General features: G+C 71.0%; 56 protein-coding genes and 1 riboswitch (1 of these 57 cut by a window edge). Of the genes, 41 read left to right on the forward strand and 15 right to left on the reverse strand.

The genetic code is table 11. From position 1 onward, the window contains the following. Positions 1-411, forward strand: a complete 411-nt coding sequence (gene nusB, locus QSK31_RS16480; RefSeq protein WP_285684962.1) for a transcription antitermination factor NusB — start codon at positions 1-3, stop codon at positions 409-411. A gap of 279 nt (positions 412-690) precedes the next feature. Here nusB and bldD read toward each other — a convergent pair whose 3' ends face one another. Further along, positions 691-1,179, reverse strand: coding sequence for a transcriptional regulator BldD (gene bldD / locus QSK31_RS16485; protein ID WP_014446326.1), 489 nt, complete (start codon positions 1,177-1,179; stop codon positions 691-693). A gap of 314 nt (positions 1,180-1,493) precedes the next feature. On the opposite strand from bldD, the gene pyrR reads away from it, so the two are divergent. The 14 genes from pyrR to QSK31_RS16555 all read left to right on the forward strand — a co-directional run bounded on the left by pyrR (position 1,494) and on the right by QSK31_RS16555 (position 17,964). After that, positions 1,494-2,057 carry a bifunctional pyr operon transcriptional regulator/uracil phosphoribosyltransferase PyrR gene (gene pyrR / locus QSK31_RS16490; protein ID WP_285684823.1) on the forward strand — a complete coding sequence of 188 codons (564 nt, stop codon included), beginning with the start codon at positions 1,494-1,496 and terminating at the stop codon, positions 2,055-2,057. Positions 2,058-2,100: 43 nt separating this feature from the next. Beyond that, positions 2,101-3,006, forward strand: coding sequence for an aspartate carbamoyltransferase catalytic subunit (locus QSK31_RS16495; RefSeq protein ID WP_285684824.1), 906 nt, complete (start codon positions 2,101-2,103; stop codon positions 3,004-3,006). A gap of 79 nt (positions 3,007-3,085) precedes the next feature. Next, complete coding sequence (locus QSK31_RS16500) at positions 3,086-4,354, forward strand: dihydroorotase (RefSeq protein WP_285684825.1); 1,269 nt, start codon at positions 3,086-3,088, stop codon at positions 4,352-4,354. Continuing rightward, positions 4,351-5,457, forward strand: a complete 1,107-nt coding sequence (carA, locus tag QSK31_RS16505; RefSeq protein ID WP_285684827.1) for a glutamine-hydrolyzing carbamoyl-phosphate synthase small subunit — start codon at positions 4,351-4,353, stop codon at positions 5,455-5,457. Before QSK31_RS16500 ends, carA begins: the two co-directional genes overlap by 4 nt. A 5-nt stretch (positions 5,458-5,462) precedes the next feature. After that, a complete protein-coding gene (carB, locus tag QSK31_RS16510) occupies positions 5,463-8,774 on the forward strand; it encodes a carbamoyl-phosphate synthase large subunit (protein ID WP_285684828.1) in 3,312 nt (1,103 codons plus the stop codon). Then, entirely contained in the window at positions 8,771-9,772 is a 1,002-nt protein-coding gene (locus QSK31_RS16515) for a quinone-dependent dihydroorotate dehydrogenase (protein ID WP_285684829.1), read from the forward strand. The genes carB and QSK31_RS16515 overlap by 4 nt, the downstream gene beginning before the upstream one ends. Then, a complete protein-coding gene (locus QSK31_RS16520) occupies positions 9,769-11,031 on the forward strand; it encodes an adenosylmethionine--8-amino-7-oxononanoate transaminase (RefSeq protein ID WP_285684830.1) in 1,263 nt (420 codons plus the stop codon). Before QSK31_RS16515 ends, QSK31_RS16520 begins: the two co-directional genes overlap by 4 nt. 17 nt (positions 11,032-11,048) lie before the next feature. After that, positions 11,049-11,885 (forward strand): orotidine-5'-phosphate decarboxylase, encoded by an 837-nt coding sequence (gene pyrF, locus QSK31_RS16525; protein WP_285684832.1) that lies wholly within the window; start codon positions 11,049-11,051, stop codon positions 11,883-11,885. A gap of 185 nt (positions 11,886-12,070) precedes the next feature. Then, a complete protein-coding gene (mihF, locus tag QSK31_RS16530; protein WP_285684834.1) occupies positions 12,071-12,388 on the forward strand; it encodes an integration host factor, actinobacterial type in 318 nt (105 codons plus the stop codon). Between the two features lie 32 nt (positions 12,389-12,420). After that, positions 12,421-13,020: a guanylate kinase gene (gmk, locus tag QSK31_RS16535; protein ID WP_285684836.1), complete on the forward strand. Its 600-nt coding sequence runs from the start codon at positions 12,421-12,423 to the stop codon at positions 13,018-13,020. 28 nt (positions 13,021-13,048) lie between these two features. Beyond that, a complete protein-coding gene (rpoZ, locus tag QSK31_RS16540; RefSeq protein ID WP_020517552.1) occupies positions 13,049-13,312 on the forward strand; it encodes a DNA-directed RNA polymerase subunit omega in 264 nt (87 codons plus the stop codon). A 70-nt stretch (positions 13,313-13,382) separates the two neighbouring features. Next, positions 13,383-14,588 carry a bifunctional phosphopantothenoylcysteine decarboxylase/phosphopantothenate--cysteine ligase CoaBC gene (gene coaBC, locus QSK31_RS16545; RefSeq protein ID WP_502872969.1) on the forward strand — a complete coding sequence of 402 codons (1,206 nt, stop codon included), beginning with the start codon at positions 13,383-13,385 and terminating at the stop codon, positions 14,586-14,588. A 63-nt stretch (positions 14,589-14,651) separates the two neighbouring features. Continuing rightward, positions 14,652-15,842: a methionine adenosyltransferase gene (gene metK, locus QSK31_RS16550; protein WP_285684844.1), complete on the forward strand. Its 1,191-nt coding sequence runs from the start codon at positions 14,652-14,654 to the stop codon at positions 15,840-15,842. Positions 15,843-16,050: 208 nt separating this feature from the next. Beyond that, a complete protein-coding gene (locus tag QSK31_RS16555; RefSeq protein WP_285684963.1) occupies positions 16,051-17,964 on the forward strand; it encodes a primosomal protein N' in 1,914 nt (637 codons plus the stop codon). 114 nt (positions 17,965-18,078) lie between these two features. Here QSK31_RS16555 and QSK31_RS16560 read toward each other — a convergent pair whose 3' ends face one another. Next, complete coding sequence (locus QSK31_RS16560) at positions 18,079-18,306, reverse strand: hypothetical protein (protein WP_285684846.1); 228 nt, start codon at positions 18,304-18,306, stop codon at positions 18,079-18,081. Between the two features lie 562 nt (positions 18,307-18,868). Here QSK31_RS16560 and def point away from each other — a divergent pair. Genes def through QSK31_RS16580 form a run of 4 tightly spaced genes read left to right on the forward strand, consistent with a single transcriptional unit; the run spans position 18,869 to position 22,516 of the window. After that, a complete protein-coding gene (gene def / locus QSK31_RS16565) occupies positions 18,869-19,426 on the forward strand; it encodes a peptide deformylase (protein ID WP_285684848.1) in 558 nt (185 codons plus the stop codon). A 2-nt stretch (positions 19,427-19,428) separates the two neighbouring features. Continuing rightward, complete coding sequence (gene fmt, locus QSK31_RS16570; RefSeq protein ID WP_285684850.1) at positions 19,429-20,355, forward strand: methionyl-tRNA formyltransferase; 927 nt, start codon at positions 19,429-19,431, stop codon at positions 20,353-20,355. Further along, entirely contained in the window at positions 20,352-21,845 is a 1,494-nt protein-coding gene (locus QSK31_RS16575; protein WP_285684852.1) for an RsmB/NOP family class I SAM-dependent RNA methyltransferase, read from the forward strand. The genes fmt and QSK31_RS16575 overlap by 4 nt, the downstream gene beginning before the upstream one ends. Positions 21,846-21,892: 47 nt before the next feature. Then, the gene (locus QSK31_RS16580) at positions 21,893-22,516 is read left to right on the forward strand and encodes a sulfotransferase family protein (RefSeq protein WP_285684853.1); all 624 of its coding nucleotides are present in this window, start codon (positions 21,893-21,895) and stop codon (positions 22,514-22,516) included. Here the strand turns inward: QSK31_RS16580 and QSK31_RS16585 are convergent. Next, positions 22,493-23,380: a septum formation family protein gene (locus tag QSK31_RS16585; protein WP_285684854.1), complete on the reverse strand. Its 888-nt coding sequence runs from the start codon at positions 23,378-23,380 to the stop codon at positions 22,493-22,495. The two genes, QSK31_RS16580 and QSK31_RS16585, sit on opposite strands and share 24 nt — an antisense overlap. A gap of 102 nt (positions 23,381-23,482) precedes the next feature. On the opposite strand from QSK31_RS16585, the gene rpe reads away from it, so the two are divergent. The 6 genes from rpe to ribH all read left to right on the forward strand — a co-directional run bounded on the left by rpe (position 23,483) and on the right by ribH (position 28,945). After that, on the forward strand, positions 23,483-24,160 hold the full coding sequence (rpe, locus tag QSK31_RS16590) for a ribulose-phosphate 3-epimerase (protein WP_285684965.1): 678 nt from the start codon (positions 23,483-23,485) through the stop codon (positions 24,158-24,160). Further along, complete coding sequence (locus QSK31_RS16595; RefSeq protein WP_285684855.1) at positions 24,157-25,179, forward strand: GGDEF domain-containing response regulator; 1,023 nt, start codon at positions 24,157-24,159, stop codon at positions 25,177-25,179. The genes rpe and QSK31_RS16595 overlap by 4 nt, the downstream gene beginning before the upstream one ends. Positions 25,180-25,239: 60 nt before the next feature. Continuing rightward, positions 25,240-25,419: riboswitch (FMN riboswitch) on the forward strand. A gap of 119 nt (positions 25,420-25,538) precedes the next feature. After that, positions 25,539-26,582 carry a bifunctional diaminohydroxyphosphoribosylaminopyrimidine deaminase/5-amino-6-(5-phosphoribosylamino)uracil reductase RibD gene (gene ribD, locus QSK31_RS16600; RefSeq protein WP_285684856.1) on the forward strand — a complete coding sequence of 348 codons (1,044 nt, stop codon included), beginning with the start codon at positions 25,539-25,541 and terminating at the stop codon, positions 26,580-26,582. Continuing rightward, on the forward strand, positions 26,582-27,208 hold the full coding sequence (locus tag QSK31_RS16605; protein ID WP_285684858.1) for a riboflavin synthase: 627 nt from the start codon (positions 26,582-26,584) through the stop codon (positions 27,206-27,208). Before ribD ends, QSK31_RS16605 begins: the two co-directional genes overlap by 1 nt. After that, positions 27,198-28,403, forward strand: coding sequence for a bifunctional 3,4-dihydroxy-2-butanone-4-phosphate synthase/GTP cyclohydrolase II (locus tag QSK31_RS16610; protein WP_285684859.1), 1,206 nt, complete (start codon positions 27,198-27,200; stop codon positions 28,401-28,403). The genes QSK31_RS16605 and QSK31_RS16610 overlap by 11 nt, the downstream gene beginning before the upstream one ends. 71 nt (positions 28,404-28,474) lie before the next feature. Further along, positions 28,475-28,945, forward strand: coding sequence for a 6,7-dimethyl-8-ribityllumazine synthase (gene ribH / locus QSK31_RS16615; RefSeq protein ID WP_285684860.1), 471 nt, complete (start codon positions 28,475-28,477; stop codon positions 28,943-28,945). 13 nt (positions 28,946-28,958) lie between these two features. Here the strand turns inward: ribH and QSK31_RS16620 are convergent, their stop codons facing one another. Genes QSK31_RS16620 through QSK31_RS16630 form a run of 3 tightly spaced genes read right to left on the reverse strand, consistent with a single transcriptional unit; the run spans position 28,959 to position 31,404 of the window. Then, a complete protein-coding gene (locus tag QSK31_RS16620; RefSeq protein WP_285684861.1) occupies positions 28,959-29,699 on the reverse strand; it encodes an amino acid ABC transporter ATP-binding protein in 741 nt (246 codons plus the stop codon). Beyond that, entirely contained in the window at positions 29,699-30,532 is an 834-nt protein-coding gene (locus tag QSK31_RS16625; protein ID WP_285684862.1) for an amino acid ABC transporter permease, read from the reverse strand. Before QSK31_RS16625 ends, QSK31_RS16620 begins: the two co-directional genes overlap by 1 nt. Further along, positions 30,529-31,404, reverse strand: a complete 876-nt coding sequence (locus QSK31_RS16630; RefSeq protein WP_285684863.1) for an ABC transporter substrate-binding protein — start codon at positions 31,402-31,404, stop codon at positions 30,529-30,531. The genes QSK31_RS16625 and QSK31_RS16630 overlap by 4 nt, the downstream gene beginning before the upstream one ends. Positions 31,405-31,482: 78 nt before the next feature. Here QSK31_RS16630 and QSK31_RS16635 point away from each other — a divergent pair, with 78 nt between their 5' ends. The 9 genes from QSK31_RS16635 (at position 31,483) to QSK31_RS16675 (ending at position 37,208) form a co-directional block, all read left to right on the forward strand. Continuing rightward, positions 31,483-31,746 carry a phosphoribosyl-ATP diphosphatase gene (locus QSK31_RS16635; RefSeq protein WP_285684864.1) on the forward strand — a complete coding sequence of 88 codons (264 nt, stop codon included), beginning with the start codon at positions 31,483-31,485 and terminating at the stop codon, positions 31,744-31,746. Positions 31,747-31,790: 44 nt separating this feature from the next. Next, positions 31,791-32,633 (forward strand): ATP phosphoribosyltransferase, encoded by an 843-nt coding sequence (gene hisG, locus QSK31_RS16640; protein WP_285684865.1) that lies wholly within the window; start codon positions 31,791-31,793, stop codon positions 32,631-32,633. Next, positions 32,633-33,082, forward strand: a complete 450-nt coding sequence (locus tag QSK31_RS16645; RefSeq protein ID WP_285684868.1) for a PH domain-containing protein — start codon at positions 32,633-32,635, stop codon at positions 33,080-33,082. The genes hisG and QSK31_RS16645 overlap by 1 nt, the downstream gene beginning before the upstream one ends. Positions 33,083-33,403: 321 nt before the next feature. After that, positions 33,404-34,018 carry a translation initiation factor IF-3 gene (infC, locus tag QSK31_RS16650; protein WP_285684869.1) on the forward strand — a complete coding sequence of 205 codons (615 nt, stop codon included), beginning with the start codon at positions 33,404-33,406 and terminating at the stop codon, positions 34,016-34,018. Between the two features lie 43 nt (positions 34,019-34,061). Continuing rightward, positions 34,062-34,256, forward strand: a complete 195-nt coding sequence (rpmI, locus tag QSK31_RS16655; RefSeq protein ID WP_285684870.1) for a 50S ribosomal protein L35 — start codon at positions 34,062-34,064, stop codon at positions 34,254-34,256. Between the two features lie 45 nt (positions 34,257-34,301). Then, complete coding sequence (rplT, locus tag QSK31_RS16660) at positions 34,302-34,694, forward strand: 50S ribosomal protein L20 (RefSeq protein WP_285684871.1); 393 nt, start codon at positions 34,302-34,304, stop codon at positions 34,692-34,694. 31 nt (positions 34,695-34,725) lie between these two features. After that, a complete protein-coding gene (locus QSK31_RS16665) occupies positions 34,726-35,535 on the forward strand; it encodes a TrmH family RNA methyltransferase (RefSeq protein WP_285684966.1) in 810 nt (269 codons plus the stop codon). Position 35,536: 1 nt separating this feature from the next. Then, positions 35,537-36,658 (forward strand): alcohol dehydrogenase catalytic domain-containing protein, encoded by a 1,122-nt coding sequence (locus tag QSK31_RS16670; RefSeq protein ID WP_285684872.1) that lies wholly within the window; start codon positions 35,537-35,539, stop codon positions 36,656-36,658. Between the two features lie 106 nt (positions 36,659-36,764). Next, on the forward strand, positions 36,765-37,208 hold the full coding sequence (locus tag QSK31_RS16675; RefSeq protein ID WP_285684874.1) for a ribosomal protein L7/L12: 444 nt from the start codon (positions 36,765-36,767) through the stop codon (positions 37,206-37,208). Here the strand turns inward: QSK31_RS16675 and QSK31_RS16680 are convergent. The 8 genes from QSK31_RS16680 to QSK31_RS16715 all read right to left on the reverse strand — a co-directional run bounded on the left by QSK31_RS16680 (position 37,194) and on the right by QSK31_RS16715 (position 48,708). After that, positions 37,194-37,598, reverse strand: coding sequence for an MmcQ/YjbR family DNA-binding protein (locus tag QSK31_RS16680; RefSeq protein ID WP_285684876.1), 405 nt, complete (start codon positions 37,596-37,598; stop codon positions 37,194-37,196). The two genes, QSK31_RS16675 and QSK31_RS16680, sit on opposite strands and share 15 nt — an antisense overlap. Positions 37,599-37,847: 249 nt before the next feature. Next, positions 37,848-40,319 carry a phenylalanine--tRNA ligase subunit beta gene (pheT, locus tag QSK31_RS16685; RefSeq protein WP_285684877.1) on the reverse strand — a complete coding sequence of 824 codons (2,472 nt, stop codon included), beginning with the start codon at positions 40,317-40,319 and terminating at the stop codon, positions 37,848-37,850. 4 nt (positions 40,320-40,323) lie between these two features. Then, entirely contained in the window at positions 40,324-41,385 is a 1,062-nt protein-coding gene (gene pheS / locus QSK31_RS16690) for a phenylalanine--tRNA ligase subunit alpha (protein ID WP_285684880.1), read from the reverse strand. 471 nt (positions 41,386-41,856) lie between these two features. Continuing rightward, positions 41,857-42,339, reverse strand: coding sequence for a mycothiol transferase (locus QSK31_RS16695; protein WP_285684884.1), 483 nt, complete (start codon positions 42,337-42,339; stop codon positions 41,857-41,859). 884 nt (positions 42,340-43,223) lie between these two features. After that, positions 43,224-44,633 (reverse strand): M20/M25/M40 family metallo-hydrolase, encoded by a 1,410-nt coding sequence (locus QSK31_RS16700; protein WP_285684886.1) that lies wholly within the window; start codon positions 44,631-44,633, stop codon positions 43,224-43,226. 72 nt (positions 44,634-44,705) lie between these two features. After that, positions 44,706-45,302 (reverse strand): SanA/YdcF family protein, encoded by a 597-nt coding sequence (locus tag QSK31_RS16705; protein ID WP_502872972.1) that lies wholly within the window; start codon positions 45,300-45,302, stop codon positions 44,706-44,708. Between the two features lie 198 nt (positions 45,303-45,500). After that, positions 45,501-46,466 carry an aminoglycoside phosphotransferase family protein gene (locus QSK31_RS16710; RefSeq protein ID WP_285684890.1) on the reverse strand — a complete coding sequence of 322 codons (966 nt, stop codon included), beginning with the start codon at positions 46,464-46,466 and terminating at the stop codon, positions 45,501-45,503. 13 nt (positions 46,467-46,479) lie between these two features. After that, positions 46,480-48,708, reverse strand: coding sequence for an exo-beta-d-1,3/1,6-glucosidase (locus QSK31_RS16715; RefSeq protein WP_285684892.1), 2,229 nt, complete (start codon positions 48,706-48,708; stop codon positions 46,480-46,482). A 132-nt stretch (positions 48,709-48,840) separates the two neighbouring features. Between QSK31_RS16715 and QSK31_RS16720 the strand changes: the two genes are divergently transcribed. Next, positions 48,841-49,671: a helix-turn-helix transcriptional regulator gene (locus tag QSK31_RS16720; RefSeq protein ID WP_285684894.1), complete on the forward strand. Its 831-nt coding sequence runs from the start codon at positions 48,841-48,843 to the stop codon at positions 49,669-49,671. On the opposite strand, the gene QSK31_RS16725 is transcribed toward QSK31_RS16720, so the two are convergent. Next, on the reverse strand, positions 49,653-50,360 hold the full coding sequence (locus tag QSK31_RS16725) for a DUF8817 family protein (protein WP_285684895.1): 708 nt from the start codon (positions 50,358-50,360) through the stop codon (positions 49,653-49,655). The genes QSK31_RS16720 and QSK31_RS16725 overlap by 19 nt on opposite strands. A 48-nt stretch (positions 50,361-50,408) precedes the next feature. Between QSK31_RS16725 and manD the strand changes: the two genes are divergently transcribed. From manD to argF, 6 genes are all read left to right on the forward strand, one after another. Next, positions 50,409-51,614: a D-mannonate dehydratase ManD gene (gene manD, locus QSK31_RS16730; protein ID WP_285684896.1), complete on the forward strand. Its 1,206-nt coding sequence runs from the start codon at positions 50,409-50,411 to the stop codon at positions 51,612-51,614. 69 nt (positions 51,615-51,683) lie between these two features. Further along, positions 51,684-52,682: an N-acetyl-gamma-glutamyl-phosphate reductase gene (gene argC, locus QSK31_RS16735; protein WP_285684897.1), complete on the forward strand. Its 999-nt coding sequence runs from the start codon at positions 51,684-51,686 to the stop codon at positions 52,680-52,682. Then, positions 52,679-53,851, forward strand: a complete 1,173-nt coding sequence (gene argJ, locus QSK31_RS16740; protein WP_285684898.1) for a bifunctional glutamate N-acetyltransferase/amino-acid acetyltransferase ArgJ — start codon at positions 52,679-52,681, stop codon at positions 53,849-53,851. Before argC ends, argJ begins: the two co-directional genes overlap by 4 nt. 2 nt (positions 53,852-53,853) lie before the next feature. Then, positions 53,854-54,720, forward strand: a complete 867-nt coding sequence (argB, locus tag QSK31_RS16745; RefSeq protein WP_285684967.1) for an acetylglutamate kinase — start codon at positions 53,854-53,856, stop codon at positions 54,718-54,720. Continuing rightward, positions 54,717-55,862 (forward strand): acetylornithine transaminase, encoded by a 1,146-nt coding sequence (locus QSK31_RS16750; RefSeq protein ID WP_285684900.1) that lies wholly within the window; start codon positions 54,717-54,719, stop codon positions 55,860-55,862. Before argB ends, QSK31_RS16750 begins: the two co-directional genes overlap by 4 nt. Further along, positions 55,859-56,124 carry the start of an ornithine carbamoyltransferase gene (gene argF / locus QSK31_RS16755; RefSeq protein ID WP_285684901.1) on the forward strand. The gene runs 667 nt beyond the window's last position, so only the first 266 of its 933 coding nucleotides appear in the window; its start codon is at positions 55,859-55,861; its stop codon lies off the right edge, out of view. The genes QSK31_RS16750 and argF overlap by 4 nt, the downstream gene beginning before the upstream one ends.

Here is a 56,124-nt window from a genome sequence, read left to right on the forward strand (position 1 = left end):
ATGCCGGCGCGCCGCAAGGCGCGCAAGCGTGCCCTCGACGTCCTCTACGAGGCCGACCTGCGGGATCTGCCACCGAGCCAGGTGATGGAGTCCTACCTCGAGCGGATCGAGAAGCCGCACCCCGACCACCTGGGCTACACGATCAGCCTGGTCGACGGCGTGGCGAAGAACCTCGACCGGATCGACGAGCTGATCGCCAGCTACGCCGAGGGCTGGACCCTCGAGCGGATGCCGGTGGTGGACCGCAACCTGGCCCGGATCGCGGTGTTCGAGTTGCTGTACGTGCCGGAGATCGACGACCCGGTGGCGATCACCGAGGCCGTCGAGCTGGCCAAGCAGATGTCCACGGACGACAGCCCGCGCTACCTCAACGGCATCCTCGGCCGAATCGCGGAGTTCGCAACGCGCTGACCGTGCTGACCGGCTTCGGCTACCGCCTCGCGAGGCCGTGCTGACCGGCTTCGGCTACCGCCTCGCGAGGCCGTGCTGACCGGCTTCGGCTACCGCCTCGCGAGGCTTTCGCCCCGAGAAGTCGTTGTCGAGGGCGCCGGATGAACGTCGGCTACGCCTCGTTCATCCGGCGCCCTCGACAACGACGGGCGAAAGCCGGAGTGGTTGAGGTCAGACCAAGAAAGGGCCCCCGAGGGGGCCCTTTTTGTGTTTCGTGTCGAAACCGATGATCCAGTTCAGTCAGCTGGCGAAGAAGGCGCGGGGGTCCGCGACCAGCACGCCCTGCTCGGTCAGACGCTCGATGAGACCGGACGGCGAGATGTCGTACACGATCGCGAGAGCGCGCAGGTCGTCGGCGCGGATCGACAGGACCCGGCCGTTGTAGTCACCACGCTGCTGCTGGATCGCCCGGGCGTACCGGGCCACGTAGGCCAGGTCCTCACCCGTGGTGTCGTACAGCTTCTCGAGGTCGAGCACGATCTTGTTGGTGGCCTCGAGCCGGATGCCACTGCCGTCGGGCAGCAGCTCGGACACGGGCACCCGATAGAAATCGGCCAGCTCGGCCAGACGCGAGACGGTGACCGCACGGTCGCCGCGCTCGTACGAGCCCACCACGACTGCCTTCCAGCGGCCGTTCGACTTCTCTTCCACGCCCTGCAGGGACAGGCCCTGCTGCTGGCGGATCGAGCGCAGGCGGGCGCCCAACGACTTGGCGTACTCAGACGGCATTCGGACACTCCCAGTACTGTGCTGGCCCGGGGGGTTCTTCCCCCGCGATCGCTACGCAGCGTGACGGTACGGCCGTTGCGACCTCTGGTCAAGTGTTGGTCGCCGATGTGTCGTGGGACTCCTGGGAAAGTTGCCTATCTTTTCCCTCTGTGATCCCGCACTCGTCGTCAGGCACGTCACCATGGTCAACGCATTGCGCACTGGTAACGTAGCGTCAGCCGCGGCCCAGCGATCAACGGGGGCCGTGACATTCAAAACCGCACATAGAAGACATCCTTTAACGACCCGTCCAGTGAGGCGGGGAAGGAGGTCCGATGGCATCGCCGCATGCCCAGAAGACCGCTCGCACCGTCTTGTCCGCCGCTGACATTCAGCGAGTCGTCGACCGGATGGCCCATCAGATCCTCGAGAAGACCTCCGGCGCGACCGGCACCGTTCTTCTCGGCATCCCGACACGCGGTGTTCCGCTGGCCCATCGGCTGGCCGGCCGGATCCACGCCTTCGAGGACATCGACGTTCCGGTCGGATCGCTCGACATCACGCTCTACCGGGACGATCTGCGCCTGCACGCCACCCGCGCGCTCGGCAAGACCGAGATCCCCGGCAGCGGCATCGACGGCCGGCGGGTGATCCTGATCGACGACGTGCTGTTCTCCGGGCGGACCGTCCGGGCCGCACTGGACGCGATCAACGACGTCGGCCGGCCCAGCTCGGTGCAGCTCGCCGTCCTGGTCGACCGCGGCCACCGCCAGCTGCCGATCCGCGCCGACTACGTCGGCAAGAACATTCCGACCGCGCTGGACGAGAGCGTCCGGGTGTCGCTCGCCGAGACCGACGACGGCGTCGACGAGGTCAAGCTCACCGGAGGTCCCCGATGAGCAGAGCTGCCGAGGCGGCTTCGCCGCACTGCGAGGTCAAAGCATGATCAAACACCTGCTGTCCGCCGCCGATCTCGACGCCGACACCGCGACGCTGATCCTGGACACCGCCGGTGAGATGGCGGCGCTGGCCGAGCGCGAGGTCAAGAAGCTGCCGACGCTGCGCGGGCGCACCGTGGTCAACCTCTTCTACGAGGACTCCACCCGCACCCGGATCTCGTTCGAGGCGGCGGCCAAGCGGCTCTCCGCCGACGTGATCAACTTTTCCGCCAAGGGTTCCAGCGTGTCGAAGGGCGAGAGCCTGAAGGACACCGCGCTGACCCTGCAGGCGATGGGCGCCGACGCGGTGGTGATCCGGCATCCCGCCTCCGGCGCCCCGGACCGGCTGTCGTCCTGGGTGGACGGTTCGGTGATCAACGCCGGCGACGGCACCCACGAGCACCCCACGCAGGCCCTGCTGGACGCGTACACGATGCGGTCCCGCCTCGGGAAGCTCGACGGGCTGAACGTGGCGATCGTCGGCGACGTGCTGCACAGCCGGGTCGCCCGCTCCAACGTCCTGCTGCTCACCACGCTGGGCGCCAAGGTCACGCTGGTCGGCCCGCCGACGCTGATCCCGCTCTCGCCGGGTGCGGCGGTGTCGTACGACCTGGACAGCGTCCTGCCCGGCGCGGACGTGGTGATGATGCTGCGGGTGCAGACCGAGCGGATGCAGGATTCCTACTTCCCCTCGGCCCGGGAGTACAGCCGCCGCTACGGACTCGACGCGGCGCGCATGAGGAGGCTGCCCGAGCACGCGATCGTCATGCACCCGGGCCCGATGAACCGGGGCATGGAGATCGCGCCCGAGGTCGCCGACTCGAAACGGTCCACCATCGTCGAGCAGGTCGCCAACGGCGTGTCGGCTCGGATGGCTGTTCTTTATCTTCTGCTGGGAGGCAAGGCGTGATCGACCGCACCGAGCACGGCGCAAGCGGAGCGCGTCGCCGCGCACAGGGCCAGGAGAGCACGCGAAAGGAAGGCACAGCGTGACCTCGTCCTACGTCATCAGGGGCGCTTCGATTCTGGGCGCTTCGCCGGCGGATCTCTTCGTCTCGGACGGGGTTCTGGTCGACTCGGCTCCGTCGAACGCCGAGGTCGTCGAGGCGGACGGTCTCGTCGCGCTGCCCGGCCTGGTCGACCTGCACACCCACCTGCGCGAGCCGGGGCGCGAGGACGCCGAGACGGTGGAGACCGGCTCGCGCGCCGCCGCGATGGGCGGCTACACCGCGGTCTGCGCGATGGCCAACACGTCGCCGGTCGCCGACACCGCAGGCGTGGTCGAGCAGGTCTGGCGCCTCGGCCGCGAGGCCGGGCTGGTCGACGTGCAGCCGATCGGCGCGGTCACCGTCGGGCTGGCCGGCAAGCAGCTCGCCGAGCTCGGCGCGATGGCCGCCTCCGCGGCGAGCGTCCGGATCTTCTCCGACGACGGTTCCTGCGTCGCCGACCCGCGCCTGATGCGCCGGGCCCTGGAGTACGTGAAGGCGTTCGACGGCATCATCGCCCAGCACGCTGAGGAGCCGCGGCTCACCGAGGGCGCGCAGATGCACGAGGGTGAGGTGTCCACCCGGCTCGGCCTCACCGGCTGGCCCGCGGTCGCCGAGGAGGCGATCATCGCCCGCGACGTGCTCCTCGCGGAGCACGTCGGCAGCCGGTTGCACGTCTGCCACGTCTCCACCGCCGGGTCCGTCGAGGTCCTGCGCCAGGCAAAAGCTCGGGGAGTACGCGTGACCGCCGAGGTCACGCCGCACCACCTGCTGCTGACCGACGAGCTCGCGGCCAGCTACGACCCGGTGTTCAAGGTCAACCCGCCGCTGCGCACCGCGAAGGATGTCGAGGCGTTGCGGGCGGCCCTGATCGAGGGTGTGATCGACATCGTCGCCACCGACCACGCCCCGCACGCGGTGGAGGACAAGGAGTGCGAGTGGGCGTACGCGAGGCCCGGCATGGTCGGTCTCGAAACCGCCCTGCCGGTGGTGCTGAGTGTCCTCGGTGAGCAGTGGGACCTGATCGCCGACCGGATGTCCCGCACCCCCGCGCGCATCGCCGGTCTGTCCTCGCACGGGCTCTCCCTGCGGCCGGGTGAGCCGGCCAACCTCACCCTGGTCGACCCGGCCGCCCGCCGCGTCGTCGACCCCTCCGGCCTGACCAGCAAGAGCCGCAACACGCCGTACGCGGGCACCACCCTGCCGGGCCGCATCGTCGCGACCTTCCTCCGGGGCGAGCCGACGGTCCTGGACGGAAAGGCCCAGAAATGACAGAAGCACTCCTCGTACTGGAGGACGGCCGCGCTTTCCGTGGCACCGCCTACGGCGCGGTCGGTGAGACGTTCGGCGAGGCCGTGTTCACCACCGGCATGACCGGTTATCAGGAGACGCTGACCGACCCGTCGTTCCACCGGCAGGTCGTGGTGCAGACCGCGCCGCAGATCGGCAACACCGGCGTCAACGGCGAGGACGACGAGTCCGACCGGATCTGGGTGGCCGGCTACGTGGTCCGTGACCCGGCCCGCCGGCCGTCGAGCTGGCGGGCCACCGCCTCGCTCGACGAGCGGCTGGCCACCGAGGGCGTGGTCGGCATCGCCGGGGTGGACACCCGGGCGCTGACCCGGCACCTGCGCTCCCGCGGCGCCATGCGGGTGGGCATCTCGTCGGTCACCACCGACCCGGCTGAGCTGCGCGAACGCGTCCTGTCTCAGCCGGAGATGCTCGGTGCCGACCTGTCCGCCGAGGTCACCACCGGCTCGCGGTACACGGTGGCGGCCGAGGGTGAGCACCGCTACACGGTCGCCGCGCTCGACCTGGGCATCAAACGCAACGTCGCCCGGCGGCTGGCCGCCCGCGGTGTGACCACCCACATCTTCCCGGCCACCTCGACCGTCGACGACCTGCTCGCGGTGAGCCCGGACGCGGTGTTCTTCTCACCCGGCCCCGGCGACCCGGCCACCGCCGATCACCCGGTCGCTCTGGCTCAGGACGTGATGCGCCGGCGAGTTCCGCTGTTCGGCATCTGCTTCGGCAGCCAGATCCTCGGCCGGGCGCTCGGTTTCGGCACCTACAAGCTGGCGTACGGCCACCGCGGCATCAACCAGCCGGTGCTCGACAAGACCACCGGCAAGGTCGAGGTCACCTCGCACAACCACGGGTTCGCCGTGGAAGCCCCGCTCAACCAGGTGATCGACACCGACTTCGGCGGGGTCGAGGTCAGCCATGTGTGCCTCAACGACAACGTGGTCGAAGGGCTGCGGGCGAAGGACGTTCCCGCGTTCACCGTCCAGTACCACCCGGAGGCGGCAGCCGGCCCGCACGACGCCGACTACCTCTTCGACCGGTTCGTCGAGCTCGTTGAGAAGAAGGGCTGAGACCTATGCCCAAGCGTGAAGATCTCAGGCATGTCATGGTGATCGGCTCCGGGCCGATCGTCATCGGGCAGGCCTGCGAGTTCGACTACTCCGGCACCCAGGCCTGCCGCGTGCTGCGGGCCGAGGGGCTGCGCGTCTCGCTGGTCAACTCCAACCCGGCCACGATCATGACCGACCCCGAGTTCGCCGACGCCACCTACGTCGAGCCGATCACCCCGGAGTTCGTCGAGCTGATCATCGCCAAGGAACGGCCGGACGCGATCCTGGCGACGCTGGGCGGCCAGACCGCGCTGAACACCGCGGTGGCCCTGCACGAGAGCGGCGTCCTGGAGAAGTACGGCGTCGAGCTGATCGGCGCCAACATCGACGCGATCCGCAAGGGCGAGGACCGTCAGCTCTTCAAGGACATCGTGGCGCTGGCCGGCGGGGAGACGCCGCGGTCGCGGGTCTGCCACTCGATGGACGAGGTCCACGCGACCGTCGGCGAGCTCGGCCTGCCGGTGGTGATCCGGCCGTCGTTCACCATGGGCGGCCTCGGCTCCGGCATGGCGCACACCCGCGAGGACCTCGAGCGGATCGCCGGCGCCGGCCTGGCCTACTCCCCGGTGCACGAGGTGCTCATCGAGGAGAGCGTGCTCGGCTGGAAGGAGTACGAGCTCGAGCTGATGCGCGACAAGCACGACAACGTCGTCGTGGTCTGCTCGATCGAGAACGTCGACCCGATGGGCGTGCACACCGGCGACAGCGTCACCGTCGCGCCGGCCATGACGCTCACCGACCGGGAGTACCAGCGACTCCGTGACCTGGGCATCGCCGTCCTGCGCGAGGTCGGCGTGGACACCGGCGGCTGCAACATCCAGTTCGCGATCAACCCGAGCGACGGCCGCCTGGTCGTCATCGAGATGAACCCGCGGGTGTCCCGGTCGTCGGCGCTGGCGTCCAAGGCGACCGGTTTCCCGATCGCGAAGATCGCCGCCAAGCTGGCCATCGGCTACACGCTGGACGAGATCCCGAACGACATCACGCTGAAGACCCCGGCCGCGTTCGAGCCGGCACTGGACTACGTGGTGGTGAAGATCCCGCGGTTCGCGTTCGAGAAGTTCCCGGGCGCCGACGCCGAGCTCACCACCACGATGAAGTCGGTGGGCGAGGCGATGTCGCTGGGCCGCAACTTCGCCGAGGCGTTGAACAAGGCGATGCGGTCGATGGAGACGTCGGCCGCCGGGTTCTGGACCCTGCGCGACACCGAGGATCTCGAGTCCACCCTGGCGGCTCTGCGCATTCCGCACGACGGCCGCCTCTACACGGTCGAGCGTGCCCTGCGACTCGGCGCGTCCGTGCAGCAGGTGCATGAGGCCAGCGGTGGTATCGATCCCTGGTTCCTGGATGAGATCGCCGCGCTCGTGGAACTGCGGCAGGACATTCTGGAGGCGCCCGTGCTCGACGCGGCGCTGCTGCGGCGGGCCAAGCGCAACGGGCTGTCCGACCGGCAGCTCGCGGCGCTGCGGCCGGAGTTCGCCGGCGAGGACGGCGTGCGGTCGCTGCGGCACCGGCTCGGCGTACGCCCGGTCTACAAGACCGTCGACACCTGCGCGGCCGAGTTCGAGGCGGACACGCCTTACCACTACTCGACCTATGACGAGGAGACCGAGGTCGCGCCGTCCGACCGGCCCAAGGTGCTGATCCTGGGCTCGGGGCCGAACCGGATCGGCCAGGGCATCGAGTTCGACTATTCGTGCGTACACGCGGTCATGGCCCTCAGAGGTGTTGACCTCGAGACCGTGATGGTCAACTGCAACCCGGAGACGGTCTCCACCGACTACGACACCGCGGACCGGCTCTACTTCGAGCCGCTCACCTTCGAGGACGTGCTCGAGGTCTTCCACGCCGAGGACAGCTCCGGCAAGGCGGCCGGCGGCCCGGGTGTGATCGGCGTGATCGTGCAGCTCGGCGGGCAGACCCCGCTCGGGCTGGCGCACCGGCTCAAGGCGGCCGGCGTACCCATCGTCGGCACCAGCCCGGAGAGCATCGACCTGGCCGAGGACCGCGGCATGTTCGGCGCCGTGCTGGCCAAGGCGGGGCTGCGCTCGCCCGACCACGGCACCGCCACCTCGTTCGACGAGGCCAAGGCGATCGCCGACGAGATCGGGTACCCGGTGCTGGTCCGGCCGTCGTACGTCCTCGGTGGCCGTGGCATGGAGATCGTCTACGACGAGCCGACGCTGAACGGCTACATCGACCGGGCCACCGAGATCTCGCCGAACCACCCGGTGCTGGTCGACCGGTTCCTGGACGACGCGATCGAGATCGACGTGGACGCGCTCTGCGACGCCACCGGCGAGGTCTACCTGGGCGGCGTGATGGAGCACATCGAGGAGGCCGGCATCCACTCCGGCGACTCGTCCTGCTCGCTGCCGCCGGTCACGCTGGCCGGCTCGCACCTGGCTGAGGTACGCCGCTACACCGAGGCGATCGCCCGCGGCGTCGGCGTGCGCGGCCTGCTCAACGTCCAGTACGCGCTGAAGGACGACTCGCTGTACGTGCTGGAGGCCAACCCGCGCGCTTCGCGGACCGTCCCGTTCGTCTCGAAGGCGACCGCGGTGCCGCTGGCCAAGGCGGCCGCCCGGATCATGCTCGGCGCGACCATCGCCGAGCTGCGCGCGGAGGGCATGCTGCTGCCCAGCAGCGACGGCGGCTCCACGCCGGAGGGCGCGCCGATCGCGATCAAGGAGGCGGTGCTGCCGTTCAAGCGGTTCCGCACGAAGGCCGGGCAGGGCGTGGACAGCCTGCTCGGGCCGGAGATGAAGTCGACCGGCGAGGTGATGGGCATCGACGCCGGCTTCGGGCAGGCGTTCGCCAAGTCCCAGGCCGCGGCGTACGGCTCGCTGCCGACCAGCGGCAAGATCTTCGTCTCGGTCGCCAACCGGGACAAGCGCTCGATGATCTTCCCGATCAAGCGGCTGGCCGATCTGGGCTTCACCATCGTGACCACGGCCGGCACCGGCGAGGTGCTGCGCCGGCACGGCATCGAGTGCGAGATCGTGCCCAAGCATTTCGAGAGCCCCGGCAAGAACGCGATCGCGCTGATCGAGGCCGGTGAGATCGCCCTGATCATCAACACTCCCCAGGGCTCCGGGGCAAGTGCGAGATCTGATGGGTACGAGCTGCGCAGCGCGGCCGTCACCGCCGACATCCCGAGCATCACCACGGTGCCGGGCGCGGCGGCCGCGGTGATGGGCATCGAGGCGCTGATGCGTGGCGACCTGACCGTCCGCCCGCTGCAGGAGCTGCACGCGGTCCTGCGGAGTGACGGATGACCGCGTTCGAACGCACGCTCCGGCCGATCCTGTTCCGGGTCGGCGGGGGCGACGCGGAGAAGGCGCACGAGTTCACCCTGCACCGCCTGGCCGGGCTGCCTTCCTTCACCCGCGAGCTGATGCGGCGCCGATACACCGTCACCAAGCCGGTGGAGGTGTTCGGGCTCCGCTTCCCGAACGCGGTCGGCCTGGCCGCCGGGATGGACAAGAACGGCGTCGCGCTGGCGTCCTGGCCGGCCATGGGCTTCGGGTTCGTCGAGGTCGGCACGGTCACCGCGCACCCGCAGCCGGGCAACGACAAGCCACGGTTGTTCCGGCTGCGGGAGAGCGAAGCGATCATCAACCGGATGGGCTTCAACAACGAGGGCGCGGCGGCCCTGGCCGCGCGGCTGGCGGCGACCGGTGACGTCGGCATCCCGGTCGGGGTGTCGCTCGGCAAGTCCAAGGTGACGCCGCTGGACGAGGCGGTCGAGGACTACCTCACCTCGTACAACCTCCTCCAGGAGCACGCCGGCTACATCGCGGTCAACGTGTCCTCACCGAACACTCCCGGGCTGCGCAGCCTGCAGGACAAGTCGGCGATCGGCGCTCTGCTGGCGGCGCTGGCCGGCAAGACGCCGGTGCTGGTGAAGATCGCGCCGGACCTGACCGAGCCGGCCATCGCCGAGCTGCTGGAGGTCTGCCTGGCGTACGGCGCGGCCGGGGTGATCGCGACCAACACCACGCTGGACCGCAACGGGCTGGCGCCGGCCGACCAGCCGCGGGCGACCGAGGCGGGTGGCCTGTCCGGCCGGCCGCTCACCGAGAAGGCCCACAAGGTGGTGCAGTTCGTGCACGAGGAGACCGGCGGCCGGTTACCGATCATCGGGGTCGGCGGCGTCCTCGACCCGGACGACGCGACCCGGCTCTTCGACGCCGGGGCGTCTCTGGTTCAGCTGTACACCGGTTTCGTCTACCGGGGGCCCGCCCTCGTACGGGCGATCGCGTCGGCGCGATGACCGGCGACCCGGCCGAGCGGCTCCTCGCGCTGGACCGGGCGCATGTCTGGCATCCGTACGGGCCGATGCCCGGGAGGTCCGACCCCTATCTGGTGGAGAGCGCCGAGGGCGTGCGGCTGCGCCTGGCCGACGGCCGGGAGCTGGTCGACGGGATGTCGTCGTGGTGGGCGGCCATCCACGGCTACCGCCACCCGGTGCTGGACGCCGCGCTGGCCGACCAGGCGTCCCGGATGAGCCACGTGATGTTCGGCGGCCTCACCCACGGGCCCGCGGTCGAGCTGGCCGCCCGGCTGGTCGAGATCACCCCGGAAGGGCTGGAGCACGTCTTCCTCTGTGACTCCGGCTCGGTCGGCGTCGAGGTGGCGGTCAAGATGGCGTTGCAGGCCCGGCCGGGCCGCCGGCGGCTGGCCACCTGGCGCGGCGGCTACCACGGCGACACGTTCCACCCGATGAGCGTCTGCGACCCGGTCGGCGGCATGCATTCGCTGTGGACCGGAGTGCTGCCGGTGCAGGTGTTCGCGCCGCCGCCGCCGGCCGCCTTCGACGACGCGTACGCCGTCGAACTGGCCGAGACGATCGATCGGCACGCCGACGAGCTGGCCGCGGTGATCGTCGAGCCGGTCGTGCAGGGCGCCGGGGGGATGCGGTTCCACGATCCCGGCTACCTCCGGGTGCTGCGGGATGTCACCCGGGAGCGGGAAATCCTGCTCATCTTCGACGAGATCGCGACCGGCTTCGGACGGACCGGATCGATGTTCGCCGCTGACCTGGCCGGCGTCACGCCCGACATCATGTGTCTCGGCAAGGCCCTGACCGGGGGATATCTGAGCCTGGCCGCGACCCTCTGCACGCCCGAGGTGGCGCACGCGATCTCCGCCGGTCCGGGCGGCGGGCTGGCGCACGGCCCGACGTTCATGGGCAACCCGCTCGCCTGCGCGGTCGCCGGCGCCTCTCTGAGCCTGCTGAGCGACGGCACCTGGGCATCCGCGACATCCCGCATCGAAACGGCTCTCCGGGCCGGCCTGGAGCCGCTGAGGGGCGCTCCCGGTGTCGCCGACGTCCGGGTGCTCGGCGCGATCGGCGTGGTCCAGCTCGATCACGACGTGGATCTGGCCAAGGCCACCGCGGCCGCGGTCGACGCCGGCGTGTGGCTGCGCCCGTTCCGGGATCTGATCTACACCATGCCGCCGTACGTGACGGGCGACGACGACGTCGCCCGTATTACCAGGGGTATCGCCGCGGCGGTGTCCGCGAGCTGACAGGAAGAGGATGACCTATGGCCACGCCGACCTTCGGTGAACGTCTCCATCGGGCTGTCGCGGAGCGCGGGCCGCTCTGTGTCGGCGTCGATCCGCACAGCGCGCTGCTGGCTCGCTGGGGCCTCCCGGACGACGTATCCGGCCTGGAACGCTTCGCCTTCACGGTGGTCGAAGCACTCGCCGACCGGGTGGCCGTCCTCAAGCCTCAGTCGGCGTTTTTCGAGAGATTTGGGTCACGTGGCATCCACGTTCTTGAGTCAATTATCCGACAGTCACGAGAAGCGGGAGTGATCATCCTGCTTGACGTTAAGCGCGGAGATATCGGTTCCACGATGGCCGCGTACGCCGACGCATATCTCAATCCATCGAGTCCCATGAGTGTCGACGCGATTACTGTGAGTCCTTATCTCGGTGTCGGCTCGTTGCGTCCCGCGTTCGACGCCGCGGCCGAGCACGGCGCCGGCGTCTTCGTCCTGGCGCTCACGTCCAACCCGGAGGGACCGGCCGTCCAGCATGCGGTCACAGCGGACGGCCGCAGCGTCGCCCAGACGGTTATCGATGAGATTTCCCAGCTCAACGCGGGTGCCGATCCTCTCGGGAATGTCGGCCTGGTGGTCGGTGCGACCATTGGCGACACCGGCCACGACCTGTCCAAGGTGAACGGACCACTGCTCGCGCCGGGCCTCGGAGCACAGGGTGGAACCCCCGATCAGCTCCGGGCGATCTTCGGCGAAAGTCTGCAAAACGTGCTCCCGTCGTACTCACGGGAGGTTCTTTCGGCGGGGCCGGACGTGACCGCGCTGCAGGTCGCCGCGCGCCGTGCGGCCGACGCGTGCCGCGCCGCCCTCGGGTGAAACGGGAGTCTTAGCAGGCCGGGCGCGAGGTGATCGAGGGGTACCCCCACGTTGCCGAAACCCTCCCTGACCGCTAGTTTTCCGAGTCGCCGGGAACCACATGCCCCTTTGGTTCCCTGGCACACCACGTTTCACAGATGCGCCGGTATTGAACTACCAGCGCGATAGGGACCTGAGGAGAACTGGTGCCGCTCCCGTCATTGACCCCTGAGCAGCGTGCCGCAGCGCTGGAGAAGGCCGCGGAGATCCGTAAGGCTCGGGCCGAGCTGAAGGATCAGCTCAAGTCTGGCAAGACCACCCTCGCCGCCGTTCTTGACCGGGCGGAAGGCGACGATGTCGTCGGCAAGCTGAAGGTTTCGGCCGTGCTTCAGGCACTGCCGGGCATCGGCAAGATCCGGGCGACCCAGATCATGGAGAAGCTCAAGATCGCCGACAGCCGTCGTCTGCGCGGCCTCGGCGAGCAGCAGCGTAAAGCCCTCCTGGGGGAGTTCGCTGCGAACTGACTCGTCGGCTCGTGTAGGAATGAGCCGTGAGCATGGATGACGACGCGCGCCCGGCAGCTCGACTCACCGTCCTGTCCGGCCCCTCGGGGGTGGGCAAGGACAGCGTGATCGAGTTGATCCGGGCGCGCTCGCCATGGATCAAGTTGTCCGTGTCCGTGACAACGCGGAAGAAACGGGACTACGAGACCGACGGCGAGCATTACCACTTCGTCAGCCGAGCCGAGTTCCAGAGGCTCATCGACGGCGGGCAACTGCTCGAGTGGGCGGAATTCGCGGGGAACCTCTACGGCACACCCCGCGCGCAAGTGGAGGGCTGGCTCGCACAGGGCCGGCCCGTTCTGTTGAAGATCGACCTTCAGGGAGCTCGCCAGGTCCGCGCCACGATGGCGGACGCACAGCTGGTGTTCCTCGCCCCGCCCAGCGTCGAGGAGCTGCGTCGCCGCCTGATCGGCCGCGGCACCGACGACGAGGAGACCATCCGGAAACGCCTGGCGCACGCGGATGAGGAACTCGCCGCGGAGAAGGAATTCGACCGCACGGTGGTCAATGATTTCGTCGAGCGCGCCGCTGATGAGCTGGTAGGATTGCTCGGTTCGTCATATCTGACCCCGGCACAGGCGCCAGAACATTAAGGCCACAACACTTAAGGATCGCCAAACAGTGGGAACCGTTGCAAATCCCGAAGGAATCACCAACCCGCCGATCGATGAGCTGCTCGACAAGACCTCGTCGAAGTACTCGTTGGTGATCTTCGCGGCGAAGCGCGCCCGACAGGTCAACGCCTACTACAGCCAGCTCGGTGAGGGCCTCCTGGAGTACGTCGGCCCGCTGGTCGAGACCACCCCGCAGGAGAAGCCGCTCTCGATCGCGATGCGCGAGATCAACGCCGGTCTGCTGACCGCCGAGGCGACCGACAACCCCTGATCACTGGCTAGTGTCGGCCCTGCGTCCCGCATAGTGGACGCGGGGCCATTTCGTTATGGGGGCGTTAGTAGTGACCGATGTTGTACTCGGCGTGTGCGGCGGCATCGCCGCGTACAAGGCCTGTGAACTGGTCCGGCTCTTCACCGAGAGCGGGCACCGGGTCCGCGTCGTGCCGACCGCCGCGGCTCTGAAATTCGTCGGCGAGCCAACCTGGGCCGCGCTCTCCGGGCAACCGGTCGCCACCGAGGTCTGGCAGGACGTCCACGAGGTGCCGCACGTCCGCATCGGCCGGCACGCCGACCTGCTCGTGATCGCCCCGGCCACCGCCGACATGCTGGCCAGGGCGGCTCACGGTCTCGCCGACGACCTGCTCACGAACACGCTGCTCACGGCCACCTGCCCGATCGTCTGGGCGCCCGCGATGCACACCGAGATGTGGGAGAACCCGGCCACCCGCGCCAACGTGGCCACCCTCCGCGAGCGTGGTCACCTGGTGATCGAGCCCGCGGTCGGCCGGCTGACCGGAGCGGACACCGGCAAGGGCCGGCTTCCGGAAGCCACCGAGATTTTCGAGATCGCCCGCCGCGCGCTGGCCGGCCGGCCCCGTGATCTGCACGGCCGGCACGTGGTGGTGACCGCCGGGGGCACCCGTGAGCCGCTCGACCCGGTGCGGTTCCTCGGCAACAGATCATCAGGCAAGCAGGGGTACGCCTTCGCGCGTACCGCGGTGGCCCGTGGGGCGCGCGTCACACTGATCGCGGCGAACGTCACACTGCCGGATCCGGCGGGGGTGGATGTGATCCGCGTCGCCACCACCGAGGAGCTGCGTAAGGCCACCGTCGAGGCGTTCGTGGACGCGGACGCCGTGGTCATGGCGGCGGCGCCCGCCGACTTCCGGCCGGCCACCGCGGCCGTACAGAAGATCAAGAAAAGTGACGACGGCGCCGTGCCCACCATCGAACTGGTCGTCAACCCGGACATAGCGGCCGAACTCGGTGCGGCCAAGAGCCCAGGTCAGCTGCTGATCGCGTTCGCGGCGGAGACCCACGACGCGATCGGCAACGCCCGTGCGAAACTCGTCCGGAAACGAGCCGACCTGATCGTTGTCAACGAGGTCGGCACCGACCTGGTCTTCGGATCGGACGCGAACACCGTCACCATCCTCGATGCCGCCGGAACCGTCGCCGAACTGGGCGAGCTCCCCAAGGACGAGGTGGCCGACGCCGTCTGGGACGAGGTCACGAAACGGCTGGTCGTCCCCGGTGGGACGGCATGACACACACGACGCGGCGGTGACTACACTTCCGCGGAACATTGTTCGACGAATCTGAGGAGCACCGTGGCACGCCGCCTGTTCACCTCCGAGTCGGTCACGGAAGGCCACCCGGACAAGATCGCTGACCAGATCAGCGACGGCATTCTCGATGCGCTGCTGGCGCAGGACCCGCGCAGCCGCGTGGCGGTCGAAACGCTGATCACCACCGGCCAGGTACACGTCGCCGGTGAGGTGACCACGCAGGCGTACGCGGACATCCCCAGCATCGTCCGCGAGACGATCTTGAAGATCGGTTACGACTCGTCGAAGAAGGGGTTCGACGGCGCCTCCTGCGGCGTCAGCGTCTCCATCGGCTCGCAGTCGCCCGACATCGCCCAGGGCGTGGACAGCGCGGTCGAACTCCGCGACGGCGGCTCCGAACACGTGCTCGACGCCCAGGGCGCCGGTGACCAGGGCATGATGTTCGGCTTCGCCTGCTCGGAGACCCCCGAGCTGATGCCGCTGCCGATCGCGCTCGCGCACCGCCTCGCCCGGCGGCTGTCCGCGGCCCGCAAGGACGGCACCATCCCCTACCTGCGGCCCGACGGCAAGACCCAGGTCACCATCGAGTACGACGGGCTCCGTCCGGTCCGCCTCGACACGGTCGTCGTCTCGTCGCAGCACGCCGCGGACATCTCGCTGGAGTCGCTGCTCACCCCCGACGTCCGCGAGCACGTGATCGCCCCCGAGCTGGAGGGTCTCGGCCTCGACACCGAGGGCTACCGGCTCCTGGTCAACCCCACCGGTCGTTTCGAGATCGGTGGCCCGATGGGTGACGCCGGCCTGACCGGTCGCAAGATCATTGTTGACACGTACGGCGGGTACGCCCGCCACGGTGGTGGCGCGTTCTCGGGCAAGGATCCGTCCAAGGTGGACCGCTCCGCGGCGTACGCGATGCGGTGGGTGGCCAAGAACGTGGTGGCGGCCGGTCTCGCCGAGCGCTGCGAGACGCAGGTGGCGTACGCGATCGGCAAGGCCCACCCGGTCTCGCTGTTCGTGGAGACCTTCGGTACGGAGAACGTGCCGGTGGAGCGGATCGAGAAGGCCATCAACGAGGTGTTCGATCTTCGTCCGGCCGCGATCATCCGTGATCTGGACCTGATGCGCCCGATCTACCAGCAGACCGCCGCGTACGGTCACTTCGGCCGGGAGCTGCCGGAGCTGCTGTGGGAGAACACGGACCGCGCCCAGGACCTGAAGAACGCCGCTGCCTGACAACACGGACACAAGGGGCGCCTCGTCATCCGGCGAGGTGCCCCTTTTCGCTGCGCCTCTTCTCTCCGAGCCCGTCGCTGTCGAGCCGCTTCCGGTTGAACCGCTTTCTGTCGTACCGCCGCGAGAGAATCCTTCCGTGGAAGTTCCGGGGAAAAAGCCTTCGGGGAAGGCCGCGAAGCCACGGCGCGAGCCGGCGGCGCGGCTGCCCGTGGCGCGCGTCTGCGTCGAGGTGCCGCTGCCCCACCTGGACCGCCCCTTCGACTACCTGGTCGCCGCCGGCGACGACGAGGCGGCGCAGCCCGGCGTCCGGGTCCGGGTGCGCTTCGCCGGCCAGTTGATGAGCGGTCTCCTGCTGGAGCGGGCCGAAACGTCGGCGCACGAGGGCAAGCTGGCGTTCCTCGATCGGGTGGTTTCCGCCGAGCGCATCCTCGACCCCGAGGTCGCGCGCCTGGCCCGCGCCGTCGCCGACCGCTACGCCGGCAACCTGTCGGACGTCCTGCGCCTCGCCGTCCCGCCGCGCCACGCCCGCGTGGAGTCGCAGACGCCGCCGCCCACGCCCGAGGGCGACATCGCCGCCGTCGCTGAGCAGGGCTGGGACGGCTACGTCGCCGGGGCGGCGTTCCTGCGGGCACTCGAGGACGGGCGGGTGGCCCGGGCCGTGTGGTCGGCGTCGCCCGGGGAGGACTGGCCCGGCCGGATAGCCGAGGCCGCCGCCGTCACGGTCCGGGGCGGGCGTGGCGTCGTGGTGCTCGTCGCCGACGCACGTGATCTCGAACGGGTGGATCTCGCCATGACGCGGGTGCTCGGCGAGGGCCGGCACGTCGCGCTGAACGCCGCCGCCGGGCCCGCCGAGCGCTACCGCCGGTTCCTCGCGGCCAGCCGGCACCAGGTGCCCGTCGTCGTCGGCACCCGCGCCGCGATGTTCGCCCCGGTCGCCGAGATCGGTCTCGTCGTCATCTGGGACGACGGCGACGACCTCTACGCCGAGCCCCGGGCGCCCTACCCGCACGCCCGCGAGGTGCTGCTGACACGGGCGCAACTGGCCGGGTGCTCGGCGCTGATCGGCGGATTCGCCCGGACGGGGGAGTCGCAGCTTCTCCTGGAGACCGGCTGGGCCAAGGAGATCATCGCCTCGCGTGACGTCCTGCGGCAGCGGGTGGCGCGCATCCAGCCCACCGGCGACGACCCGCAACTCGCCCGCGACCCCGGTGCGGCCACGGCCCGGCTGCCCAGCCTCGGCTGGCAGGCCGCCCGCGCCGCCCTGCAGGGCGGGCATCCCGTGCTGGTGCAGGTCCCGCGCCGGGGCTACCTGCCGTCGACCGCCTGCGCCGAGTGCCGCACCCCCGCGCGCTGCCCGCACTGCTCGGGCCCGCTCGGCGTCGCCGGCGCACGCGACGTCCCGACGTGCCGCTGGTGCGGCCGGGCCTCCGCCGACTACTCCTGCCCCGCCTGCGGTGGCCGCCGGCTGCGCGCCTCGATCACCGGCGCCCGGCGCACCGCAGAGGAACTCGGCCGCGCCTTCCCCGGCGTGACCATCCGCACCTCCGGCCGCGACGAGGTGCTGACCACGATCCCCGCCGAACCGGCCGTCGTGGTCGCCACCCCCGGCGCGGAACCGGTGGCCGACGAGGGCTTCGGCTGCGTCCTCCTGCTCGACACCTGGGCCCTGCTGACCCGCTCCGACCTGCGGGCCGCCGAGGAGACGATGCGCCGCTGGCTGAACGCGGCGGCCCTGGCCCGGCCCGACGGCTCGGTCATCGTGGTCGCCGACGGTTCCCTCGCCACCGTGCAGGCCCTGCTGCGCTGGGATCCGGGCTGGTTCGCCGAACGCGAACTCGCCGAACGACGCGAACTCCGCTTCCCGCCGATCGCCCGCATGGCCGGTGTGACCGGCACGGCCGACGCGGTCGCCGACTTCCTGCGGGCGGCCCGCCTCCCCGACGGCACCGAGGTCCTCGGCCCGGTCCCCGCCCCGGAGGACCAGGAACGCTTCCTGCTGCGCGTCTCCCGCGGCAAGGCCGGCGAGCTGGCACACGCTCTGCACGAGGCCGCGGCGGTCCGCAGCGCGCGCAAGGCGGCCCAGCCGGTCCGTCTCCAGATGGACCCCGGCACCCTCTTCTGACGTTCTCGGTCACGCCCGCGGGCAGCCTTCCGACCATTTTCCATGCCTGTGGACAGGCCTTCCGATCGTTTCGCCCTGCCTGTGGACAGGCACGGAAACTGTCGTACCCGCCGCCTACCGTGTCACCCACCCAGTGCCGGGGTGGGGGAGGTGGCGGTCCGCGTGTCGCGGGCCGCCGGGCGCGTCGCGCCCGCCGATCTTGTCCTCCTGGCGTTCGCGGTGGTAGCCCGGCACGAAAGTGGTGGCCCAGGGCGATTTCCGGACGCGGATGCCCGGCCGGACCGGCGCGGTCCGGCACTCGCGCGGATGGTGGTAGGACCGGCCGCTATCCAGAGCTGGCATACCGCTCCTGGCTACCACGCGCGCGGACAGCGGTAGCGCAGGGCGGTATATCGAGGCCGGATACCGCCTGGTCCTACCGTTTTCGCGTGGTCCTACCACTTGCGGCGGCTTTACCACTGCGCGCCGGGCCCGCGCCGCGAGCGGCGGCAGTCACGGCGAGTGGGCACCGCGGGCGCCTGGCTACCTGGCTCGACCCACTCCGGGCGATAGCGGCGGCAGTCACGGCGAGTGGGCACCGCGGGCGCGTGGCAACCCGGCTCGACCCCATGCCCAGCGGAAGCGACGGCAGTCATGGCGGCGACGGGCGTTCATGCCGGGGGCACGGCGGGCCTGGTTGCCGACCAGATGTCGGGTGGGAGGTGACCGGCCGTAACGCGGTCACGCTGACGAACCGTACGGATGGAAATCGCCGGCGCGGTCGTCTGAAGCTCCGGCCGCCGGAATGGGCCGAACCTGCAGAACCCCCGCGCGACCCCTGCGAAGGCTCCGGCACCTGGGGTCAGCGGGCGGGTCCGTAGACTTCCGAGGCGAACCAGCAAACCGCCCGAGGGAGTAGCGCCGCGTGACTGTCCAGCCCATCCGACTCTTCGGCGACCCGGTGTTGCGCACCGCGGCCGATCCGGTCGTCGATTTCGACAAGGAGTTGCGCGGACTCGTCAGGGATCTCCTCGAGACCATGCAGGACGAGGGGGGTGCGGGGCTGGCGGCGCCGCAGCTGGGTGTGGGGCTGCGGGTGTTCGCGTTCGACGTGGACGACGTGGTCGGGCACATCGTCAACCCGGTGTTGTCGTTCCCGGACGACGAGGAGCAGGACGGGCCGGAGGGCTGCCTGTCCATCCCGGGCATCTACATCGACACCAAGCGCCGCCAGAACGTGGTGGCCAGTGGCTTCAACGAGCACGGTGACCCGATCCAGGTGATCGGCACGGGGCTGATGGCGCGGTGTGTGCAGCACGAGACCGACCACCTGGACGGGGTGCTGTTCCTGGACCGGCTGGACTCGGCGGGGCGTAAGGAAGCCATGAAGCAGATCCGCGCGGCCGAGTGGTACGACGTGGCACGGCCGCCGGTCGTGAAGGAGAGTCCGCACAGTCGCGGGATCTTCGGGCGGGGGCGTTGAGCATGCGGCTGGTTTTCGCCGGCACTCCGGAGGTCGCTCTGCCCGCCTTGGCCGCGGTCGCCGAGTCGCGGCACGAGCTGGTCGCCGTCGTCACCCGGCCGGATGCGCCGGCCGGGCGCGGGCGTCGGCTGGTGCGGTCGCCCGTGGGGGCGTGGGCGGACGAGCGCGGCATCGAGGTGCTGACGCCGGCGCGGCCGCGGGAGCCCGAGTTTCAGGAGCGCTTGCGCGCGATCGGGCCCGATTGTGTCCCGGTGGTCGCCTACGGCGCGCTGGTGCCACCCGCCGCTCTCGAGATTCCCCGGTACGGGTGGGTGAATTTGCACTTCTCGCTGCTGCCCGCATGGCGTGGCGCCGCGCCGGTGCAGCATGCGGTGCTGCACGGCGACGAGGTGACCGGTGCCAGTGTCTTCGAGCTCGAGGCGGGGCTGGACACCGGACCGCTGTACGGGACGCTGACCGAGCGCGTGCGCCCGGTGGATACCTCGGGTGACCTGCTGGAACGGCTGGCCACCGAGGGGGCGGGCCTGCTCGTGGCGGTGCTGGACGCGATCGAGGACGGGACGGCGCGGGCTCGTCCGCAGCCGGCCGACGGCGTCTCGCTGGCGCCCAAGATCACGGTGGAGGACGCGCGCATCCGGTGGGGTGATCCGGCCTTCGGGGTGGACCGGCGGGTGCGGGCGTGCACCCCGGCGCCGGGCGCGTGGACGACGCTGCGCGGTGACCGGCTGAAGCTGGGACCGGTGCATCCGGTCGCCAACGCCGAGCCGCTGAAGCCGGGCGAGCTCCGGGTGGAGCGGACGCAGGTGCTGGCGGGTACGGCGACCACGCCGGTCGTGCTGGGCGAGGTGCGCGCGGCGGGCAAGAAGCCGATGTCCGCCTCGGACTGGGCACGGGGGCTCCGGATCGAAGCAGGGGAGACGTTCGAGTGACGGAGCACCAGGCGAATCGGCCGCACGGGTCGGGCCGGCCGCGGCGACCGGGTGGGCCCGGCTACGGCGGCGGGCGCGACCAGGGGCGCGATTCCCGGAGCGGGAGCGGTCCGCGGTCCGGTCGCCCGCCGGCGGATCCGGCGCGGCAGGCCGCGTACGAGGCGATCGCGGCGGTGCACCGCGATGACGCGTACGCCAATCTGGTCTTGAATCAGATCTTGAGCGAGATGCGGCTGTCGGGGCGGGACGCGGCGTTCGCGACCGAGCTGGCCTACGGGACGCTGCGCGCGCACGGGACGCTCGACCTGATCATCGGTTCGGCGGCCGGGCGCGAGGTGTCGCGGATCGACCCGCCGGCCCGGGACGCGTTGCGGCTGGGCGTCTACCAGCTGCTCTACACGCGGGTGCCGGCGCACGCCGCGGTGAACCAGACCGTCGACCTGACCCGGTCGGTGGCGCCGGGCGCGGCCGGGTTCGCCAACGCGGTGATGCGGGAGATCTCCGAGGGCGGCGACCTGGACGCCTGGCTGACCAAGCTGGCGCCCGGTTACGAGGAGGACCCGGTCGGGAACCTCGCGGTGCTGCACAACCACCCGCAGTGGATCATCCGGGCGTTCAACGAGGCGCTCGGCGGCGATCTTGACGACACCGCGCGGCTGCTGATCGAGGACAACCAGCCGCCGGCCGTGCACCTGTGCGCTCGGCCGGGCCGGGCCGACGCGGTCGAGCTGGCCGACGAGGTGGGTGGCGAGCCGGGGGCTTTCTCGCCGTACGCGGTCTATCTGAACGGCGGCGCGCCGGGCAACCTGGCGGCGATCCGGGACGGCCGCGCCCACGTCCAGGACGAGGGGTCGCAGCTGGTCGCCGCGGCGCTGCTGGCCGCGCCGGTCGAGGGCCAGGACACCCGATGGCTGGACCTGTGCGCCGGTCCGGGTGGCAAGGCCGGGCTGATGGGCGCGATCGCGGCCGCCCGCGGCGCCGAGGTGACCGCGGTCGAGGTGGCCGAGCACCGCGCCCGGCTGGTCGAGCAGGCCACCCAGGGCATGCCGGTGACCGTGCTGCCGATGGACGGCCGCTCGGTGGGCCGCGACCAGGACCTGCCGGAGGAGGCGTTCGACCGGGTGCTGGTGGACGCGCCGTGCACCGGGCTGGGTTCGCTGCGCCGGCGGCCGGAGTCGCGCTGGCGCCGGACGCCGGACGACCTGCCGCCGCTGACCCGGCTGCAGCGGGAGCTGCTGGTGGCGGCGCTCCGCGCGGTACGTCCCGGCGGCGTAGTGGCCTACGTCACATGCTCGCCGCACGTGGTCGAGACCCAGGTGACGGTGACCGAGGGTGCCCGGCGCAGCGGCGTCGACGTGGACTTCGTGGACGCGCGCCCGCTGCTCCCACCAGGCATGCCGCATCTCGGCCCGGGACCGACCGTGCAGCTGTGGCCGCATCGGCACGGCACCGACGCGATGTTCCTGGCCGTCCTCCGACGAACCTCCTAGGCAATGTTGAGCTTTTAGGTCGACAAAGTCTGGGTACGGTGACATCCATGGATGTCATTGGCGCGGGCTTCGGGCGGACGGGAACTCTCAGTCTCAAGGCGGCACTGGAGCAGCTGGGCATCGGCCCCTGCGCCCACATGATTCCCCTGATCGAGGACCAGGATCAGGCGCAGAAGTGGCTGGACGCCGCCGGCGGCGTGCCCGGCGCCCTCGACGCCGCGACCGAGGGCCACCGGTCCACGGTGGACTGGCCGGGCGTGTACTTCTGGCGTGAGCTGGTCGAACGTCACCCGGACGCCAAGGTCGTGCTCAGCGTGCGCGACTCCGGCGCCTGGTACGACAGCACCTGCCGGACCATCTACCCGGCCGCGATGAAGGCGCTGGACATGCCCGTGGTGCCGCCGTTCGCGCGGATGGCGCACGCCACGGTGTGGGACGGCACCTTCAAGGGCCGCTTCGCCGAGCGGGACTTCGCCATCCGGGTCTTCGAGGAGCACAACGAGGCGGTTCGCCGTGAGGTGCCCGCGGAGCGGCTGCTCGAGTTCGAGGTGAAACAGGGGTGGGCGCCGCTGTGCGACTTCCTCGGCGTGCCTGTACCGGACACCGAGTTCCCCCGATTGAACGACACGGCGACCTTCCAGGCGAGGCTATCCGGCGTAATGGATCGGTAGCTTGCCGGCGCCGGCGTCCTTGAAGGACTTCCGCATCGGATCGTCCGCCAGCCACAGGAAGCACTGCACCGACCGGATCCCGGCGGCCCACTCGCCGCGGCTCGGCGCGAACGCCAGCCAGCCCGCGCGGTACTGCAGGTTGTTGTCGTCCGGGACGCCGGTGTACTCGGCGATCGAGCTGCGGCAGCCGGTCGCCATCCGCTTGTCGCCGTCCAGCTTGTCCAGGGCCACGTCCGGGGCGTCCCACAAACCGGTGAATTCGGCGTGGTGCGGGCCGTCGCACGGCATCGGCTTCATGGCGCTCACGTTGGTGTCCTTCACCGACGGGTCGAAGCAGCGCAGCCGCAGCGGCGCCGCCCCGGTCAGCGCGCCCTTCAACGTGCCGGCGCGGCTGACCACCTTGTCCGTGCCGGGCTCGACCTGGCCCAGGTCGCAGCGGTACCAGCGGGCGCCCGCCGCCCAGCCCGCCTTGCCCGGCAGCACCGGCTGGAGGCGCAACGCGGCGGTCCGCCACTCGCCGCCGGCGAACACGTCCGCCCGCTTGGAGCACTCCGTGCCGGCCGTGGTCAGGGCCTTGTCCCGGTCGGCGCCGGCGCCGTCCGGCAGGTCGCCCACGAAGAACGTCTCGGCGACGTGCCGCTCCGCGCACTCGAACGGGGCGTACTCGCCCAGCGGCGCGTCCGCCTCCATCTTGTCGAAGCACCCGTGCGCCGCCGGTTTGAACGACTGCGGGGCGGGCGGCTCGCGCCAGTCGTCGCCCAGGTCGCCGTCGATGCCGTACGGCAGGCTCCCGCCGCACCCGCTCAGGAGCAGAAGGGCGGCCGCGGCCAGCGCAATCGTGGCCCTTCGGGCGGCGTGGATCACTACGGCAACTCCCGGCGAGAGGTGGATCGGCACGGATCAGTATTGCGGCTCGTCGCGGGTGAGCGAAGCCCGGCCGGGGGTCGCAGGTTCTACACTTCGAGCGTGGAGCCTTCGCCGATCATCGCGCCGAGCATTCTGGCCGCTGACTTCGCCCGTCTGGCCGAGGAGGTGCGCGCCGTCGAGGGTGCCGCCGACTGGGTGCATGTGGATGTCATGGACAACCATTTCGTCCCTAATCTGACGATCGGCCTGCCGGTGGTCCAGAGCCTGCGCAAAGCGACGGACATCCCGTTCGACGTGCACCTCATGATCACCGAGCCGGAGCGCTGGGCGCCGGGGTTCGCGGAGGCGGGCGCGTACAACGTGACCTTCCACGCGGAGGCCTGCGAGGACCCGTTCGCCCTGGCCAAGACGCTGCGCGCGGCGGGGGCGAAAGCGGGGCTGGCGATCGACCGGGACACCCCGGTGGAGCCTTACCTGGAGCTGCTCCCCTTTGTGGACACGCTGCTGATCATGACGATCAAGGCCGGGTTCGGCGGGCAGAAATTCATGCCGGAGATGCTGGACAAGGTCCGTGACGTGCGCCGCCGGATCACCGCGAAGGGCCTCGAGGTGCGGCTGGAGGTGGACGGCGGCATCTCGGCCGACACCATCGAGCAGGCTGCCGAGGCGGGCGCCGACGCGTTCGTCGCCGGCACGGCGGTCTACGGCGCGGACGATCCGGCCGAGGCGGTGCGCAAGCTCAGGGCCCAAGTTCTCCATTCCGGGGTACGGGCATGAGCGCGGGCGTGGTCCGGACCGAAGCCACCGACCTGCCGGGCGAGCCGGACAACCGCCCGGACACGATCCTGGTGGTCGACGATGACGACGACATCGCCGGGTTCGTCGCGTTCAACCTGAAGGTGCACGGCTTCGAGGTGGTCCGGGCCAAGGACGGCCAGGAAGCCCTGGACATGATGGAGAAGGTCCGGCCCGACCTCGCCGTCGTCGACTGGATGATGCCGGCCATGGACGGCGTCGAGCTCACCCGCCGCCTGCGCGCCGAGCCGCTGACCAGCGCCCTCCCGGTGATCATGCTGACCGCCAAGGGCCTGACCGTGGACAAGGTCGTCGGCCTCACCGCAGGCGTCGACGACTACCTGGTCAAACCGTTCGACACCGCCGAGCTCATCGCCCGGGTCTCCTCCACGCTGCGGCGCAACAAGGAGTTCCGCGAGGTGTCCCCACTGACCGGGCTGCCCGGCAACGCCCGGGTCCGGCGGGAGATCGTCGATCGGATGCGGGCCGGCGGCGACTACTCGGTCGGCTACATCGACATCGACCGGTTCAAGAGCGTCAACGACGTGTACGGCTTCGACCGCGGCGACGAGTTCATCACGGCGCTGGCCCGCAGCCTGCACCGCGCGGTGGCCACGTCCGGCCGCCCGCCGGTGTTCCTGGGGCACATCGGCGGCGACGACTTCGTCTTCATCTGCACGCCCGACCAGGTGCTCCCGCTGACCAAGCGGATGGTGGCCGACTTCGAGACCACCGCCGACCAGCTGTACGACCCGAGCGACGCCCAGCGCGGCTACATCGAGGTGCCCGACCGGCGCGGCAACAAGCAGCGGGCCGCCCTGGTCACGCTCTCCATCGGGGTGGCCGAGTCGAAGTCCGGTGGACGCCAGTTCGACGACGCGCGGGTCGTGGTGGCGGTGGCGTCCGAGATGAAGAAGGTGGCCAAGAGCCAGCCGGGGTCGTACGTGGCGATCGACCGTCGTCGCAGCAGCTCGCCCGACGAGGACACCGGCGAGATGTGACCTGCGAGACGCACCGGGTGTCAGCGGGCCGTTTTAGTGCAAGACTTCGAGATACCCACCACGCGCTGGCGGGATCGGTGAAATTCCGAACCGGCGGTGATCCTCCACGCAAGCGGAGGTAAGCCCGCGACCCGGACGTCGACTGACACTCGGCGGACGGTGGACCTGGTGAAAATCCGGGGCCGACGGTGATCGCTCGTTTGTTCGAGTGGTCGAGAGTCCGGATGGGAGACAGCGCGTCGGAGCAGGTCCGGCTTTGTCCGGCCTCGGGTACGGCCCTGCCGTACCCGTGTGTCCTGTTTCCGGTGTTTTCTCTCCCCTCTCGCGCGTGATTGATGCCGCGTTGGAGAGGGGGATCGATGATTTCCGACAGTGTTGCGATGCGCCGCGCCATCGCGCTGGCCGCTCGTGGCCTCGGCACCACACACCCCAACCCGGTGGTCGGCTGCGTGCTGCTCGACCCCGCCGGCTCGATCGTCGGCGAGGGCTTTCATGCGCGGGCCGGGGGGCCGCACGCCGAGATCGTGGCGCTGGCCGGCGCCGGGGAACGGGCGCGGGGCGCTACCGCGGTGGTCACGCTGGAGCCCTGCAACCACACCGGGCGCACCGGCCCCTGCGCGCACGCGTTGGTCGAGGCCGGGGTCCGCCGCGTGGTGATCGCCGTGGACGATCCGACCCGGCTGGCCGGCGGCGGCACGGCCACGCTGCGCGCGGCGGGCGTCGAGGTGGTCACCGGGGTGCTGCGTGACGAGGCCGAGCAGGGCAACGTCGTCTGGCTGACCGCGGTGCGCCGGGGGCGGCCCTATCTGACCTGGAAGTTCGCGGCCACGCTCGACGGGCGTTCGGCCGCCGCCGACGGCACCAGCAAGTGGATCACCTCGGCGGAGGCGCGGGCCGACGTGCACCGGCTGCGCGGCACGGTCGACGCGATCATCGCCGGTGTCGGGACGGTGCTCGCCGACGACGCGCAGCTCACGGTTCGCGGCGACTTCGACGGAGAACAACCGTTGCGGGTCGTTGTGGACTCGTCCGGGCGTACCCCGGAGACAGCGAAAGTCCGCGACGAGAGCGCGCCCACCTGGATCGCGACGGCGGCCGCGGTCGGCCGAGGACCGGACGGCCGCACCGACCTGAACGCGCTGATGACCGCGCTGTTCGACCGGGGCGTGCGGTCCGCGCTGCTGGAGGGCGGGCCGACGCTGGCCGGCGCCTTCCTCGCGGCGGGACTGGTCGACCGGGTCACCGGCTACGTCGCGCCGAAACTGCTCGGGGCGGGCGCGAACGCGCTGGCCGCCGCCGGGGTCACCACCATCGGCGAGGTCATCGATCTGGACCTCACCGACGTCACGCGGATCGGACCCGACCTGCGTCTCACCGCCACCCTCCGTCAGAAGGAGTCCTGATGTTCACCGGCATCGTCGAGGAACTGGGCGAGGTCAAGTACCTCACCGTCGCCGGAGGCGACAAGTCGATCGACGCGGGAGGCGACTCGGCCGTCATCGCCGTGCGCGGTCCCGTGGTCACCTCGGACGCGCGGCACGGCGACTCGATCTCGGTCAACGGCGTCTGCCTGACCGTGATCGACAACGTCGACGGCGTGTTCACCGCGGACGTGATGGGCGAGTCGCTGCGCCGTTCGTCGCTGGGCGCGCTGCGGCCGGGCAGCCCGGTCAACCTGGAACGCGCCGCGACCGTCGGCAGCCGGCTCGGCGGGCACCTGGTGCAGGGCCACGTCGACGGGGTCGCGCGGATCGTCGGCCGCGAGCCGGCCGCCGAGTGGGAGGTTCTGCGGTTCTCGCTGCCGGCGGAGCTTTCCCGGTACGTGGTGGAGAAGGGCTCGATCACGGTGGACGGCGTCTCGCTGACCGTGATGGCCGTCGACGCCGACTCGTTCTCGGTCGGGCTGATCCCGACCACTCTGAAGCTCACGGTGCTGGGTGCCAAGGCGATCGGCGACCCGGTGAACCTCGAGGTCGACGTGATCGCCAAGTACGTGGAGAAAATGATCGGAGACCGTCATGTTGGATGACATCGAACGGGCCATCAAGGACATCGCCGCCGGCCGGGCCGTCATCGTGGTGGATGACGAGGACCGGGAGAACGAAGGCGACCTGATCTTCGCGGCCGAGAAGGCGACGCCCGAACTGATCGCGTTCATGCGCCGGTACACCTCCGGCTACATCTGCGCGCCGATCACCGAGGCCGAGGCGGACCGGCTCGACCTGCCGCCGCAGTACCACACCAACCAGGACCGGCGGGGCACCGCGTACACCGTGACCGTGGACGCGCGGGAGAACATCGGTACCGGCATCTCGGCCGCCGACCGCGCACACACCATCCGGCTGCTGTCCGACCCGGCCACCAAGCCGTCCGACCTGTCCCGCCCGGGGCACGTGGTGCCGCTGCGCGCCAAGGCCGGCGGGGTGCTGCGGCGCCCGGGGCACACCGAGGCGGCCATCGACCTGGCCGAGCTGGCGGGGCTGCGGCCGGCGGGTGTGCTCTGCGAGATGGTCAACGACGACGGCACCATGATGCGGCTGCCCGACCTGGAGGTGTTCGCCGCCGAGCACGACGTGGCGCTGATCAGCATCGCCGGTCTGATCGAGTACCGCCGCCGGATGGAGCAGCAGGTCGAGCGGGTCGTGGAGACCCGGCTGCCGACCGAGCACGGCGAGTTCACCGCGGTCGGCTACCGCGCGCAGGTGGACGGTGGCGAGCACGTGGCGCTGGTCTTCGGCGAGCTCGGGGACGGCGAGGACGTGCTGGTCCGGGTGCATTCGGAGTGCCTGACCGGGGACGTGTTCGGGTCGGTGCGCTGCGACTGCGGGCCACAGCTGGACGTCTCCCTGGAACGGATTGTCGCGGCCGGCCGCGGGGTGGTGCTCTACATGCGCGGGCACGAGGGCCGGGGGATCGGCCTGCTGCACAAGCTGCAGGCGTACCAGTTGCAGGACCGCGGCCTGGACACCGTCGACGCCAACCTGGAGCTGGGGTTGCCGGCCGACGCCCGGGACTACGGCACCGGCGCGCAGGTCCTCTACGACCTGGGCGTGCGCTCGATGCGCCTGCTGACCAACAACCCGGCGAAACGGGCGGGGCTGGAGGGGTACGGGCTGACCGTCACCGGCCGCGAGGAGCTTCCGGTCCGGGTGCACGCCGAGAACGTGCGCTACCTGCGGACCAAGCGTGACCGGATGGGCCACCTCTTCGAGGCGCTCGGCTGAGTATCGACCGTTCCCCGGCGGCACGGATGTCGCCGGGCGGAGAATCATCGTGACTACGGAAGGGTGGCGACATGGCCGGCTTCGGTGACCCGCACTTGGAGACCGTCGAGGCGGCTGGGCTGAGGCTCGGCATCGTCGGCGCGCGCTGGCACAGCAACCTGGTGGACCACATGGTCGACCGGGCGCAGCAGGCGGCCAAGGCCTGCGGCGTGGATGACGTGATCGTGACCCGGGTGGCAGGCTCGGTCGAGCTGCCCGTCGTGGCGCAGGCACTGGCGAAGCGGTGCGACGCGGTGGTCGCGCTCGGCGTGGTGATCCGCGGCGAGACGGCGCACTTCGACTACGTCTGCGACGCGGTGACGGCCGGGCTGACCCGGGTGTCGCTGGACGCGCAGACCCCGGTGGCGCACGGCGTGCTGACCGTGGAATCGCTGGGCCAGGCCAAGGACCGGGCCGGCCTGGAGGACTCCATCGAGGACAAGGGCTGGCAGTCCACGGTGGCCGTGCTGGACGCGGCGCTGGCGATCCGCGGGCTTTCCTAGAGCCGCTCGGGGGTCAGAGGCGGCCGGCCTCGATGATGCGGGCCAGGAACTGCCTGGTCCGCGCCTCGGTCGGATCGCCCAGCACCCGCTCGGGCGGTCCCTCTTCGAGGACCCGGCCGCCGTCCAGGAACGCCACCTTGTCGGCCACCTGGCGGGCGAAGCCCATCTCGTGGGTGGCCAGCACCATGGTCATGCCGTCGGTCTTCAGGTCGCGGATCATGGTCAGCACCTCGCCGACCAGCTCCGGGTCGAGCGCGCTGGTGACCTCGTCGAGCAGCAGCAGCCGCGGGCTGTTGACCAGGGCGCGGACGATCGCGACGCGCTGCTGTTGCCCGCCGGACAGCCCATCAGGGTACGAGTCCGTCTTGTCCGACAGGCCGACCCGGCTGAGCCATTCCCGGGCCTGCTCCCGGGCTTCCTTCGACGTCCGCCGATGGACGCGGGTGGGTGCCAGGGTGATGTTGTCCAGCACGGTCATGTGTGGGAACAGGTTGTAGGACTGGAAGACCATGCCGATCTTCTGGCGTACGCGGTCGGCGTTGACGCGCGGGTCGGTGATGTCCTCGCCGTCCAGCCGGATCACTCCGTCGTCCACCTCGGTGAGCAGGTTGACGCAGCGCAGCAGGGTGGATTTGCCCGAGCCGGAGGCGCCGATCAGGGCCACCACCTGGTGCTCCTCAACCCCGAGATCCAGATCCTCGAGTACGACGGACGCGCCGAAGACCTTCCGCACCCCCGAGATCGACAGCAGCATCAGGTCCCCGCGTTCTGCCGCCGGGCGGCGCGCATCGTCACGCCGTCGGTGACCGCGATCAGGGGCAGCGCCAGCAGCACGAACAGGACCGCCGCCACGATGTACGGCGTGTAGTTGAACGTCTCGGCGGTGGAGATCTGCGCCGCGCGTACGGCGTCGATGGGCCCGGCCAGCGAGACCAGCCCGACGTCCTTCTGCAGTGCCACGGTGTCGTTGAGCAGCGGCGGCGCCACCCGGCGGACCGCCTGCGGCAGCACCACGTGGCGCATCGTCTGCCGGTAGGTCAGGCCCAGCGACCGGGCCGCCGCGAGCTGGCTGGGGTGCACCGACTCGATGCCGGCCCGGAACACCTCGGCCAGGTATGCGCCGTACGTCACCACCAGCGCCGCCCCGCCCAGCACCAGGACGCCGGGCGTGCCCTGCAGCCGCAGACCCGGGATGCCGAAGGCGAACAGGTAGATCACGATGATCAGCGGGACGCCACGGAACGTGTACGTGTAGGTGGTGGCCAGCGCCCGCGCCGGGAAGAAGACCGGGCCGCGCAGCGTACGCAGCACCGCCACGACGAGGCCGAGCGCGAGCGCCGCGACCGCGCAGACCACCAGCAGCCGGATGTTCAGCCAGAGCCCGTCGAGGATCGCGGGCACCGCGTCCGCGCCGAGCTCGAGGTTGAAGAACGCGTCCTTGACCCTGTCCCAGCCCGGCGAGCCGGTGACCGCGACGACGAGCAGGGTGCCGGTGACCGCCGTGGACAGCGCGGCCAGCAGCACGGAGCGGACCGCCCGCCGTCTCCGGTAGGCGATCCGCCCCTGCTGTAACGCGGAGGGCGTCACTTCAGTTCGGGTGCCCCGGCCGTGCCGGCCAGCCAGGTCTTCTCCAGTACCGCGAGCGTGCCGTCCTGGCGCAGCTCGTCGACCGCGTCCTTGACGCAGTCGGTCAGTGCCGAGTCCTTGTCCAGCACCAGGCCGAACTGCTCGGGGACGCCGACCTGCGGCAGCTGGCCGACGATCACGCCGTTGTCCAGCTCGGCGCCGGTCATGTAGAACGCGGTCGGCAGGTCCACCACGAGACCGTCGACGGTGCCGTTCTGCAGGGCCTTCTTGGCGTCGTCGTTGCTGTTGAAGACCTGCGCCGGCGTGCTCGGCCGGATCAACTCGTTGATCGCCTGAAGGCTGGTCGTGCCGACCTGCGCGCCGAGCTTGGCGTCCTTCAGCGCGGCGATCGTGGTGGCGCCCGCGACCTTGCTGCCCTTGGTGGTGATCACGGTCTGCCGGACCAGGTAGTACGCCGACGAGAAGTCGACCGCCTTCTTGCGCTCCGGCGTGATCGAGAACTGGTTGACGTCGAAGTCGTACGCCTTGGGGCCGGGCTGGATCGCGTTGTTGAACGGGACCTGCGTCCAGACCACGTTGGTGGCGGGGTATCCGAGCCGCTCGGCCACCTGGTACGAGACGGCGGCCTCGAAGCCCTGGCCGTTCTGCGGCTTGTTGTCCTTGAACCACGGCTCGTACGCCGGGTTGTCCGTCCCGATCGTGATCTTCCCGGAGACCTTCGTGGGCAACTGACCGGCCGGGCAGGGGTCGGCCGAGCTGGACGGGGAGGGTGCGGCGCCGGGGGTGCCCTCGTCCACCGGAGCGCAGGCGGTGAGGGCGGCGACGATGACTGCCGCGCTGCCCAGCGCGGCAAGGGTGTGACTCCTGACCATGAACGGCAGCCTAGGCCACGTCCCAGCGAGTGGGGTCGTCCGTCGCCATCCCGTAATGAGCTGCAACAATTCCCTTCCGTGAAGACGTTCGAAGAGTTGTTCGCCGAGCTTCAGGCCAAGGCGGAGCAGCGCGACCCGGGTTCCTCCACGGTCGCCGCGCTGGATCGTGGCGTGCACTACATCGGCAAGAAGGTTGTCGAGGAGGCCGCCGAGTCCTGGATGGCCGCGGAGCACGAGGGGCCGGAACGCGCCGCCGAGGAGATCTCCCAGCTGCTGTACCAGGCCCAGGTGCTGATGATCGCCACCGGGCTCGACCTGAAGGACGTCTACCGACATCTCTGATCTGTTCCTCCGACCATCCGTCCGAGTGATCAGGAGCACATCAGATGTTGCGTATCGCCATTCCCAACAAAGGCACCCTGTCCGCCCCGGCCGCGCAGATGCTGCGTGACGCCGGCTACCGCCAGCGCACCGACCCCAAGGACCTGATCTGCCGGGACGAGCCGAACGGCGTCGAGTTCTTCTACCTGCGTCCCCGGGACATCGCCACCTACGTCGGCACCGGCGACCTGGATCTCGGCATCACCGGCCGGGACCTGCTGGTCGACTCCGGCGTCCCGGCCACCGAACTGCTCGACCTGAGCTTCGGCGGCGCCACCTTCCGCTGGGCGGCGCCGTCCGGCTCGCTGGTGTCCGAGAGTGAGATCGCCGGGCGGCGCATCGCCACCGCGTACCCCGGGGTGGTCGAGCGTTATCTCGCCGACCACGGCATCGCCGCCGAGGTGGTCCGTTTGGACGGCGCCGTGGAAAATGCGGTCCGGCTCGGCGTCGCCGACCTGATCGCCGACGTCGTGGAGACCGGGGCGACGCTGCGGCAGGCCGGCCTGACGACGCTCGGCGAGCCGCTGCTGAGGTCCTCGGCCATCCTGATCGGCGGCGGCTCCGATGCCGAGACCCGTGCCGCCCAGCTGGTGCGGCGCCTCCAGGGTGTGCTGGTCGCGCGCAGCTTCGTGATGCTCGCCTACGACGTGCACACCGAGTTGCTCGACAAGGCCACCGCGCTGACCCCCGGCATCGAGTCGCCGACCGTCGCCCCGTTGCACCGCGAGGGCTGGGTGGCGGTCCAGGCGATGGTCCAGCGTGACGCCGTTCACCGCACCATGGACGAGCTCTACGATCTGGGCGCCCGCGCCATCCTGGTCACCGACATCTCGAACTGCAGGCTCTGATGCGTACGATCGAGATCGTGGTCTTCAAGCCGCGCAAGATCCGCTGGGTCGCCGCGATCATCGCCGGCGCCGTCGTCGTGCTGTTCACCGTGCTGAGCTTCGGCCTGCACGGCGCCACCGGCGACGGGCTCGGGCAGTTCCAGCGCGGTGACCAGGCCGCCATGATCGGCCTCGGCGTGCTCATCGGCCTCGGCGTGCTCGCCTTCACCAGGCCGCGGGTGTTCGCCGACGCCGAGCGGGTCCGCATCCGCAACGTGGTGGGCAACTACGACCTGCCCTGGACGGCGGTCCGCGCGGTCCGGTTCGACCGCAACTCCCCGTGGGCGACCCTCGAGTTGCACGACGACGAGACGGTCTCGGTTCACGCGTTGCAGGCGGCCGACAAGGAGTACGCGGTGGAGGGCGTTCGCGCACTCCGGGCCCTTCATACGGCCGCCGCGGGGGCCTGATAGACTTGCCCGCGAGTCGACCACGCGTGTGTCCGTTTCACTCTGGGCTCGCGCGGAAAGAGGAGCCCGCTGGTTCCCACCCGAGCTGCGTCTAGTGGCCGGGTCCGGTCAACCGTCCTCGGGAATTTCCGAGAGACGGTGTGCGTCCTCACCAGGGCGCCGATGACCGGTCGAGCGGGCCCTGGCATGCGCCGGGGCCTTCTGCTTTCCTCATCGCCCGCAACCGAGGCGGCGGGAGGCCGACCGACATTGGCATTGCCTTCGTCACAGACCGTGGCGAAGGGACCGTTCTGAGGAGGCCCCATCAGCGTCGAACCACGCGTGAACGAGCAGATCCGGGCGAGGGAAGTCCGACTGGTCGGCCCTGAGGGTGAGCAGGTGGGCATCGTCCCGCTGGAGCGCGCCCTGCAGCTGGCTGCGGACGTGGATCTGGATCTGGTCGAGGTGGCGCCGATGGCCCGCCCGCCGGTGTGCAAGCTCATGGACTTCGGGAAGTTCAAGTACGAGTCGGCACTCAAGGCGCGCGAAGCCCGGCGTAACCAGCAACAGACCGTCATCAAGGAAATGAAGCTGCGGCCGAAGATCGACCCGCATGACTACGAGACCAAGAAGGGTCACGTGGTCCGCTTCCTCAAGGCGGGCGACAAGGTCAAGGTCACGATCATGTTCCGTGGTCGTGAGCAGAGCCGCCCCGAGCTGGGCTTCCGGCTGCTTCGCCGGCTCAGCGAGGAGATCTCCGAGCTCGGCTTCGTCGAGGCCAGTCCCAAGCAGGACGGCCGCAACATGATCATGGTGTTGGCCCCGCACCGGGCCACCAAGGCTGCCGCGGCCACCGCGGCGACCGAGGCTGCGGCGAGCCGAGCTCGCCCGCCGCGTGAGGGCGATGGTGCCGGCGTCGAGCCGGTCACTGCACCGGCCGACACCACCGCAGAGTAGACAGCCTCCCCACACCCGGGGAGCACGGAAAGAGGCGTTCGAAGTGCCGAAGATGAAGAGCCACACCGGCATGGGCAAGCGGGTGCGGGTCACCGGCAAGGGCAAGATCGTCCGCGAGCAGGCCGGCAAGCGCCACCTGCTCGAGGGCAAGTCCTCCCACGTCACCCGCCGGATGACCGGCACCGTCGTGGTGGCCAAGGCCGATACCCCGCGAGTTAAGAAGCTGCTGGGCCGCTGACGCGCGCGCCACCCAACGTTTTCCTGACCTTTTAGGAGTCGAAAGATGGCACGCGTCAAGCGGGCTGTGAACGCCCAGAAGAAGCGCCGCACGCTGCTCGAGACCGCCAGTGGCTACCGTGGACAGCGCTCGCGCCTGTACCGCAAGGCCAAGGAGCAGATGCTGCACTCGATGCAGTACTCGTACCGCGACCGGCGGGACCGCAAGGGCGACTTCCGCCAGCTGTGGATCACTCGCATCAACGCCGCGGCACGGGCGAACGGGATGACCTACAACCGGCTGATCCAGGGCCTGCGCCTGGCCGAGGTCGAGGTCGACCGCAAGATCCTGGCCGACATGGCGGTCAACGACGCCGCTTCGTTCGCCGCGATCGTCGAGATCGCGCGGGCCGCGGTGGCGGCCGAGGGCACCGGCGGCGCCGCTGCCCAGGCTGCCTGAGCACCCTTTGCACGTGACAGAGGCGTCCTCCATGTCCGGCTCCGGCCGGGACGGGGGGCGCCTTTTCACGCCGCGTACCCCGCGGATCGTCGCGGCCCGCCGCCTGCAGCGCCGCCGCGACCGCGACCAGAGCGGCCGATTCCTCGCCGAGGGCCCCCAGGCCGTCGCGGCCGCCCTCGAGGCGGGGGTCGTTCTCGAGCTGTTCGGTACGCCGGGCGGGATCGCCAAGCACGCTTCGCTGGGGCATTCCTCTGTGGGCCTGGACGCGACCCCGGTGACCGAGGAGGCGCTCGCCGCGCTCTCCGAGACCGTGCACCCGCAAGGGCTGGTGGCGGTGTGCGAACAGGTCGACGTGCCGGTCTCCGCGCTCGCCGGGCGCCGGCTGACCGCGGTGCTCGCCGACATCCGCGACCCCGGCAACGCGGGCACGATCCTGCGTACGGCCGACGCGGCCGGCGCCGGGGCGGTCGTCTTCGCCGGTGACGCCGTGGATCCGTACAACGGCAAGTGCGTCCGCGCGTCGGCCGGCTCCCTCTTCCACGTCGACGTGGTCCGCTCACGGTCCGCGGTGGACGTCGTCGCCACCCTGCGCGACACCGGCGTCCGGGTGCTGGCGGCCACCGGGTACGGCGACGTCAGCCTGGACGATCTGGTCGACGACGGTTCCCTCGCCGCCCCCACCGCGTGGCTGTTCGGTTCCGAGGCCCACGGGTTGTCCCCGGAATTGCTGGCGGCCGCCGACGCGCGGGTCCGCGTACCCCTCTATGGCGGAGCCGAAAGTCTCAACCTCGCCGCGGCCGCCGCGGTCTGTCTTTACGCCTCGGCCCGGGCGCAGCGCTGACATGCGCGCCGTCGTCTACTCGTCGGTGGGTGGGCGGCCGTCGGTCGAGGCGGTGACCGACCCGGAGTGCCCCGTCGACGGGGCGATCGTCGCGGTGCGGGCCACCGGGGTGTGCCGGTCGGACTGGCACGCGTGGCGGGGGCACGATCCGGTGGCGTTGCCGCACATTCCCGGGCACGAGTTCGCCGGTGAGGTCGTGGCCGTCGGCGCGTCGGTGCGATCCTTCTCCGTCGGGGACAGGGTGACCAGCCCGTTCGTCAACGGATGCGGGACCTGCTCGTTCTGCCTCGCGGGCGACGCGCAGGTGTGTCCTTCGCAGACGCAGCCCGGGTTCACCCATCCCGGCTCGTTCGCCGAACTGGTGGCGGTGCGGGCGGCGGACACCAACCTGGTGCGGCTGCCGGACGCGCTGGAGTATCCGGCCGCGGCGGCGCTCGGGTGCCGGTTCGCCACGGCGTTCCGGGCGCTGACCGCCCATGCCCGGCTGGTCGCGGGGGAGTCGGTGGCGATCATCGGGTGCGGCGGGGTGGGACTCTCGGCCGTGATGATCGCTCGTGCCCTCGGTGCCCGCGTCCTCGCCGTCGACCCGTCCGAGGCCGCGCGGGCCCGGGCCGTCGCGGTCGGCGCCGACCGTGCCATCGACATGTCCGTCCCCTTCGACGCGGCCGTCCCCTTCGACGCGGCCGTTTCCTCGTCCGTTTCCTCGTCCGGGTCCGAGGCCTACTCGTCGGTCCTCAGCCTCTACGAGTTGTCCGGCGTCTTCGACTTCGCACCCGACGGGGTCCACGTGACGGTGGACGCGGTGGGATCCGCGGCGACGGCCGATGCCGCGGTGCGCAGCCTGCGGCGCCGGGGCCGGCACGTGCAGGTGGGGCTGATGCTCGGCGTCGACGCTGTCGCCCCGCTGCCCTGGGACCTGGTGGTGGCGCGGGAGCTTTCGGTCCACGGCTCGCACGGGATGGCCGCCGCGGACTATCCGGAGATGCTCGCGATGGTGGCCGACGGGCGTCTCGACCCGGCCGCGCTCATCGGGCGCACGATCACCCTCGACGAGGCGCCGGACGCCCTGATGGCCATGGACCAGCCGGCCACCGGCGGCGGGATGACCGTCATCAGCCTGTGAGCGTCATCGGCCTGTGAGCGTCATCGGTTTCTGAGGGTCACCGGTCTCTGAGGAAGGCGACGATGCGGGAGAAGCGATCGCCCCGGACCGACAGGACGTGCAGGGCATGCAGGTCATCCCCGCGCGCTGGAACGCGTCGTGCCCGGTGACCACGGCGGTTGTTCCCTTCAGATCTGTCATGCGAATAAGACCCGCCGGTCACCGGATTCTCATCGGCGCTGGTTTGATGGCGGGCATGGATTACCTCACTGTCGTCGCCGGAGCGGTGTTCGTTGCCGGGCTCGTCATGATCTTGTTCGGCTCGCGGGGCCAGGACCAGCGGAAGACCTCGATCCGGCTCGCCTCCATCGAACGCAAACTCGACCTGATCATGAAGCATCAGGGCATCGTCGAGCCGCGCGTCGAGGAGCCCGACGTCGTCCAGGAGCTGATGCAGGGCCGGAAGATCCAGGCGATCAAGATCTATCGGGAGCGCACCGGCGTGGGCCTGGCCGATGCCAAGGACGCGGTCGAGCGCATCGCCCGCGAGCGGGGTCTAGACGTCCGCTGACCGGCGGTCCAGCGCCGCGACCCGGCGCACCCCGGCCGTACGCCGGTAGCTGGCGTCCAGCAGTTCGGCGATCTCGTCCCAGTCGGTGTCCGCGCCGAGGTCGACGCCCAGCCAGCCGGACGGCCCGAGGTAGGCGGGCAGGAAGCACCGGTCCTGCTCCAGCATCGCCTCCCGCTCGTCGGGGTCGATCAGCACCATGAGCGCGTGCTCGTGGCGGATCCACTCGCCGTCGCGCTTGACCGAGCCGCCGTAGTAGGCGAAGACCTTGGTCGTGAAGAACGCCGGGTGGCCGTGCGAGATCTTCTCGGCCGCGTCGGGGAAGGCCAGCGTCAGCTCCCGGACGCGAGCCAGGATCGGATCGTCGTCGTCGAACATGATCGGATGCGCCATCCCAGCAGGAAACCACAGATGACCCGCGTAGGTCGTGTTTCAAAACCCGGCCAGGCGCGAGGCGTGGCCCAGAGCGCGCCTGACGGCGGCCTTACGCACTGCGTGCCGCAGGACAGTCGCGCGACAAGCCCGTGTGCAACCGCCGGAGAATGAACGAGGTGGCGGCCGCAAAGGGCTCGGCCGCCACCCGATCAACTTCAGCATTCCCCGGATCAGTTTCGGACAAAACCCTACGAACGGGCCATAAACTCAGGCCCCGCGCAGGACCGCTCCCGTGCTCGAGGCAGCTGCGGCCACCGCGGCGTCCCGGGCCGCCACCGCCTCCTCGACGGTCAGCGTGCGGTCGGGGGCGCGGAACGTCAGCTTGTACGCCAGCGACCGCATGCCCTCGCCGAGCTGCTCCGACGCGTACACGTCGAACAGCCGGACCGACTCCAGCAGCGAACCCGCGCCGGCGACCAGCGCCCGCTCCACCTCGGCGGCCGGCACATCCGACGGGACCACCAGGGCCACGTCGATCAGCGCCGGCGGGTAGGTCGTCAACCGGCCCGCCTCCACCACCTCGCGCGGCGGGACCGCGTCCAGGTCGAGCTCGACCGCGCAGACGCGCTTGGGCAGTTCCAGCGCCGAGAGGACGCCGGGGTGCAGCTCACCGGCGTACCCGATGATCTGCTCGTCGACCAGGATCGCCGCGCACCGGCCGGGATGCCACGGCGCGTGGTCGGCCGCGCGTACCGAAACCTGCCCGGAGGGCACACCGGCCGCCGACAGAGCGGTCCGCGCCGCCTCCACCGCGTCGCCCCACATGGCCGCGCGCCCCTCGCCCCACCAACCGGCCGGGTCGAACTCGCCCGTCAGCACCGCGGCGACGTGCCACGGCTGGTGCGGGACCAGCGCGTTCGCCGCCGTCCAATCCTCGTCGGAGGGGCGGCGGTCGACGCCCAGCACAGGCGGCGGGGTGTCCACGGCCTGCGGCAGGAACACCTCGCCCATCTCGTAGAGCGCCAGGTCGCGCAGGCCGCGGCCCAGGTTGCGGCGGAGCGTGCCGAGCAGGGTGGCCAGCAGCGACGTGCGCAGCTGGGGCTCCTCCTCGGACAGCGGGTTGGTCAGCCGCACCGCGCTGCGCCGAAGGTCGTCCGTCGCCAGGCCGAACGCGTCGTGCACCGAGGGGGCGACGAACGGGTACGACAGCACCTCGACGTAGCCGTTCTCGGCGAGCGCGCGGCCCACCGACCGGCGACGACGCTGGGTCGCGGTCAGCCCGCCACCGCCCGGCGCCAGCGGCAGCACGCTCGGGATGTCGTTGTAGCCGCCGAGCCGCGCCACCTCCTCCACCAGGTCGGCCGGGGCGAGCAGGTCGGGCCGCCAGGACGGCGGGGTGACCTCCCAGGTGCCGGCCACCCTGCAGCCGACCTTGGCCAGCAGCCCGGCCACCTCGTCCTCGCTGTAGGCCAGGCCGATGCGCCGCGACGGCAGCCCCGGGTCGAGCTGGATCGGCGCCTGCGGGACCAGGTGATCGATGTCCAGGACCCGCTCGTCGACCTCGCCGCCGGCGTACTCGGTGAGGATCTCCACGGCCCGGCGCAGCGCGACCAGCGGCAGCTGCGGGTCGACGCCGCGCTCCCAGCGTTTCGCCGCCTCACTGAACAGCCTGTGCCGCCGGGCGGTGCGCCCGACCATCACGGCGTCCCAGTGGGCGGCCTCCAGCAGCACGTCGACCGTGCCCGGCTGCCACTCGCTGGTCTCGCCGCCCATCACCGCGGCCAGCGAGATCGGCCCGGTCTCGTCGCAGATCACCATGTCCTCGGCGTCGAGCACGCGCGCGACACCGTCCAGGGTGGTCAGCTTCTCGCCCGGCGTGGCCCGGCGCACGACCAGGCCGCCACGCAGCCTGCCCAGGTCGAAGACGTGCATCGGCTGGCCGAGCTCGACCATCAGGTAGTTGGTGATGTCCACCGGCAACGAGATCGCCCGGATGCCGGCCGCCGCCAGGCGCTTCTTCATCCAGGCCGGCGACTGCGCGTCCGGGTCGATGCCCCGGACGACGCGAGCGGCGAAGCGGTCACAGCCGACCGTGTCGTCGACCTGCACCGGGTAGGGCGGCTCGGCGGTCCGCCCCGGAGCGTCCAGGAGCGCCGGGTCGGTGTAAGCCGACTCGTACGCGTAGGAGAGCTCCCGGGCCATCCCGCGCAGGCTCATCTCGTAGCCACGGTCCGGCGTGATCTCCACCTCGACCAGCACGTCGTCCAAGCCGACCACCGGCCGGGCGTCCGTGCCCGGGGCGGCGGCGTCCGGCGGCAGCACCAGGATGCCCGCGTGATCGTCGCCGATCCCGAGCTCCCGTACCGAACAGATCATGCCGTGCGAATTGCGGCCGTAGGTCTTCCGCGCACCGATCTTGAACCCACCCGGCAGCTCGCCGCCCGGCAGGATCACCACGACCAGGTCACCGACGGCGAAGTTGGTCGCCCCGCACACGATCTCCTGAGGGTCGGACCGGCCCACGTCGACACGGCAGAACCGGATCGGCTTCTTGAAGCCGGTCAGCTCCTCGATCTCCAGCACCTTGCCGACCACCAGGTCACCGAGCACGGTGGCGGCCTGGTCGACGACCGACTCCACCTCCATGCCCAGGTCGGTCAGCGTCTGGTCCAGCTCCGCGGCGGTCAGCGACGCGGGCAGCTCCACGTAGTCACGGAGCCACGACAGTGACGTCTTCATCGCGTCAGACCTCCATTCCGAACGTACGGGTGAAACGTGCGTCACCCTCGACCATCTCGCGCATGTCACTGACCCCGTTGCGGAACATCAGCGTGCGCTCCACGCCCATCCCGAACGCGAAACCGGAGTACCGCTCGGGGTCGATCCCGCAGGCCGTCAGCACCCGCGGGTTGACCATGCCGCAGCCACCCCACTCGACCCAGCGCGGCCCGTCCCGGTGCTGCTCGAACCACACGTCGAACTCGGCGGACGGCTCGGTGAACGGGAAGTAGTGCGGCCGCCACCGGGTTTTCGCGTCCGGGCCGAACATGGCCCGCGCGAAATGGTCGAGCGTCCCGCGCAGGTGCGCCATCGTGATGCCCTCGTCGACGACCAGGCCCTCGATCTGGTGGAACACCGGGCTGTGCGTCGCGTCCAGCTCGTCCGACCGGTACGCCCGGCCCGGGCTGACCACGTAGATCGGCGGCGTCCGGGTGAGCATCGTCCGCACCTGACCGGGCGACGTGTGCGTGCGCATAACCAGGCCCGGCAGGTCCACGTAGAACGTGTCCATCGCACCGCGCACGGCGTTGTCCGGCCCGATGTTGAGCGCGTCGAAGTTCACCCACTCGAGCTCCAGCTCGGGGCCGTCGACGATTTCGTAGCCGATGCCGATGAACAGGTCGGCCATGTGTTCCATCAGCGTGGTCAGCGGATGCCGTGCGCCGCGCGGCCGCCGGTCCCACGGGAGCGTGACGTCGACCCGCTCCTCGACCAGCACGCGGGCGGCGCGCTCCAGCTCGAGCTCCACCAGACGCGTGTCGAACGCGCTCTGGACGGCCTGCCGGGCGAGATTGACGCGCTTGCCGGCGTCGGATTTCGCGGCCGGCGGCAGGGATCCGATCTCCCGGCGCGCGAGCGACACCGGCGAACGGTCACCGAGATGCGCGGGTTTCAGAGCGCCGAGGGCGTCGAGGTCCGCGGCCTGCTCGAAGGCTTTCTGCGCCTCGGCGACGGCAGCGTCGAGCGCCGACGGGTCGAGCAGGGCGGCCTGCTTCGGATCGTACGGATCGTTGCGATAGGACATGATGCGGCGAACTCCCTCACACCGGATGAGCCATCGGGCAGTCTACGGACGGCTTAGCCGCAGCCCGCCGGTCGGTATGAGGAATCGCGCAAGGAGAGACCCGTCAACCAGCGGGCCGGCTAAACCATCTCCCTGTCGCCATGCCGAAAAGCATAGACCAACCCTCAAGATCAAGAACTTGATATTCCCGCGTCCGCCGGGGTACAGACCGTATGCTCCCGCGGGCTCACGCTCCGTGCGTCCAGGGCCCTGCCGGCTCCGCCGGCGCCTACTGCGCCCTGCCGGCCCCGCCGGCCCCGCCGACTCCGCCGGCGCCCCGGCAGCGAACGACCGGGCCGATGCTGCCCGGCTTCAGGCCCTGCCCCTAGCTGACCGGCCTCGACCTCACCCGCTGGCAGGCACTTTGCTCTGCTTACACATACGCATCACCCCGGCGGTTTGCTCTGCTTACCTATAGGAAGCAGCGGCGGCTCACTCGCCGACGGCGCCGTCCAGGAGTTCGCGGACGGCGTCGGCGTGGCCGGCATGGCGGGCGGTCTCGTTGATCAGGTGCAGCAGCACGAAGCGCAGGTCGGTGTCATGGCCGTAGCGGGACGCGGTGGTCAGGTCGCCGATCCGGCGGACCGCGGCGTCGGTGGCGGCCGCTCGAGCCTCGTAGGCGGCGACCGCGTCGGCGATGGTGAGCTGCGGCGGGTCGTACTCGTCGGCGGGCTTGCCCGTCTCGGCGCCGAGCATCTCGCCGTCGACCCAGCGGGTCTCGACGCCGGTCAGGTGGTTGACGATGCCGATCAGCGGGATCAGCTTGCCGTCGGGTCGCCACCGTGACTGCTCGTCGGTGATGCCGCCGGCCTTGCGCAGGACCGCGCCGCGGAGGAAGCCGAGCCAGCGGAGCAGCAGCTCGACCTCGTCGTCCGTGCCTTCCGGGAACGGCAGACGCGCCAGGCCGAGATCCATCCGCGAACAATAGCGACACCCGACCGGATGGACGTCTGATCCGGGTGAGGGCTCGTGCGAGTCGGGCCGAGGACGGACCAGCGCCAGCCGCGCGACGACACCTCGCCCTGGAGACTCTTCGCGGTGGAGGTCCGGCTCGCCTTGCCGGGACTCCTCGGGTCGCCGGGACTCCCTCGGGTTGCCGGGGCTCTTCGGTGTGTGCGCTTGCTGCTGGCGCTGTCGCCGGGCGTGGGCTTTCGGTTGGTCTGCCAGGCGCCCGGGTGCCTGCTCACCGTCGCTGCCGCCGCTCGCGGCTCTGGCCGGACGCGACCGTCAGTGGTAGCCGCGGCCTGCGGTGGTAGCCGGGCACGAGGGCGGTAGCCGCGGCCTGCGGTGGTAGCCGGGCGCGAGAGTGGTAGCTGAAGGCGGCATTCGGCCTGTTCGGCCTGCCACGACTGCTCTGGCCGGCCGGTGTCTCGTGGCCGGTGGTAGGACCAGGCGCTATCCGAGACCGCTGACCGTTCTGGGCTACCACGCGCGTGGACCGCGGTAGTCCAGAACGGTATCCGGGGCCGAAATACCGCCGTGGCCCGCCACCGCGTGCCTGGTCTACCACTCACGTCCGTTCCTACCATCAACCGTGTCCGGCCACGGCCACGGCCACGGCCACGGCCACGGCCACGGCCACGGCCGCGGCCGGCGGCAGCGACGGTGCGCAGGCACTCGGGCGCCTGGAAAGCCGCCCCGACTCCGCAGCGGGCGCGGGCGGTGGCTGCCAGGGTGAGCGGGCACCCCGCCCCGACTCCGCACCGGGCGCGGGCGGTGGCAACCAGGGTGCAGCAGGCGCCCGGGCATCTTGCAGGCCCGGCAGTGCGGCCTGACCAGACCTCAACCTCGAAGGGTCTCTAGCTGCTCGGGACGGGGGCCGCGACGGGGCTGCGGTGGCCGGCGCGGTCGATGGCTCGTACGCCGAATTGGACGTTGTCCTTGGAGATGTCGATGGTGGCCGAGGTGACGGCGCCGACCAGGGTGCCGTGGGTCCAGTCGGGTTCGGTGGTCTCGCGCCAGACGACCTCGTAGCCGGCCAGGTCCTCGTCGGTGGCGGGCTGCCAGCGCAGCGTGGTGGCGTTGGTCAGCTGGGTCGTGTCGATGACGACGCCGCGGGGAGTGGACGGGGCCTGGGCCAGGGACCAGAGGGTCGCGGCGTTCACCCGGGCGACCCGCGCGATGTAGAAGAAGTCGCAGAACCGGGGCAGGTCGCCGTACTGCACGCCGTCCTCGACGCGGACGTCCTGGTGCTGGAGGCGGAAGTTCTCGCGGGGCTCGGTGAAACGGGCCGCGGGGTAGCCGCGGCGCAGGAAGGACACGTGGTCGCTGCCGCGCAGGTAGCGGTCGCGGCGCCAGATCACGCGGACCTTCATGCCGGTCTCCGCGTTTTCCGCCACGTCGCGCACGAAGCGGCCGAGCTGGCGGGACGGGCCGTCGTTCTCGCCGCCGACCGACTGCCGGGTGCTCGCCTGCGCGGGCGTCTCGGCGGTGGGCACGCCCTCGACGAAGAGCCGGACCGTGCGGTTGTCGGGCGGGGTGCCGTCGTGCGCGTCGCCGGTGCCGACGATGTCGTTGCTGAACATGGCCTGCACGTCGGCGCCGGCGTCCCGGTAGGCCTGGGCCATGTGGTCGGAGCCGTAGAGGCCCTGCTCCTCGGCGGCGACCGCGGCGAAGACGACCGTGGCCGCGGTCTGCCGGGTGGCGAAGACGCGGGCCAGCTCCATGACGGCCGCCACGCCGGACGCGTCGTCGTCGGCGCCGGGGGCGTCGGACGTCGCGTTCATCACGTCGGTGACCCGGGAGTCGTAGTGGCCGGTCACCACGTACGTCCGGGCGGGGTCGGTGGTGCCGCGGAGGGTGGCGACGATGTTGGTGATGCGTGTCGGCTCGGGCACGCGGGGGCTGACCGGCTGGATGAACGACTGCAGCTCCACCGTCATCCGGCCGCCGGACGCGGCGGCGTACCGCTGCATCTGCTCGAAGATCCAGTCGCGCGCCGCGCCGATGCCGCGGACCGGGTCGTCCTGCGCGGACAGGGTGTGGCGGGTGCCGAAGTCGGCGAGGCGGCGGACGACCCGCTCGATGCGGCGCGGGTCGATCTCACGCAGGACCGTCTTGAGCTCGCGGTCGGGGGCCTGGGGGCGGGTCCGCGTGCGGGGCGACGCGGTGGACTCCGGACTGCCCAGAGCGCCGGCCGGGTTGCCCAGGAACGGGGCCGCGACGGCCGCGGCCGCGGACGCGGAGAGAAACGCTCGCCGGTCTGCCATACCGGACACTTTGGTCGAGATCGCCGGTCGTGTCTACGGTCATCTATGTCAAATGATGCATACGGTCTGCAATCACCGCAGGGCATCATCCACGGATGTCTCATAGCGGCCGAGAAATATCGGATCGCGCCCGGAAGCGACGTCCGCCATCGCCTTCACGACGGCCATCCGCTCCCGGCCGGAGCTGGACAACCACGGCTGACGATAGATCCGTACGGTGTCGTCACCGACGCCGTCCGCGTCCACCCCGAGGCGGCGGCAGAGCGTCACGGCGCGCTCGATGTGGTAGCTCTGGGTGACCACGATCGCCTTGCGGACGCCGAAGATCTCCCGCGCCCGGGCACACGAGTCGTACGTGTCGAAACCGGCGTGGTCGAGCACCACCTGAGTGCCTGGGACGCCGTGGTCGACGAGCCACCGGAACATGGCCCCGGGCTCGTTGTAGGTCCACCGCGCGTGGTCCCCGGAGACCAGGATCACCTTGACCTTGCCGGCGGCGTACAGCTGCCTGGCGATCTCGAGCCTGCCCACGACGAACGGCGACGGCTCACCGTTGCCGTAGATCTCCGCGCCGAGCACCAGCGCGACCGGCGCACCCGGCGCGTCCGCCGCCGAGCCGAAGACGTGGCCGGCGGCCGCACCCTTCACCCAGAGGGCACCGCCCGCCATCGCCAGCACCGCCGCGGCGACGGCCAGCGAACCCGCCGTGACCAGGCGACGGAACCATTTCGTGAGCACCAGGTGACTCTGCCAGACCGGGTCAAGCCGGGGTAGAAACGACCGGGTGGATCCGTTGATCAGATGGGCGACGCTGTCTGCGGCTGGGTTATTCGCTCCGGCCGCTCGGCGCGGCGCGGCAGCGGGGGGTCAGGCGGCGTTGACGATGCGCTCGATGATCTCCCAGGTGTCGTGGTCGTCCTGGCCGCCGTGGTGGACGCCGCGGAAGCGGGCCATCCCGATGGCCAGGTCGGCCAGCTCCCACCACTCGCGGTACAGCGCCAGCACCTCGGGCCGGGGGACGGTGCCGGTCGCCTCGGCGTACGCGTCGAAGGTCTCGTCGCCGAGCAGCCACAGGTCGCGTTCGGGCGGGGCGATCAGCGCGGTGTCCCAGTCGATCAGGCGCCAGCCGGCGGCCGTGCGCATCGTGTTGGCGGGATGCGGCTCGCCGTGGGTCAGCACGTCGGTGGAGCGGTCGACCGCTGTCAGACGCTCGTCATAGCGCGCATATCGGGCCGCCACCGCGTCGGCGCGCCCGCTCAGCAAGGCCGCGGCGCGCTCGGCATAGGGGCCCTGTCCGGCGGTCTCGCCGGCGAGCGCGGCCTCCACCGCGTCGCGGCGGGGCACGGACAGGTCGTCCACGCCGGCTTTCTCCCGCACCGAGGGTGGTGCGGCGTGGACACCCACAACCATGTCGAGTACGGCGTGCCGATGGTCGTCGCCGGTCCACTGCTGCCAGCCGAAGCTCGTGCCGTCGACATGCGGGTAGAGCGCCGCCGCCCAGCGCGGACCGAGCCGGACGACTGCCCGTCCGCCGGCCGTGCGGACCGGCGCGACCACGAAACCGGCGCCCGTCTCGCGCAGCGCCCGTGCCGTGGTCAGCGCGCGCGCCAGCCGGGCGTACGCATCGTCATGGGTCTCGGTTGTGGCGAACCGCCCGATCTCCAGGTCGTCGACCGTGACGAACCACCGGCCGCCGGCCGGGTCGCGAGCCGTCCAATGGTGACTGCCGAACCCGACCGGCGCGTGGTCGAGGCCGGCCACCGCCACACCCCACTCGCGGGTCAGCGCGGCGGTGAGCTCGTCGGTGTCGAAGTCGTCGGGCAGGCTCTGCACCCGCCCGATTCTGTCAGTTCGTCACGGTGAAGCGGGCGACGATCCGGTCACGAGAGTTCGGTCCGACCTGGAGCTCGAACGCGCCCGGCTCGACGACCCGGCGCCCGTCCGCGGTGACCAGCGTGCACGCCGCGACCGGCAGCTCGAGGTCGACCGTGATCGACGCCTTCGGGAGCACCTGGACCTGCCGGTAGGTCTTCAGCTCCCGCTCGGCCCAGGTCACGCTGGTGACCAGGTCGGTCACGTACACCTGGACGGTTTCCAGGGCCGGCCGGTCGCCGGTGTTGGTGAGCGTGACCTGCGCCCGGATCGTGCCGTCCGGCGGCAGGTCGGTCTGGGCGAGCACCAGGTCGGAGTACTCGACCGTGGTGTAGCTGAGGCCCTCGCCGAAGACGAACTGCGGCTCCTGGGAGAGGTCGGCGTAGCGGCGGCCGTGCTGGCCGCGGATCTGGTTGTAGTAGACCGGCTGCTGGCCGACGTGCCGGGGAACCGTGATCGGCAGCCGGCCGGTCGGCTCGATCGCGCCCAGCACCAGCTCGGCGATCGCCCGGCCGCCGCGCATGCCGGGGTTGAAGGCCTGGATCAGTGCCGCCGCCTCGACCGCCGCCGGCGGGAGGACCAGCGGCTTCGAGCCGACCTGCACGACCACCATCGGCGTGCCGGTCGCCGCCACGGCCTCCAGCAGCGCGACCTGGCCGCCCTGCAGCTCCAGCGTGGCCGTGGACTTGCTCTCGCCGGTCAGCGCGACCGTGTCGCCGACCACGACGACCGCCACGTCGGCGGCGGTGGCCGCGGCCACCGCCTCGGCGAGTTCCGCCTCGTCGATCGGGACGCCCTGGGCGACCGGCGGGCGCGGCTGGCCGTCCGGGAAGTGGGTGCCGTCCGGGTCCGGCACCAGCTCGACGATGCGGGCGCCGCGGGCGTACGTGATCTCGTCTTTCTTGAAGAAGCGGAAGCCGTCCAGCACCGTCTCGGTGAGCTCGCGCGGGTGGCCGTCGGGCAGCCAGTCGACCTGGCCGGAGTCGCCGGCCCAGTCGCCCAGCTGGGCGGACACGTCGTCGGCGTTGGGCCCGAGGACCGCGATCCGCTTACCCGCCGGAAGCGGCAGCACACCGTCGTTGCGAAGCAGGACCAGCGAGCGGCGGGCCGTCTCCAGGTTGAGCTGGGTGTGCTCGGGGCGGCCGATCACGGCGGCCTGCCGGTCGGCGTCCGGGCCGCGCGGGTTCTCGAAGAGGCCGAGGCGGAACTTCAGCCGCAGGATCCGGCGGACCGCCTCGTCGATCCCGGCCTCGTCGAGGGTGCCGTTCGCGACCGCTTCCTGCGCGCCCTCGAAGAAGCCGGGCGTGGTCATGACCAGGTCGTTCCCGGCTCGGACGGCGGCCGCGGCGGCCTCCGCCAGGTCGGCGCAGACCTGCTGTTCCCAGACCATCCGCCCGACGTTGTCCCAGTCGGTGACCAGCGTGCCGGTGAAGCCCCACTCCTGCTTCAGCACGTCGTTGAGCAGCCACCGGTTGGTGGTGATGGGCACTCCGTCCATCGACTGGTAGCCGAGCATGAACGTGGCCACGCCCTCGCGGGCCACCCGCTCGAACGGCGGCAGGAACCAGGCGCGCAGCTTGCGCGGGGTGAGGTCGGCCTCGCTGGCGTCCCGGCCGCCCTGGGTCTCGGAGTAGCCGGCGAAGTGCTTGGCGGTGGCCAGGATCGCGGTCGGGTCGGTGAGCCCGCCTCCCTGGTAGCCGCGGACCATCGCCGCGCCCAGCTCGCCGATCAGGTACGGGTCCTCGCCGAACGTCTCGTCCACCCGGCCCCAGCGCAGGTCGCGGGCGATGCACAGGACGGGGGAGAAGGTCCAGTGCACGCCGGTCGCGGACACCTCGACGGCGGTGGTGCGGGCCACCCGCTCGATCAGGTCGGCGTCCCAGCTGGCGGCCATCGCGAGCTGGGTCGGGAAGATGGTGGCGCCGGGCCAGAACGAGTGCCCGTGGATGCAGTCCTCGGCGGTGAGCAGCGGGATGCCCAGGCGAGTGCCGGCCGCGAGGTCGATCGCCTCGAGCAGCTTCTGCGGGGAGGTGTGCAGGATCGAACCGGCCAGCTTGCCGGTGACGATCTCCTTGAGGTCGCCACGGGAGTCCAGCTGGAGCATCTGCCCGACCTTCTCGGGCAGGGTCATCCGGCCCAGCAGATCCGTGACGCGCTCCTCGACAGGCAGCGTTGGGTCACGGTACGGATCGTCAGCGGGCACGTCGGGGGACCTCCGGGATCGATAACACTTTTTGGGGCTTATCCGCAGTCTGACAGCCCGGAACCGGTTCCGTCACCCCGCGACGGTTCCGGAACCTACACGTGTCAGTCGCGGGGGATTACTTTTGCAGGCATGACCACCTCTGACTTCGGACAGGCCGTCCGGGCCTGGCGCGACCGGGTTCCGCCCGAGTCGGCCGGCCTGCCCGCCGCCGGGCACCGCCGGGCCGCCGGGCTGCGCCGCGAGGAGCTGGCCCTGCTGTCCGGGATCTCGGTCGACTACGTGACCAGGCTCGAACAGGGCCGGGCGACCGCGCCGTCGGCCCAGGTCGTCGAGGCGCTGGCCCGCGCGCTGCGGCTCTCCGGTCCGGAGCGCGCGCACCTGTTCCGGCTGGCCGGACTGGCGCCACCCGGCCGGGGGCTGATCCCGAGCCACCTCACCCCGAGCATTCAGCGACTGCTCGATCGGCTCGCCGGCACGCCGGTCGCGGTCAGTGACCTGCTGTGGAACCTGATCACCTGGAACGCGCCCTGGGTGGCGCTGATGGGGGAGCCGGGATCCGAGCGCAACATCATCCGGAGGCACTTCCTGCTGCAGGACGACGGACGAATTATCCGCACTCGTCCGGAAATGGAAGCTTATGAGACGGAGATGGTCGGCGATCTGCGGACCGCCGTGGGCCGCTATCCGGACGATCCGCGCGGGGAGCGGATGATCGCCGACCTGCGGGCCGGCAGCGAGCGATTCGCCGAGCTGTGGAACTCCGGGGTGCTGGGCGTGCACACGTCCTTCCGCAAGACCATCGGCCACCCAGCGGTCGGGCCGGTGGAGCTGGACTGCGACGTCCTCGACGCCGCCGGCACCGATCTGCGGCTCATCGCGTACACCGCCGAGCCCGGCTCCGAGGCGGCCGAGAAACTGGCCCTGATCACGGTCCTCGGGACTCAGACCCTGACCTCGTAACCGGTGGCCAGGTCGCGCACCCGGCGTTCCAGGTCCGACGCGAACTCGGCCAGTTCGGCGCCGGTGGCGTCCAGCTCGCGGGCCCGCTCCAGCGCCGCCACGGCGGTGCGCTCGTCGCCCAGGACCAGGGCCAGCTCCGCGCGGTACGCCAGCGCCTCCGCCATCACCGCCGGATCCTCGTCCGGCGGGACCTTGCCCAGCGCGCCGTCCAGCACGGTCGCCGCGCGCGCGTGGTCGTCCCGCACGTCCGCCAGCACCACGGCGTGCTCCAGGGCCAGGGCCAGGGTGGTCTGCGGCCCCGGCGCGCGCTCGATGCCCCGGGCGATCACCCGGATCCAGTTGCCGGCCGGGTCCACGATGCTGAAGCCGCTCAGCGCCGCCGCGCGTACCCGTGGACGGGTCATCCGGGGCACCCCCGAGACCAGGACCTCGCCGTACGCGGTGCGCATGCCGTCCGCGAACGCCCGGTGCAGGGCGCCGATGTCGTCGACCAGCACCAGGCAGGAGCCGTACGAGGTGTGCGGGTCGAAGTCGGGCACCACGAAGAAGTGCAGGTGCAGGTCGGCCCGGCGGAGCGCGATGTAGCCGGGCTGCCGGTAGGTCGCCCGGAAGCCCAGCACCGCGTAGAAGGCGCTGATCTCGTCCGCGTCCCGGCACGGCAGCAGCGGGACGGTCACCTCGTTGGTCACGTCTCTTTCTACTACGGTTCGCCACGAACCCTCCCGGAAAGGCCGCTCATGATCATCGAATCCGCCGAAGTCGTCGTGACCAGCCCGGATCGCAACTTCGTCACGCTCCGCGTCACCACCGACGACGGGCTCGTCGGGCTGGGCGACGCCACCCTGAACGGGCGCGAGCAGAGCGTGGTGGCGTACCTGGCCGAGCACGTGGCGCCCCTGCTCATCGGGCGGGACGCGCATCGCATCGAGGACACCTGGCAGTTCCTCTACCGAGGGGCGTACTGGCGGCGCGGGCCGGTGACCATGGCCGCGATCGCCGCCGTGGACGTCGCGCTCTGGGACATCAAGGCGCAGGCCGCGGGGATGCCGCTCTACCAGCTGCTGGGCGGGGCGTCGCGCAGCGGGCTGCTCGCGTACGGCCACGCCAGCGGGCCTGATCTGCCGTCGCTGTTCGAGGAGATCAGGCGATTGCGGGGCGACGGCTACCGCGCGATCCGGGTGCAGACCAGCGTGCCCGGGCTGGACAAGATCTACGGCATTTCCACGGGCCATTACGAACCCGCCGGACGCGTGCCGGCGCCGGTCGAGGAGGACTGGGACAGCCGTTCCTACCTGCGGCACATGCCCGGTGTCTTCGAGGCGGTCCGCGCCGAGTTCGGCCCCGAGTTGCCGCTGCTGCACGACGTCCATCACCGGCTCACCCCGATCCAGGCGGCCCGGCTCGGCAAGGCGCTCGAACCGTACGACCTGTTCTGGCTGGAGGACTGCACGCCGGCCGAGGACCAGGAGGCGCTGCGGCTGGTCCGGCAGCACACCACCACGCCGCTGGCGATCGGCGAGGTGTTCAACACGGTCCACGACTACCGGACGCTGATCGCCGACCGGCTGATCGACTACGTCCGCTCCGCGGTGACGCACACCGGCGGGATCACACACCTCAAGAGGATTCTCGAGTACGCGGGGCAGTACGGCATCAGATCCGGCATCCACGGGCCCACCGACATCTCACCGGTGGGGATGGCGGCCTCCCTGCATCTCGGTCTCGCCCTGCACAACTTCGGGATCCAGGAGTACATGAAGCACGGCGCGCGGACCGATGAGGTCTTCCAGCAGTCGTTCACCTTCGTCGACGGACTCCTGCACCCGGGTTCACAACCGGGTCTCGGCGTACGGCTGGACCTCTCCTCGGCGAAGAAGTACCCGTATCAAACCGCCTATCTGCCCATCAACCGCCTGAAGGACGGCACAGTGCACGACTGGTGACGCTCGGCACCATTGCTGGTCCGTGGTGTTTCTTGATACGGTCTTCTGCATAGTCATGCGGAGGGCTGTATGGGTTGTTCAGTCGCGGTAGCGGGAGCGAGCGGATATGCGGGCGGTGAGCTGCTGCGCCTGATCTCGGGTCACCCCGAGTTCGAGCTGACGGCGGCCACCGCCCACAGTCAGGCCGGTCAGCCGGTGGCCGCGGTGCACCCGCAGCTCACCGGTCTCGATCTGGTGCTGGGGCGCACCGAGCCGGCGTCGTTCGACGGTGCTGACCTGGTCTTTCTCGCCCTACCACACGGCCAGTCGGCGGCGCTTGCCGCGCAGCTGCCGGCGGGAGTCAAGGTAGTCGATCTGGGCGCCGACTTCCGGCTGCGGGACGCCTCCCTGTGGACGAGGTACTACGGCGGGGAGCACGCCGGCACGTGGACCTACGGGCTGCCCGAGCTGCCCGGCCAGCGGGCCGCGATCGCCGCCTCCGACCGGGTGGCCAACACGGGTTGTTATGCGGCGACGATCACGCTCGCGCTGGCCCCGCTGATCGCCGCGGGCGCCGTCGACCCGGCCGACGTGGTGGTGGTCGCCGCCTCAGGCACCAGCGGCGCCGGGCGCTCGGCGAAGGTGAGCCTGCTGGCCAGCGAGGTGATGGGGAGCCTTTCGCCGTACAAGGTGGGCGCTCATCAGCACGTGCCGGAGATCAAGCAGGCGACCGGCGCCACCTCGCTGTCGATGACCCCGGTGCTGGCTCCGATGCCGCGGGGCATCCTCGCGACCGTCACCGCCCGTGCGCTCGGTCCCGATCCCCGCGAGGTCCTGTCGGCGGCGTACGCCGACGAGCCCTTCGTCCACGTCCTGCCCGAGGGCGTCTGGCCGCACACGGCCGCCACCGCCGGGTCCAACTCGTGTCACCTGCAGGCCACCGTCGACATCGACTCGGGCCGCGTCATCGTTGTCAGCGCCCTCGACAACCTCGGCAAGGGCGCGGCCGGGCAGGCCGTGCAGGTCGCCAACCTGATGGTCGGCCTGCCCGAGACCACCGGTCTGTCCGTCTTCGGGGTCGCGCCGTGACCGTCACCGCGGCGAGGGGTTTCCGGGCCAGCGGGGTCGCCGCCGGGCTCAAGGACGGCGGTCGTTCCGACGTCGCGCTGGTCGTCAACGACGGCCCCGACTTCACCGTCGCGGGCGTCTTCACCGGTAACCGGGTGAAGGCGGCGCCGGTGCTCTGGAGCGAGCAGGTGCTCAAGGGCGGCATCGTCCGCGCGGTCGTGCTCAACTCCGGCGGCGCCAACGCCTGCACCGGCAGCCAGGGCTTCCGCGACACCCACGCCACCGCCGAGCACACCGCCGCGGTGCTGCGCGGCGGCGCCCGGCCGATGCTGGTCGGCGCCGGTGACGTGGCCGTCTGCTCGACCGGGCTGATCGGCGAGCTCCTTCCGATGGACAAGCTGCTGCCCGGTGTCGCCCGCGCGGCCAAGGGGCTCACGCGCGACGGCGGGGCCGACGCCGCGCTGGCCATCATGACCACCGACACGGTGCCCAAGACGTCGGTCACCACCGGTGACGGCTGGACCGTCGGCGGCATGGCCAAGGGCGCCGGCATGCTCGCCCCGGCCCTCGCCACCATGCTGGTCGTGCTGACCACCGACGCGGTGGCCGGCAACGACGCGCTCGACGAGGCGCTGCGCGAGGCGACCCGGCTGACCTTCGACCGGATCGACGCCGACGGCTGCATGTCCACCAACGACACCGTCCTGCTGCTCGCCAGTGGCGCGTCCGACGTGCAGCCCGAGCAGGCCGAGCTGACCGCCGCGGTCACCGCGATCTGCCACGACCTGGCCCAGCAGCTGATCGCCGACGCCGAGGGCGCCACCAAGCACATCGCGATCGAGGTGCTCGGCGCGGCCACCGAGGCGGACGCGGTCGAGGTCGGCCGCACGGTCGCCCGCAACAACCTGGTGAAGACCGCGCTGTTCGGCAACGACCCCAACTGGGGCCGGATCCTGGCGGCCGTCGGCACCACCAAGGCGGCCTTCGAGCCCGACCGGATCGACGTGGCGGTCAACGGCGTCTGGGTGTGCAAGAGCGGGGCGGCCGCCGCCGACCGGTCCATCGTGGACCTCGCCGGCCGGGACGTGACGATCACGGTCAACCTGCATGAGGCGGAGATGTCCGCGACGATCTGGACCACCGACCTCTCGCACGCCTACGTGCACGAGAACTCGGCGTACTCCTCATGACGATGACCCCGCACGAGAAGGCCGCGGTCCTGATCGAGTCGCTGCCCTGGCTCGAGCGTTTCCACGGCTCCACGGTCGTCATCAAGTACGGCGGCAACGCGATGACCGACCCCGCGCTGCAGGCGGCGTTCGCGGCCGACATGGTGTTCCTGCGGTACGCCGGGATCAGGCCGGTCGTGGTGCACGGCGGCGGCCCGCAGATCAACGCGATGCTCGGCCGGCTCGGCATCGAGAGCGAGTTCAAGGGCGGGCTGCGGGTCACCACGCCCGAGGCCATGGACGTGGTCCGCATGGTGCTCACCGGCCAGGTGGGCCGCGAACTGGTCGGCCTGATCAACCAGCACGGCCCGTTCGCGGTCGGGCTGTCCGGTGAGGACGCCCGGCTGTTCACCGCGGTCCGCAGGCACGCGCTGGTCGACGGCGAGCCGGTGGACATCGGCCAGGTCGGCGACGTGGCCGAGGTGGACACCTCCGCGGTCGACGACCTGATCGCCGCCGGCCGCATCCCGGTCGTCGCCACCGTCGCGCCCGACGCGGCGGGCGTGGTGCACAACGTCAACGCCGACACGGCCGCCTCCGCGCTGGCCGTGGCCCTCGGCGCCCGCAAGCTGGTCGTCCTGACCGACGTGCCCGGCCTCTACACCAACTGGCCGGACACCTCCTCGCTGACCACGGAGATCGGCGCCGACGATCTGGAAAAGCTTTTGCCGTCACTGGAGTCGGGCATGGTCCCCAAGATGGAGGCCTGCCTGCGCGCGGTCCGCGGCGGGGTGCCCGCCGCGCATGTCGTGGACGGCCGCGTCGCCCACTCCACCCTGTTGGAAGTCTTCACCTCGGAGGGATTCGGGACCATGGTGACGCCGTCATGAGCGGGCTGACCGGCCGGTGGCAAGAGACCATGATGGACAACTACGGCACGCCGCCGCTCGGCCTGGTCCGCGGCTCGGGCGCCGTGCTGACCGCCGAGGACGGGCGCGAGTTCGTCGACCTGCTCGGCGGGATCGCGGTCAACGCGCTCGGCCACGCCCACCCGGCCGTGGTGGACGCGGTGTCCCACCAGATCGCCACGCTCGGGCACGTCTCCAACCTCTTCATCGCCGAGCCGCCGGTCGCGCTCGCCGAGTTGCTGCTGGCGCTGGCCGGGCGGCCCGGGCGGGTGATCTTCAGCAACTCGGGGGCGGAGGCGAACGAGGCCGCGTTCAAACTGTCCCGGCTGACCGGGCGCACCCACGTGGTGGCCACCCGGGGCGGCTTCCACGGCCGCACGATGGGCGCGCTCGCGCTGACCGGTCAGCCGGCCAAGGCAGACCCGTTCCGGCCGCTGCCGGGCGAGGTCACCCACATCCCGTACGGCGACGCGGACGCGCTGCGGGCGGCGGTCACCACCGAGACCGCCATGGTCATCCTGGAGCCGATCCAGGGGGAGAACGGCGTGGTCGTCCCGCCGCCCGGCTACCTGGCCGCGGCCCGGGAGATCTGCACCGCCACCGGCGCGCTGCTCGTGCTCGACGAGGTGCAGACCGGCATCGGCCGCACCGGCCACTGGTTCGCCCACCAGGCGGACGGCGTCGAGCCCGACATCATCACGCTCGCCAAGGGCCTCGGCGGCGGCCTGCCGATCGGCGCCTGCCTGGCCTTCGGACCGGCCGCCGACCTGTTCACCCCGGGCTCGCACGGCACCACCTTCGGCGGCAACCCGGTGTGCTGCGCCGCCGCGCTCGCGGTGATCCGGACCATCGCCGGCGAGGGCCTGCTCGATCACGTGAAACGGGTCGGCGAGCAGCTGCGCCGGGGCGTCGAGGCGCTCGGCCTCACCGTCCGCGGCTCGGGCCTGCTCCTTGGCATCGAGCTCGACGGCCCCGAGTCGGCCCGGCTGGCCGGCGCGCTGCGGGACAAGGGGTTCCTGGTCAATCCGGTCCAGCCGGCCGTCATCCGGCTCGCGCCTCCGCTGATCCTCAGCGCCGAGCAGGCCGACGCGTTCCTCACCGCCCTGAAAGAGGTTCTCCCGTGATCCGGCACTTCCTCGCCGACGACGACCTGTCGCCGGAGGAACAGGCTGAGGTGCTCGACCTCGCCGACACCTTCAAGGCCGACAGGTACGGGTACAAGCCGCTGGCCGGGCCGCAGTCGGTGGCGGTCATCTTCGACAAGCCCAGCCTGCGTACCCGGCTGTCGTTCGAGGCCGGCATCGCCGAGCTCGGCGGCAACCCGATCATCGTGGACACCCAGAACACGCACTTCGGCCGGGGCGAGACGCTGCTCGACGCCGGGCG

The sequence above is a fragment of the Actinoplanes sp. NBRC 103695 genome (assembly GCF_030269485.1).
Lineage (GTDB): Bacteria > Actinomycetota > Actinomycetes > Mycobacteriales > Micromonosporaceae > Actinoplanes.

Bases quoted from the DNA above. Each gene is read 5' to 3' on its own strand.
- QSK31_RS16620 (WP_285684861.1), bottom strand. From the start codon at position 29,699: ATGCTGCTGTCGATCTCGGGGGTGCGGAAGGTCTTCGGCGCGTCCGTC.
- carB (WP_285684828.1), top strand. From the start codon at position 5,463: ATGCCCAAGCGTGAAGATCTCAGGCATGTCATGGTGATCGGCTCCGGG.
- QSK31_RS16610 (WP_285684859.1), top strand. From the start codon at position 27,198: ATGTTGGATGACATCGAACGGGCCATCAAGGACATCGCCGCCGGCCGG.
- QSK31_RS16700 (WP_285684886.1), bottom strand. From the start codon at position 44,633: ATGGCAGACCGGCGAGCGTTTCTCTCCGCGTCCGCGGCCGCGGCCGTC.
- QSK31_RS16720 (WP_285684894.1), top strand. From the start codon at position 48,841: ATGACCACCTCTGACTTCGGACAGGCCGTCCGGGCCTGGCGCGACCGG.
- QSK31_RS16705 (WP_502872972.1), bottom strand. From the start codon at position 45,302: ATGGCGGGCGGTGCCCTCTGGGTGAAGGGTGCGGCCGCCGGCCACGTC.
- QSK31_RS16665 (WP_285684966.1), top strand. From the start codon at position 34,726: ATGTCCGGCTCCGGCCGGGACGGGGGGCGCCTTTTCACGCCGCGTACC.
- QSK31_RS16675 (WP_285684874.1), top strand. From the start codon at position 36,765: ATGCAGGTCATCCCCGCGCGCTGGAACGCGTCGTGCCCGGTGACCACG.
- QSK31_RS16520 (WP_285684830.1), top strand. From the start codon at position 9,769: ATGACCGGCGACCCGGCCGAGCGGCTCCTCGCGCTGGACCGGGCGCAT.
- hisG (WP_285684865.1), top strand. From the start codon at position 31,791: ATGTTGCGTATCGCCATTCCCAACAAAGGCACCCTGTCCGCCCCGGCC.
- QSK31_RS16595 (WP_285684855.1), top strand. From the start codon at position 24,157: ATGAGCGCGGGCGTGGTCCGGACCGAAGCCACCGACCTGCCGGGCGAG.
- QSK31_RS16670 (WP_285684872.1), top strand. From the start codon at position 35,537: ATGCGCGCCGTCGTCTACTCGTCGGTGGGTGGGCGGCCGTCGGTCGAG.
- QSK31_RS16515 (WP_285684829.1), top strand. From the start codon at position 8,771: ATGACCGCGTTCGAACGCACGCTCCGGCCGATCCTGTTCCGGGTCGGC.
- QSK31_RS16680 (WP_285684876.1), bottom strand. From the start codon at position 37,598: ATGGCGCATCCGATCATGTTCGACGACGACGATCCGATCCTGGCTCGC.
- QSK31_RS16560 (WP_285684846.1), bottom strand. From the start codon at position 18,306: ATGCCAGCTCTGGATAGCGGCCGGTCCTACCACCATCCGCGCGAGTGC.
- QSK31_RS16750 (WP_285684900.1), top strand. From the start codon at position 54,717: ATGAGCGGGCTGACCGGCCGGTGGCAAGAGACCATGATGGACAACTAC.
- pyrF (WP_285684832.1), top strand. From the start codon at position 11,049: ATGGCCACGCCGACCTTCGGTGAACGTCTCCATCGGGCTGTCGCGGAG.
- pyrR (WP_285684823.1), top strand. From the start codon at position 1,494: ATGGCATCGCCGCATGCCCAGAAGACCGCTCGCACCGTCTTGTCCGCC.
- QSK31_RS16495 (WP_285684824.1), top strand. From the start codon at position 2,101: ATGATCAAACACCTGCTGTCCGCCGCCGATCTCGACGCCGACACCGCG.
- bldD (WP_014446326.1), bottom strand. From the start codon at position 1,179: ATGCCGTCTGAGTACGCCAAGTCGTTGGGCGCCCGCCTGCGCTCGATC.
- nusB (WP_285684962.1), top strand. From the start codon at position 1: ATGCCGGCGCGCCGCAAGGCGCGCAAGCGTGCCCTCGACGTCCTCTAC.
- pheT (WP_285684877.1), bottom strand. From the start codon at position 40,319: ATGAAGACGTCACTGTCGTGGCTCCGTGACTACGTGGAGCTGCCCGCG.
- manD (WP_285684896.1), top strand. From the start codon at position 50,409: ATGATCATCGAATCCGCCGAAGTCGTCGTGACCAGCCCGGATCGCAAC.
- QSK31_RS16695 (WP_285684884.1), bottom strand. From the start codon at position 42,339: ATGGATCTCGGCCTGGCGCGTCTGCCGTTCCCGGAAGGCACGGACGAC.
- rplT (WP_285684871.1), top strand. From the start codon at position 34,302: ATGGCACGCGTCAAGCGGGCTGTGAACGCCCAGAAGAAGCGCCGCACG.
- argB (WP_285684967.1), top strand. From the start codon at position 53,854: ATGACCCCGCACGAGAAGGCCGCGGTCCTGATCGAGTCGCTGCCCTGG.
- gmk (WP_285684836.1), top strand. From the start codon at position 12,421: ATGGATGACGACGCGCGCCCGGCAGCTCGACTCACCGTCCTGTCCGGC.
- fmt (WP_285684850.1), top strand. From the start codon at position 19,429: ATGCGGCTGGTTTTCGCCGGCACTCCGGAGGTCGCTCTGCCCGCCTTG.
- pheS (WP_285684880.1), bottom strand. From the start codon at position 41,385: ATGTCCTATCGCAACGATCCGTACGATCCGAAGCAGGCCGCCCTGCTC.
- QSK31_RS16580 (WP_285684853.1), top strand. From the start codon at position 21,893: ATGGATGTCATTGGCGCGGGCTTCGGGCGGACGGGAACTCTCAGTCTC.
- carA (WP_285684827.1), top strand. From the start codon at position 4,351: ATGACAGAAGCACTCCTCGTACTGGAGGACGGCCGCGCTTTCCGTGGC.
- QSK31_RS16605 (WP_285684858.1), top strand. From the start codon at position 26,582: ATGTTCACCGGCATCGTCGAGGAACTGGGCGAGGTCAAGTACCTCACC.
- QSK31_RS16645 (WP_285684868.1), top strand. From the start codon at position 32,633: ATGCGTACGATCGAGATCGTGGTCTTCAAGCCGCGCAAGATCCGCTGG.
- QSK31_RS16630 (WP_285684863.1), bottom strand. From the start codon at position 31,404: ATGGTCAGGAGTCACACCCTTGCCGCGCTGGGCAGCGCGGCAGTCATC.
- ribH (WP_285684860.1), top strand. From the start codon at position 28,475: ATGGCCGGCTTCGGTGACCCGCACTTGGAGACCGTCGAGGCGGCTGGG.
- ribD (WP_285684856.1), top strand. From the start codon at position 25,539: ATGATTTCCGACAGTGTTGCGATGCGCCGCGCCATCGCGCTGGCCGCT.
- argC (WP_285684897.1), top strand. From the start codon at position 51,684: ATGGGTTGTTCAGTCGCGGTAGCGGGAGCGAGCGGATATGCGGGCGGT.